The 54,932-nt window shown below is 71.2% G+C and carries 56 protein-coding genes and 1 pseudogene (1 of these 57 running past the window's edge); 27 read left to right on the forward strand and 30 right to left on the reverse strand.

Translation table 11 applies throughout. From position 1 onward, the window contains the following. Positions 1-96: 96 nt before the first annotated feature. The 4 genes from ACIQM0_RS33595 to ACIQM0_RS33610 all read right to left on the reverse strand — a co-directional run bounded on the left by ACIQM0_RS33595 (position 97) and on the right by ACIQM0_RS33610 (position 3,943). Entirely contained in the window at positions 97-1,572 is a 1,476-nt protein-coding gene (locus tag ACIQM0_RS33595) for a GntP family permease (RefSeq protein WP_401294122.1), read from the reverse strand. Positions 1,573-1,697: 125 nt separating this feature from the next. Continuing rightward, entirely contained in the window at positions 1,698-2,108 is a 411-nt protein-coding gene (locus tag ACIQM0_RS33600; RefSeq protein ID WP_363030692.1) for a RidA family protein, read from the reverse strand. 6 nt (positions 2,109-2,114) lie between these two features. Then, on the reverse strand, positions 2,115-2,873 hold the full coding sequence (locus ACIQM0_RS33605; protein ID WP_363030691.1) for an IclR family transcriptional regulator: 759 nt from the start codon (positions 2,871-2,873) through the stop codon (positions 2,115-2,117). Then, a complete protein-coding gene (locus ACIQM0_RS33610; protein ID WP_401294124.1) occupies positions 2,870-3,943 on the reverse strand; it encodes a sugar kinase in 1,074 nt (357 codons plus the stop codon). The genes ACIQM0_RS33605 and ACIQM0_RS33610 overlap by 4 nt, the downstream gene beginning before the upstream one ends. Positions 3,944-4,121: 178 nt before the next feature. Between ACIQM0_RS33610 and ACIQM0_RS33615 the strand changes: the two genes are divergently transcribed. Together ACIQM0_RS33615 and ACIQM0_RS33620 are read left to right on the forward strand one after the other, a co-directional pair. Further along, on the forward strand, positions 4,122-5,420 hold the full coding sequence (locus tag ACIQM0_RS33615; protein ID WP_401294127.1) for an alanine racemase: 1,299 nt from the start codon (positions 4,122-4,124) through the stop codon (positions 5,418-5,420). An 83-nt stretch (positions 5,421-5,503) separates the two neighbouring features. Next, positions 5,504-7,123 (forward strand): amidohydrolase family protein, encoded by a 1,620-nt coding sequence (locus ACIQM0_RS33620; protein WP_401294129.1) that lies wholly within the window; start codon positions 5,504-5,506, stop codon positions 7,121-7,123. 12 nt (positions 7,124-7,135) lie between these two features. Here the strand turns inward: ACIQM0_RS33620 and ACIQM0_RS33625 are convergent, their stop codons facing one another. Further along, a complete protein-coding gene (locus ACIQM0_RS33625) occupies positions 7,136-7,975 on the reverse strand; it encodes a siderophore-interacting protein (RefSeq protein WP_401294305.1) in 840 nt (279 codons plus the stop codon). A 92-nt stretch (positions 7,976-8,067) separates the two neighbouring features. Here ACIQM0_RS33625 and ACIQM0_RS33630 point away from each other — a divergent pair, with 92 nt between their 5' ends. Then, positions 8,068-8,898 carry a TetR/AcrR family transcriptional regulator gene (locus tag ACIQM0_RS33630; protein ID WP_401294131.1) on the forward strand — a complete coding sequence of 277 codons (831 nt, stop codon included), beginning with the start codon at positions 8,068-8,070 and terminating at the stop codon, positions 8,896-8,898. A gap of 10 nt (positions 8,899-8,908) precedes the next feature. Here the strand turns inward: ACIQM0_RS33630 and ACIQM0_RS33635 are convergent, their stop codons facing one another. Next, entirely contained in the window at positions 8,909-9,076 is a 168-nt protein-coding gene (locus ACIQM0_RS33635) for a hydrophobic protein (RefSeq protein ID WP_363022432.1), read from the reverse strand. 119 nt (positions 9,077-9,195) lie between these two features. Between ACIQM0_RS33635 and ACIQM0_RS33640 the strand changes: the two genes are divergently transcribed. Beyond that, a complete protein-coding gene (locus tag ACIQM0_RS33640; protein WP_401294134.1) occupies positions 9,196-10,047 on the forward strand; it encodes a DUF1206 domain-containing protein in 852 nt (283 codons plus the stop codon). Between the two features lie 64 nt (positions 10,048-10,111). On the opposite strand, the gene ACIQM0_RS33645 is transcribed toward ACIQM0_RS33640, so the two are convergent. The 4 genes from ACIQM0_RS33645 to ACIQM0_RS33660 all read right to left on the reverse strand — a co-directional run bounded on the left by ACIQM0_RS33645 (position 10,112) and on the right by ACIQM0_RS33660 (position 13,785). Continuing rightward, a complete protein-coding gene (locus ACIQM0_RS33645; protein WP_401294137.1) occupies positions 10,112-11,005 on the reverse strand; it encodes a serine protease in 894 nt (297 codons plus the stop codon). A 133-nt stretch (positions 11,006-11,138) separates the two neighbouring features. Further along, positions 11,139-11,798: a response regulator gene (locus tag ACIQM0_RS33650; protein ID WP_401294139.1), complete on the reverse strand. Its 660-nt coding sequence runs from the start codon at positions 11,796-11,798 to the stop codon at positions 11,139-11,141. Next, positions 11,795-12,949 (reverse strand): sensor histidine kinase, encoded by a 1,155-nt coding sequence (locus ACIQM0_RS33655; RefSeq protein WP_401294142.1) that lies wholly within the window; start codon positions 12,947-12,949, stop codon positions 11,795-11,797. The genes ACIQM0_RS33650 and ACIQM0_RS33655 overlap by 4 nt, the downstream gene beginning before the upstream one ends. Beyond that, entirely contained in the window at positions 12,946-13,785 is an 840-nt protein-coding gene (locus tag ACIQM0_RS33660) for a lysostaphin resistance A-like protein (RefSeq protein WP_401294144.1), read from the reverse strand. Before ACIQM0_RS33660 ends, ACIQM0_RS33655 begins: the two co-directional genes overlap by 4 nt. Positions 13,786-14,005: 220 nt before the next feature. On the opposite strand from ACIQM0_RS33660, the gene ACIQM0_RS33665 reads away from it, so the two are divergent. The 3 genes from ACIQM0_RS33665 to ACIQM0_RS33675 all read left to right on the forward strand — a co-directional run bounded on the left by ACIQM0_RS33665 (position 14,006) and on the right by ACIQM0_RS33675 (position 16,370). Continuing rightward, positions 14,006-14,218, forward strand: a complete 213-nt coding sequence (locus ACIQM0_RS33665) for a DUF4287 domain-containing protein (RefSeq protein ID WP_401294146.1) — start codon at positions 14,006-14,008, stop codon at positions 14,216-14,218. Between the two features lie 421 nt (positions 14,219-14,639). Next, positions 14,640-15,851 (forward strand): pyridoxal phosphate-dependent aminotransferase, encoded by a 1,212-nt coding sequence (locus ACIQM0_RS33670; protein ID WP_401294148.1) that lies wholly within the window; start codon positions 14,640-14,642, stop codon positions 15,849-15,851. A 102-nt stretch (positions 15,852-15,953) separates the two neighbouring features. Further along, positions 15,954-16,370: a hypothetical protein gene (locus ACIQM0_RS33675; protein WP_401294151.1), complete on the forward strand. Its 417-nt coding sequence runs from the start codon at positions 15,954-15,956 to the stop codon at positions 16,368-16,370. A gap of 77 nt (positions 16,371-16,447) precedes the next feature. Here the strand turns inward: ACIQM0_RS33675 and ACIQM0_RS33680 are convergent, their stop codons facing one another. Beyond that, positions 16,448-18,274, reverse strand: a complete 1,827-nt coding sequence (locus ACIQM0_RS33680) for a phosphoenolpyruvate carboxykinase (GTP) (RefSeq protein WP_401294154.1) — start codon at positions 18,272-18,274, stop codon at positions 16,448-16,450. Positions 18,275-18,487: 213 nt separating this feature from the next. Here ACIQM0_RS33680 and ACIQM0_RS33685 point away from each other — a divergent pair, with 213 nt between their 5' ends. The 3 genes from ACIQM0_RS33685 to ACIQM0_RS33695 all read left to right on the forward strand — a co-directional run bounded on the left by ACIQM0_RS33685 (position 18,488) and on the right by ACIQM0_RS33695 (position 21,484). Continuing rightward, a complete protein-coding gene (locus ACIQM0_RS33685; protein ID WP_363022414.1) occupies positions 18,488-19,186 on the forward strand; it encodes a hemolysin III family protein in 699 nt (232 codons plus the stop codon). A gap of 136 nt (positions 19,187-19,322) precedes the next feature. Then, a complete protein-coding gene (locus ACIQM0_RS33690; RefSeq protein WP_401294157.1) occupies positions 19,323-20,840 on the forward strand; it encodes an MFS transporter in 1,518 nt (505 codons plus the stop codon). An 11-nt stretch (positions 20,841-20,851) separates the two neighbouring features. Beyond that, positions 20,852-21,484: a TetR/AcrR family transcriptional regulator gene (locus ACIQM0_RS33695; protein ID WP_401294160.1), complete on the forward strand. Its 633-nt coding sequence runs from the start codon at positions 20,852-20,854 to the stop codon at positions 21,482-21,484. 6 nt (positions 21,485-21,490) lie between these two features. On the opposite strand, the gene ACIQM0_RS33700 is transcribed toward ACIQM0_RS33695, so the two are convergent. Next, a complete protein-coding gene (locus ACIQM0_RS33700) occupies positions 21,491-23,536 on the reverse strand; it encodes a thioredoxin domain-containing protein (protein ID WP_401294163.1) in 2,046 nt (681 codons plus the stop codon). Positions 23,537-23,730: 194 nt separating this feature from the next. Between ACIQM0_RS33700 and ACIQM0_RS33705 the strand changes: the two genes are divergently transcribed. Further along, positions 23,731-24,297 carry a Uma2 family endonuclease gene (locus ACIQM0_RS33705; protein ID WP_401294166.1) on the forward strand — a complete coding sequence of 189 codons (567 nt, stop codon included), beginning with the start codon at positions 23,731-23,733 and terminating at the stop codon, positions 24,295-24,297. 314 nt (positions 24,298-24,611) lie between these two features. Here ACIQM0_RS33705 and ACIQM0_RS33710 read toward each other — a convergent pair whose 3' ends face one another. The 4 genes and pseudogenes from ACIQM0_RS33710 to ACIQM0_RS33725 all read right to left on the reverse strand — a co-directional run bounded on the left by ACIQM0_RS33710 (position 24,612) and on the right by ACIQM0_RS33725 (position 25,835). Continuing rightward, positions 24,612-24,737 carry a hypothetical protein gene (locus ACIQM0_RS33710; protein ID WP_401294168.1) on the reverse strand — a complete coding sequence of 42 codons (126 nt, stop codon included), beginning with the start codon at positions 24,735-24,737 and terminating at the stop codon, positions 24,612-24,614. A gap of 78 nt (positions 24,738-24,815) precedes the next feature. Beyond that, a pseudogene (locus ACIQM0_RS33715) lies at positions 24,816-24,966 on the reverse strand (DUF255 domain-containing protein); the annotation flags it as partial. Positions 24,967-25,158: 192 nt separating this feature from the next. Next, on the reverse strand, positions 25,159-25,476 hold the full coding sequence (locus ACIQM0_RS33720) for a helix-turn-helix domain-containing protein (RefSeq protein ID WP_385353853.1): 318 nt from the start codon (positions 25,474-25,476) through the stop codon (positions 25,159-25,161). Between the two features lie 5 nt (positions 25,477-25,481). Continuing rightward, positions 25,482-25,835 carry a type II toxin-antitoxin system RelE/ParE family toxin gene (locus tag ACIQM0_RS33725; RefSeq protein ID WP_401294171.1) on the reverse strand — a complete coding sequence of 118 codons (354 nt, stop codon included), beginning with the start codon at positions 25,833-25,835 and terminating at the stop codon, positions 25,482-25,484. Between the two features lie 256 nt (positions 25,836-26,091). On the opposite strand from ACIQM0_RS33725, the gene ACIQM0_RS33730 reads away from it, so the two are divergent. Next, positions 26,092-29,352 (forward strand): tetratricopeptide repeat protein, encoded by a 3,261-nt coding sequence (locus ACIQM0_RS33730; RefSeq protein WP_401294174.1) that lies wholly within the window; start codon positions 26,092-26,094, stop codon positions 29,350-29,352. A gap of 120 nt (positions 29,353-29,472) precedes the next feature. On the opposite strand, the gene ACIQM0_RS33735 is transcribed toward ACIQM0_RS33730, so the two are convergent. Further along, positions 29,473-29,718 carry a hypothetical protein gene (locus tag ACIQM0_RS33735; protein ID WP_363022407.1) on the reverse strand — a complete coding sequence of 82 codons (246 nt, stop codon included), beginning with the start codon at positions 29,716-29,718 and terminating at the stop codon, positions 29,473-29,475. Between the two features lies 1 nt (position 29,719). Continuing rightward, on the reverse strand, positions 29,720-30,601 hold the full coding sequence (gene mca, locus ACIQM0_RS33740; protein WP_363022405.1) for a mycothiol conjugate amidase Mca: 882 nt from the start codon (positions 30,599-30,601) through the stop codon (positions 29,720-29,722). A gap of 149 nt (positions 30,602-30,750) precedes the next feature. On the opposite strand from mca, the gene ACIQM0_RS33745 reads away from it, so the two are divergent. Next, positions 30,751-31,167: a DUF4307 domain-containing protein gene (locus tag ACIQM0_RS33745; RefSeq protein ID WP_401294178.1), complete on the forward strand. Its 417-nt coding sequence runs from the start codon at positions 30,751-30,753 to the stop codon at positions 31,165-31,167. A 182-nt stretch (positions 31,168-31,349) separates the two neighbouring features. Further along, entirely contained in the window at positions 31,350-31,847 is a 498-nt protein-coding gene (gene greA / locus ACIQM0_RS33750) for a transcription elongation factor GreA (protein WP_024488974.1), read from the forward strand. 107 nt (positions 31,848-31,954) lie between these two features. On the opposite strand, the gene ACIQM0_RS33755 is transcribed toward greA, so the two are convergent. Both ACIQM0_RS33755 and ACIQM0_RS33760 read right to left on the reverse strand, forming a co-directional pair. After that, positions 31,955-32,752 carry an ABC transporter permease gene (locus ACIQM0_RS33755; protein WP_401294307.1) on the reverse strand — a complete coding sequence of 266 codons (798 nt, stop codon included), beginning with the start codon at positions 32,750-32,752 and terminating at the stop codon, positions 31,955-31,957. A gap of 50 nt (positions 32,753-32,802) precedes the next feature. After that, positions 32,803-33,810 carry an ATP-binding cassette domain-containing protein gene (locus tag ACIQM0_RS33760; RefSeq protein ID WP_401294182.1) on the reverse strand — a complete coding sequence of 336 codons (1,008 nt, stop codon included), beginning with the start codon at positions 33,808-33,810 and terminating at the stop codon, positions 32,803-32,805. A gap of 388 nt (positions 33,811-34,198) precedes the next feature. Between ACIQM0_RS33760 and ACIQM0_RS33765 the strand changes: the two genes are divergently transcribed. The 5 genes from ACIQM0_RS33765 to ACIQM0_RS33785 all read left to right on the forward strand — a co-directional run bounded on the left by ACIQM0_RS33765 (position 34,199) and on the right by ACIQM0_RS33785 (position 40,097). Further along, a complete protein-coding gene (locus ACIQM0_RS33765; RefSeq protein ID WP_401294185.1) occupies positions 34,199-35,227 on the forward strand; it encodes a LacI family DNA-binding transcriptional regulator in 1,029 nt (342 codons plus the stop codon). A gap of 14 nt (positions 35,228-35,241) precedes the next feature. Further along, entirely contained in the window at positions 35,242-36,633 is a 1,392-nt protein-coding gene (locus ACIQM0_RS33770; protein WP_401294188.1) for an FAD-dependent oxidoreductase, read from the forward strand. Between the two features lie 20 nt (positions 36,634-36,653). Next, positions 36,654-37,994 (forward strand): MFS transporter, encoded by a 1,341-nt coding sequence (locus ACIQM0_RS33775; protein ID WP_401294191.1) that lies wholly within the window; start codon positions 36,654-36,656, stop codon positions 37,992-37,994. Positions 37,995-38,053: 59 nt separating this feature from the next. After that, positions 38,054-39,094, forward strand: a complete 1,041-nt coding sequence (locus ACIQM0_RS33780) for a zinc-binding dehydrogenase (RefSeq protein WP_401294194.1) — start codon at positions 38,054-38,056, stop codon at positions 39,092-39,094. A gap of 82 nt (positions 39,095-39,176) precedes the next feature. Next, complete coding sequence (locus ACIQM0_RS33785) at positions 39,177-40,097, forward strand: carbohydrate kinase (RefSeq protein ID WP_401294197.1); 921 nt, start codon at positions 39,177-39,179, stop codon at positions 40,095-40,097. 54 nt (positions 40,098-40,151) lie between these two features. On the opposite strand, the gene ilvA is transcribed toward ACIQM0_RS33785, so the two are convergent. Further along, positions 40,152-41,381 (reverse strand): threonine ammonia-lyase, encoded by a 1,230-nt coding sequence (ilvA, locus tag ACIQM0_RS33790; protein WP_401294199.1) that lies wholly within the window; start codon positions 41,379-41,381, stop codon positions 40,152-40,154. Positions 41,382-41,537: 156 nt separating this feature from the next. Between ilvA and ACIQM0_RS33795 the strand changes: the two genes are divergently transcribed. The 4 genes from ACIQM0_RS33795 (at position 41,538) to ACIQM0_RS33810 (ending at position 43,190) form a co-directional block, all read left to right on the forward strand. Next, positions 41,538-42,068, forward strand: coding sequence for a MarR family transcriptional regulator (locus ACIQM0_RS33795; protein ID WP_363022396.1), 531 nt, complete (start codon positions 41,538-41,540; stop codon positions 42,066-42,068). Positions 42,069-42,153: 85 nt separating this feature from the next. Beyond that, entirely contained in the window at positions 42,154-42,630 is a 477-nt protein-coding gene (locus ACIQM0_RS33800; protein ID WP_401294201.1) for a sigma factor-like helix-turn-helix DNA-binding protein, read from the forward strand. Then, positions 42,627-42,878: a hypothetical protein gene (locus tag ACIQM0_RS33805; RefSeq protein ID WP_401294204.1), complete on the forward strand. Its 252-nt coding sequence runs from the start codon at positions 42,627-42,629 to the stop codon at positions 42,876-42,878. Before ACIQM0_RS33800 ends, ACIQM0_RS33805 begins: the two co-directional genes overlap by 4 nt. Positions 42,879-42,998: 120 nt before the next feature. Further along, positions 42,999-43,190, forward strand: a complete 192-nt coding sequence (locus ACIQM0_RS33810) for a DUF1059 domain-containing protein (protein WP_401294207.1) — start codon at positions 42,999-43,001, stop codon at positions 43,188-43,190. A gap of 92 nt (positions 43,191-43,282) precedes the next feature. On the opposite strand, the gene ACIQM0_RS33815 is transcribed toward ACIQM0_RS33810, so the two are convergent. After that, the gene (locus tag ACIQM0_RS33815; protein WP_401294209.1) at positions 43,283-44,428 is read right to left on the reverse strand and encodes a cystathionine gamma-synthase; all 1,146 of its coding nucleotides are present in this window, start codon (positions 44,426-44,428) and stop codon (positions 43,283-43,285) included. A gap of 66 nt (positions 44,429-44,494) precedes the next feature. On the opposite strand from ACIQM0_RS33815, the gene ACIQM0_RS33820 reads away from it, so the two are divergent. The 3 genes from ACIQM0_RS33820 to msrA all read left to right on the forward strand — a co-directional run bounded on the left by ACIQM0_RS33820 (position 44,495) and on the right by msrA (position 46,572). Then, a complete protein-coding gene (locus ACIQM0_RS33820; protein ID WP_385035701.1) occupies positions 44,495-45,598 on the forward strand; it encodes a hypothetical protein in 1,104 nt (367 codons plus the stop codon). 102 nt (positions 45,599-45,700) lie between these two features. Beyond that, the gene (locus tag ACIQM0_RS33825) at positions 45,701-45,823 is read left to right on the forward strand and encodes a hypothetical protein (protein WP_363022387.1); all 123 of its coding nucleotides are present in this window, start codon (positions 45,701-45,703) and stop codon (positions 45,821-45,823) included. 83 nt (positions 45,824-45,906) lie between these two features. Next, complete coding sequence (gene msrA, locus ACIQM0_RS33830; RefSeq protein ID WP_401294212.1) at positions 45,907-46,572, forward strand: peptide-methionine (S)-S-oxide reductase MsrA; 666 nt, start codon at positions 45,907-45,909, stop codon at positions 46,570-46,572. Between the two features lie 75 nt (positions 46,573-46,647). Here the strand turns inward: msrA and ACIQM0_RS33835 are convergent, their stop codons facing one another. The 4 genes from ACIQM0_RS33835 to ACIQM0_RS33850 form a co-directional block, all read right to left on the reverse strand. Further along, positions 46,648-46,917, reverse strand: coding sequence for a type II toxin-antitoxin system RelE/ParE family toxin (locus ACIQM0_RS33835; RefSeq protein WP_401294214.1), 270 nt, complete (start codon positions 46,915-46,917; stop codon positions 46,648-46,650). Continuing rightward, on the reverse strand, positions 46,914-47,174 hold the full coding sequence (locus tag ACIQM0_RS33840) for a type II toxin-antitoxin system prevent-host-death family antitoxin (RefSeq protein ID WP_363022383.1): 261 nt from the start codon (positions 47,172-47,174) through the stop codon (positions 46,914-46,916). The genes ACIQM0_RS33835 and ACIQM0_RS33840 overlap by 4 nt, the downstream gene beginning before the upstream one ends. Positions 47,175-47,283: 109 nt before the next feature. Beyond that, complete coding sequence (gene gdhA / locus ACIQM0_RS33845; RefSeq protein WP_401294216.1) at positions 47,284-48,660, reverse strand: NADP-specific glutamate dehydrogenase; 1,377 nt, start codon at positions 48,658-48,660, stop codon at positions 47,284-47,286. Between the two features lie 569 nt (positions 48,661-49,229). Then, a complete protein-coding gene (locus tag ACIQM0_RS33850) occupies positions 49,230-49,592 on the reverse strand; it encodes a DUF1330 domain-containing protein (RefSeq protein ID WP_401294218.1) in 363 nt (120 codons plus the stop codon). A gap of 295 nt (positions 49,593-49,887) precedes the next feature. Here ACIQM0_RS33850 and ACIQM0_RS33855 point away from each other — a divergent pair, with 295 nt between their 5' ends. Beyond that, positions 49,888-50,361, forward strand: a complete 474-nt coding sequence (locus ACIQM0_RS33855; protein WP_401294219.1) for an RDD family protein — start codon at positions 49,888-49,890, stop codon at positions 50,359-50,361. A gap of 180 nt (positions 50,362-50,541) precedes the next feature. On the opposite strand, the gene ACIQM0_RS33860 is transcribed toward ACIQM0_RS33855, so the two are convergent. The 4 genes from ACIQM0_RS33860 to ACIQM0_RS33875 all read right to left on the reverse strand — a co-directional run. Continuing rightward, the gene (locus ACIQM0_RS33860) at positions 50,542-51,225 is read right to left on the reverse strand and encodes an ABC transporter ATP-binding protein (RefSeq protein WP_123461265.1); all 684 of its coding nucleotides are present in this window, start codon (positions 51,223-51,225) and stop codon (positions 50,542-50,544) included. A 155-nt stretch (positions 51,226-51,380) separates the two neighbouring features. Further along, positions 51,381-52,826 (reverse strand): ABC transporter permease, encoded by a 1,446-nt coding sequence (locus ACIQM0_RS33865; RefSeq protein WP_401294221.1) that lies wholly within the window; start codon positions 52,824-52,826, stop codon positions 51,381-51,383. A gap of 177 nt (positions 52,827-53,003) precedes the next feature. Continuing rightward, positions 53,004-54,269 (reverse strand): Ig-like domain-containing protein, encoded by a 1,266-nt coding sequence (locus tag ACIQM0_RS33870; protein ID WP_401294223.1) that lies wholly within the window; start codon positions 54,267-54,269, stop codon positions 53,004-53,006. Between the two features lie 286 nt (positions 54,270-54,555). Next, on the reverse strand, positions 54,556-54,932 hold the 3' portion of the coding sequence (locus ACIQM0_RS33875; RefSeq protein ID WP_401294225.1) for a hypothetical protein. 46 nt of this gene lie beyond the right edge of the window; 377 of the gene's 423 nt are visible here — the last part of the coding sequence; its start codon lies beyond the right edge, outside the window — the gene reads right to left on this strand; it ends in the stop codon at positions 54,556-54,558.

A 54,932-nucleotide genomic window follows, 5' to 3' on the forward strand; every position in this document is an offset into this window, starting at 1 on the left:
TGTAGATGTCGCAATCCACACCGAACCCGGAAGGCCCTCACTTGTTCAAGATCACCCAGCCGTGGGATCCGTCACCAACCTCCGTGGACAGAACACCTAGATCACCAGGCTGAGCAGCGCCGCCACCACGAAGCCCGCCACCGACAGGACCGTCTCCAGCACCGTCCAGGACTTCAGGGTGTCGCGCTCCGAGATGCCGAAGTACTTCGACACCATCCAGAAGCCGCCGTCGTTGACGTGCGAGGCGATGATCGAACCGGCCGAGATCGCCATGATGATCAGCGCCAGGTGCGGCTGCGACATGCCCTGGCCCTCGACCAGCGGGACGACGATGCCCGCGGTGGTGACGATGGCGACCGTCGCGGAGCCCTGGGCGATGCGCAGCACCGCGGAGATCAGCCAGGCCAGCAGGATGACCGGCAGGCCGACGTCGTTGAAGGTGTCCGCGAGCGCGTCCGCGATCCCGCTGCTCTTGAGCACGGCGCCGAAGATCCCGCCCGCGCCGACGACCAGCAGGATGTTGCCGACCGGCTTGAGGGAGGAGGTCGACACCGACTCCAGGGACTTGCGGGACCAGCCGCGCCGGATGCCGAGCAGGTAGTACGCGAGCAGCAGCGCGATCGTCAGGGCGACGAACGGGTTGCCGAAGAACTCGACGACCGAGCGGAGCGTCGAGGGGTCCAGCGCGATGGAGGAGAACGTCGCGGCGAGGATCAGCACCAGCGGGGTGCCGATGATCGTGAGTACGGTGCCGAGCGCGACCGGGGCCTCGTGCGGGGTGACTCCGGCGGCGCGCTGCTCGGCGACGACGGCGGCCTTCGCCTCCGCCGCGGCCTCGACCATGTCCTGCGGGACCTCGACGAAGATCCGCTTCCCGATCCAGGCGGCGTATCCCCAGGCGGCCAGTACGGACGGGATGCCGACGACGGCGCCCATCAGGATGACCCAGCCGAGGGAGACGTGGAAGAGGCCGGCGGCGGCGACCGGGCCGGGGTGCGGCGGCAGGAACGCGTGGGTCATGGACAGACCCGCCAGCAGCGGCATCGAGTACAGCAGGATCGACTTGCCGGAGCGCTTGGCCGCGGCGTACACGATCGGCGCGAGGACGAAGATGCCGACGTCGAAGAAGACCGGGATACCGAAGATCAGACCGGTCAGGCCCATGGCGAGCGGGGCGCGCTTCTCACCGAAGAGGTTCAGCAGCCGGGCGCTCAGCACCTCCGCGCCGCCGGAGACCTCGAGGATCGCGCCGAGCATCGTGCCGAGGCCGATGATGATCGCGACATGGCCGAGGATGCCGCCCATGCCGGATTCGATGACGGAGACGGCGGCGGACTTCTGCACCGTGCCGAACAGCTCCGTGACGGAGAGTCCGGCGCCCAGGCCGACGGCTATGGAGACGGCGAGCAGCGCGACGAACGGCTGCAGCCTGACCTTGATGATCAGGAAGAGGAGGAGGGCGATTCCGAGTACGGCGACGGTCAGCAGACCGGCCGTGCCGTCTATCAGGAGGAGGAGTCCACCGGTGTGGGGTGGTGTCTCGACGGGTGGGGGGCTCGCGGCGAGCAGCATGGGTAACTCCGTTGTCGGCCATGGGGCTTCGGGCATGGGGGGAGCGCGGCACGGCGCCCCGGTGGGGCGGGGCGCCGTGCCGTGCGTGGTGCGGTGGTGCGGGTGCGGCAAGGTGGTGATCAGGCTCAGCCCAGGACCGCGAGGGCGTCGATCTCGATGAGCAGGCCCTTGGGCAGTCCGACGTAGACCGTCGTACGGGCAGCGGGGGCGGCCTTGAGGTTCTGCTCGCCGAAGTAGGTGTTGTAGATCTCGTTCATCTCGGCGAAGTGGTCGACGTCGGTGAGGTAGACGCGCATCATCATCACGTCGTCCCAGCTCGCGCCGCCCTCCTCCAGGATCGCCTTGACGTTGGCGAAGGTCTGGAGGGTCTGCTCGCGCAGGGTGGGACCGGCGGGGGTCGGTGCCTGGCCCTCCACCGCGGGCAGGAAGCCGACCTGGCCGGCGACCTGGAGGATGTTCCCCTTCTTCACTCCGTGCGAGAACTTCGCGGGCGGGGTGGTGTGGGTGCTCGGGGTGAGTGCGGTCTTGTCGGTCATCGCTGATCAGGCTTTCTTGGGTCGGGTGGTGCCGGAGTACTCCCGGCTGATGGTGTCGGCGGTGCGCCGGACCAGCGGGAGCAGGGTGAGGAGTTCCTCCGCCGTGACGACCACGTTCGGTGCGGAGACCGACATGGCGGCGACGACGCGCCCGTCGGCGCCGCGGATCGGGGCGCCGACGCAGTTGATGGACTCCTCGTGGCCGCCGAGGTCGGTGGCCCAGCCCTGTTCGCGTACGGCGGCGAGCTCCTTGAGGAACGCGCCGGCGCCGGGGGTCGAACGGGACGTGTACATGGGGTAGTCGAGCTTCTCGGCGACGGCGCGCCGTTCCGGCTCGGTCAGGTCGGCGAGCAGCAGCTTGGCCACGGCGGCGACGGTGATCGCGACGGGTTTGCCGATCCGGGAGTACATCCGTACCGGGTAGCGGCTCTCGACCTTGTCGATGTAGAGGACCTCGTTCTCCTCGTACACCGCGAGATGGACGGTGTGTCCGCAGTTCTCGTTGAGTTCGGCGAGGTGCGGGTGGGCGATCTCCCGGACGTCGAGGTTCTCGACGGCCTCCTGGGCGAGCGCGAAGAGCCGTGCGCCGAGGCGGTAGCGCTGGTCCTGCTGGCGGTAGACGAGTCCGTGCTCGTGGAGCGTGCGGAGGAGCCGCAGCGCGGTGGACTTGTGGACACCGAGCCGCTCGGCCACCTGGCCGAGGTCGGCGGGTCCCTGCGCGAGCAGCGGCAGGATGCTCAGCGCCCGGTCGACGGTCTGACTCATGTACTGCGTACCTCCGTGTCGTCCCCCGTCCAGCCGGGGCCGAGACGCAGTCTCCCCCAGGCGGCGTCGTCGAGGGCCGCGAGGCGGTCGGCCCGGTCGCGGGCGGGCGGGTCGGTGAGGTCGCCGGGGACGGTGAGGACGGCGGCGGCCATCAGGTGACCGTGCCGGGCGCGGTCGCGGACGGGCAGTCCGCGCAGGGTGGCGGAGAGGAAGCCGGCCGCGAAGGCGTCGCCGGCGCCGACGGGCGCGACGACGTCGACGCGCAGTGCGGGTACGTCGGTGACGGTGTCGGGCCGAGAACCGGCCCCTCCGGCTCCGGGGCGGGAGAAGACCGTCGCGCCCTGCGCGCCCCGCTTCACGACGAGCACGGCGGGTTCCGGCAGGGCCTCGCGGATCGCCTCGGCCCCGGCCGTGATCCCCCACGCCTCCTCCGCCTCGTCCTCCCCGGCGAAGACGAGGTCCGCGCCGCGGGCCAGGTCCAGCAGGACGCCGGGGGAGGCGTCGCCGCCCCGCCACAGTCCCGGCCGGTGGTTGACGTCGAAGGAGACGAGGGGGCGGCCGGGCCGCGGGGCCGTCAGCTCGCGCAGCAGCGCCAGGCAGTCGGCGGAGAGCGCGGCCGTGATGCCGGACAGGTGCAGGACCCGGCCGGCGGACAGGGCCTCGTGGGGGACGTTGGCGGGCGACATCGCGGAGGCCGCGGATCCGGCCCGGTAGTACGCCACCTCGTGGACGTCGGCCGCGCGGTCGGTCGCCGTGCGGAAGTAGATGCCGGTGGGTCTGTCGGGGTCGCGGCGCACGGCGGAGGTGTCGACGCCGTAGGCGGAGATCGCGTCGACGAGGTGGTCGCCGAAGCCGTCCGCCCCGACCCGGCTCACCCAGGCCGCCCGGTGCCCGGCCCTGGCGAGCGCGCAGGCGACGTTGGACTCGGCGCCCCCGATCCCCCGGCCGAAGGACGGTACGTCGGCGAGGCGTCCCGGCCGCGAGGGCAGGAACGTCACCATGGACTCGCCGAGGCACACGACATCACTGGCCGTGGCGTCGGCGGCGGTCCTGGCCGGGGTTCCGGACACGCGGGGCTCCTCTTGGTCTGCGGGCGGCACCGGTTCTCACCATTGACCGGGCATCGGCTCGGATGTTAGACAGCCCTGAGCGATATACGCAATGGGTGTTGCATATGTTGCAACGCAATACAGTACAGACGACTGACCGACGACTGAACGACGACCTAATTCGATCGAGGAGGCACCCATGGCTGCCGACCGTCCCGTGGCCGGACTGGCCGGACTCGCCGACGAGCGGGTCGACCACCGGTTCAAGGCGCTCCCGCCCGACGCGGAGGGGCTGACCGTCGGTGCGCTGGCCGCCGAGCGGCGCAACCTCTTCACCGGCGGGTTCACCACCCCGGTGCTCGCCCTGTCCGCCGAGTCCGTCGAGCACAACCTCGACCTGCTGGAGACGTACGCGGAACGCCACGGCCTCGCGTTCGCCCCGCACGGCAAGACGTCGATGTCCCCGCAGCTGTTCGCCCGTCAGCTGGAGCGCGGCGCGTGGGGCATCACCGCGGCGGTCCCCCACCAGGCGCGGGTCTACCGGGCGTACGGGATCCAGCGGATCTTCCTCGCCAACGAGCTCGTCGACGCCGCCGCGCTGCGGTGGCTCGCGGGCGAGCTGGACGCCGACCCCGACTTCCGGTTCGTCTGCTACGTCGACTCGGTGCGCGGCGTCGAGCTGATGGACGAGACCCTGCGCGCGGCCCGTGCCTCCCGCCCGGTCGACGTCGTCGTGGAGCTCGGCGCGGGCGAGGGCGCCCGCACGGGTGCCCGTACCGAGGCCGACTGCACCGCGGTCGCCGACGCGGTGGCCGCGGCCGGGAGCCTGCGCCTGGTGGGCGTGGCCGGTTACGAGGGCGAGGTGCCGCAGGCGTCCGGCGAGCGGGTCCGGGAGTGGCTGCGCCGGCTCGTCGCGCTGGCCGCGGCCTTCGACGCGCAGGGGCGGTTCGCCGCGCTGGAGGCCGGTGAGCCGGTCGTGATCAGTGCGGGCGGCAGCGCGTGGTTCGACGCGGTGGCGGACGTGTTCGCCGACATCCCGGAACTGTCGCACCCCGTGACCAAGTTGCTCCGCTCGGGGGCGTACGTCTCGCACGACGACGGCCACTACCGCCAGGTGACGCCCTTCAACCGGGTCCCCGAGGAGGGCTCGCTGCAGCCCGCCTTCCGGCTGTGGGCGCAGGTCGTCTCACGCCCGGCCCCCGGGCAGGCGTTCCTCAACGCGGGCAAGCGGGACGCCGCCTACGACCTCGATCTGCCGGCGGCACAGGTCGTGCGGTCGGGGCGGGACGGCTCCGTGCGGGCGGCCAAGGGCGTCGAGGTCACCAAGCTGTCGGACCAGCACGCGTGGGTGGAGACCGAGGACGGAGCCGGCCTGGAGGTCGGGGACTGGGTCGGGATGGGCCTCTCCCACCCGTGCACCAGCTTCGACAAGTGGCAGCTGATCCCGCTCGTGCAGGCGGACGGCACGGTCACGGACTACATCCGCACCTTCTTCTGATCCCACACCCGAGCCCCTCCGGCGATGGAGGAGCGGGCGTGCGGGGGCGCTGCCCCCGCACGCCCGTCCCGAAAGGCACCCCCATGGACCTCGTCATCCGCGACGCCCGCGTCATCGACGGCACCGCCACCCCCTCCTACCGCGCCGACGTCGCCGTCCGCGACGGCCGCATCGCGGAGATCCACCCGGAGCACGCCCCGGGCCCGCGCCCCTCCGCCGCCCGCATGCTCGACGCCGACGGTCTCGCCCTCTCCCCCGGCTTCGTCGACATGCACGCCCACAGCGACCTCGCCCTGCTCCGCGACCCCGACCACAGCGCGAAGGCCGCGCAGGGCGTCACCCTCGAAGTCCTCGGCCAGGACGGGCTGTCGTACGCCCCCGTCGACGACCGCACCCTCGCCGAGGTCCGCCGGTCCATCACCGGCTGGAACGGTGACGGGAGCGACATCGACTTCGACTGGCGCACCGTCGGCGAGTACCTGGACCGGCTCGACCGCAACTTCGGCGGCCGGGGCATCGCCGTCAACGCCGCCTATCTGATCCCGCAGGGCACCGTCCGGATGTACGCGGTCGGCTGGGACGACCGGCCCGCCACCGACGCCGAGCTGACCCGGATGAAGGAACTCGTCGCCCGGTCCATGGCCGAGGGCGCCGTCGGCATGTCCTCCGGGCTCACCTACACCCCGGGCATGTACGCGGACGACGCCGAACTCACCGCACTCTGCCGGGTGGTGGCCGAGCACGGCGGCTACTACTGCCCGCACCACCGCTCGTACGGGGCGGGCGCGCTGGAGGCGTACGAGGAGATGGTGCGGCTCACCCGTACCGCGGGCTGCGCCCTGCATCTCGCGCACGCCACCATGAACTTCGGGGTGAACGAGGGGAAGGCGCCGGAACTGCTCGGCCTCCTGGACCGGGCCCTGGACTCGGGCGCCGACATCTCCCTCGACACCTACCCGTACACCCCGGGCTGCACGACGCTGGTCGCCATGCTGCCGAGCTGGGCGAGCGAGGGCGGACCTGAGTCGATCCTGTCGCGTCTCGCCGACGACACGGCGGCCGCGCGGATCCGCCACGCCATGGAGGTCGTCGGGGCGGACGGCTGCCACGGTGTGCCGATCGAGTGGGACACCATCGAGATCTCCGGCGTGAGCGTGCCCGGTCTCGACGCGTACGTCGGCCGTACGGTGGCGGAGTCCGCGCGGCTGCGCGGCGAGGAGCCCTGGGTGACCGCGCGGCGGCTGCTGCTGGAGGACCGGCTGGGCACGACGATCCTCCAGCACGTGGGCCACGAGGAGAACGTCCGGCAGATCATGCGCCACCGCGTCCACACCGGCGGCAGCGACGGCATCCTCCAGGGCGACAAGCCGCATCCGCGCGCGTACGGCACCTTCCCGCAGTACCTCGGCCGGTACACGCGGGAGCTGGGCATCCTCACACTGGAGGAGTGCGTCGCCCACCTCACGTCCCGCCCGGCGGCCCGGCTGGGGCTGGCCGACCGCGGTCACGTGCGCGAGGGGTACCGCGCCGACCTGGTGCTCTTCGATCCGTCGACGGTGGCCGCGGGCTCGACGTTCGACGAGCCGCGCACCCTGCCGTTCGGCATCCCGCACGTGCTGATCGACGGCCGCTTCGTCATCGAGGACGGCAGGCGGACCCAGGTCCTGGCCGGCCGGTCGGTGCGCTCCGCACCCCGCGGGTAGCCGCCGCCCGGCTCAGGCCCCGGCCGCCCGCTCCCGTGCCCACGCCAGGTCCTCCTCCGTGGGTGCGTCGTCCTGGGTGAGCGCCCGCCGCCAGTAGCCGCTGAACTCGACGGCGGACCTGGGCAGTCCGCGTTCCTCGACGAGGTGGCGGCGCAGCGCACGGACCGTGCCGGCCTCGCCCGCGAGCCAGGCGGCCGCGCTCTCCCCGGGCAGCGCGGCCGACCGGACCGCGTCCAGCAGCGATTCGCCCCGGTCCCGGTGCACCCAGCGCACGGTCAGGTCCGCCGCGGTGTCGAACCGCTGCTCCTCCGCGGCGTCCGCGACCTCGGCGCAGACCGTCGCCCGCGCACCGGCCGGCAGCGATGCGAGGATCGTCCCGATCGCCGGGAGCGCCGACTCGTCGCCGGCCAGCAGCAGGTGCCCGGCCTCCGGCAGCGGCCGCGCGTACGCCGAGGACGGGCCGACCATGCCGACCACGTCCCCGGGCCCGGCGGCGCGGGCCCACCGGGTGGCGGGCCCGCCCTCGCCGTGGAGCACGAAGTCGACGGCCATGAGCCCGGATCCGGGGTCGTACGAGCGGACGGTGAAGCTCCGCATGAGCGGCCGCTCCGGTTCGGGGATCGCGAGGTACGCCTCGTACCACCGCATGCCGTAGGTGTCCTCTGCGTCCGGCTCGGGCAGCCGGGGCACGCGCTGCCCCTGCCGCGGGAAGCAGAGTTTCATCTGCTGGTCGGGCCGGTCCTCCATGAGCGACGCCGTCCCGTCCCCGGAGAAGGTGATCCGCAGCATCCGCGGGGTGATCCGCTCGACATCCGCGACCCGCACGTACGACACAGCCAGGGTCCGCACCACCACCGCGACACCGTCCTCTCACCGGGGTTTGATACTTTATGCCGTAAGGAATTGCCGGGACCGAAGTTACTTTACGGCGTAAGGAGTCGCAAGTGGTGGTCTATGCCGGGCAGGGCGATGCCCGACGGTCGATGTCCCTGCTGTGGCGCTCGGCCGCGCCGGAGCAACCGGACCGCGCCCCCGGTCCCGGCCCCAGGCCCGGACTGACGGTCGACGCGATCGTGGCCGCCGCCATCGCGGTCGCCGACGAGGACGGCATGGCCGCGCTCTCGATGCGGGCGGTGGGCGAGCGGCTCGGGCGCACGGCGATGGCGCTCTACACCTACGTTCCCGGCAAGAGCGAACTGCTGGACCTGATGTACGACGCGGTACACGCGGAACTCCCGGCCGCCCGCTCCGGAACCGGCGACTGGCGCACGGATCTGACGGACTGGGCGCGGGACACGCTCGCGTTCCACCTGCGCCACCCGTGGGTGCTCCAGGTCTCCCAGGCCCGTCCGGTGCTCGGCCCGCACGAGTACGCCGGCCTGGACACGCTCGTGCGCTGCCTCTACGGCACGGGGCTCGACGCCGGGGCCCTCAGGCGCCTGGTCGGGACACTGTCCCACTTCGTGCGGGGCGCCGCGCAGACCGTCGCCGACGCACGCGAGGCGGCGTCGGCGACGGGGCGGCCGGACGAGGAGTGGTGGTACGCCCGCTCGGCGGCACTCGTCGAGCTGGTCCCGGACTTCGCGGACCGCTACCCGGAGTTGAGCCGCATGGAGCGGGAGTCGGCGCCGCCGGAGCCGGCCGGGGACGACACGGTCCCGTATCCGGAGCGGGAGGCGCGCGCGACATTCGCCGCGGGCCTGGACGTGCTGCTGGACGGCATCGGGGCGGCGGTCCGGCGCAACCGGGGGTCAGGGCGTACGGACACGCCCTGACCCCCTCGGTTCACCAGCGGTACCACCGGCCGCGACTGGCTCCGGCCCCCGAACGCATGAGAAAGCCGAGCAGCCAGACCACGAGCACGATGCCCGCTATCCACCAGAGCAGATTGAGTGCGAATCCGGCGCCGAACAGCACCAGGACGAGCAGAAGAACGACCAGCAGGGGAACCATATTTATCAACCTCCAGAAATCCAGGTTCCCGGGTCCCGCTGATCCACACCTCGGAATCGGCATCCTTTCCGGACCGGGCCAAAAGGTTTCCCCTCAGCCTTCCGGGGCACTCGGAGCGCATGAATATTTCTGCGACAGCCCGAAAAGGACATGGAAAGGCGAGACGCGCAGGAAATGGTTCAGCGGTCGAGGCAGGCGGCCGTGCGGGGTTCGTGGCCCGCGGAGTCATCTACTTCCTGGTCGGCGTCCTGGCCCTGCGCATAGCGTTCAGCGACACCGGCGGTGGCGGCGGAAAGACGGCGGACCGGGGCGGAGCGCTCGCCGAGATAGCGCAGAAGCCCTTCGGGTCCGTCCTGCTCTGGGTCCTCGGTGTGGCCCTGGTGGGAATGGCCCTGTGGCGGCTGTCCGAGGCCGCGTTCGGGGCCGCCGGCCCCGACGGGCAGAAGGCGACCAAGCGGCTGGCGTCGGCCGGGCGCGCAGTCTTCTACGGCTTCATGTCCTACTCGGTCCTGATGTTCGCGGCGGGCGACAAGGGCAGCGGCAGCGGTTCCAGCGACGCGCAGTCGCAGGACGTCACGGCACGGGTCCTGGACATGCCGGGCGGCCGCTGGCTGGTGGGGGCGGGCGGCGTGGCCGTCGCGGGCGCGGGCCTGTGGATCGCCGGCCGGGCCGCGCTGCGCAAGTTCCACAAGCATCTGCGCATGGGCGAGATGTCACGCACCGAACGACGCGCCGTGGACATCACCGGCGTCTTCGGCGGAGTCTCCCGCGGGCTCGTCTTCGCGGTGGCGGGCGGTTTCGCCGTGGCCGCCGCTGTGAAGGCCCGGTCCGGCGAGGCGAAGGGGATGGACGACACGCTGCGGTCCTTCACCACGACACCGGCCGGCCCATGGCTGCTGGCCCTGATCGCGGTGGGGCTGGCGGCCTTCGGCCTCTTCTCCTGCGCGAACGCCCGGTGGCGGCGGATCTGAGGGTGCGGACGTGAACGGGCGGGGCGGGAGTGATCTCCCGCCCCGCCCGACTGTGCTCCCGCCGTTACGGCTTGGGCAGCTCGCACCCGGCCGCGTTCAGGTCGAACGCGTTGCCGGCGCCGATGCACGGCACGATGCCGTAGGTCTCCTGGGCGTAGTTGATGCCCTCGCGGACCGTCACCTGGCCGTTCTCATCGACCTCGCACGGGTTGTTGTCCGTGCACTGCTGACCGTCCTCGTTACCGGTGTTGTTGACGGCGACGACCTTGCCGGTGGCGTCGTCGATCACCGGCGAGCCGGACGTGCCGCCGATGGTCTGGCAGGCGGAGGTGTAGCGGACCGAGTCCTTCCAGGTCCACTCCCCTTCCTTGAGGCGGTAGACGAACCCGTCGACGTTGCACCTGTAGGTGCGCTTCCAGTACCCGGACGCGACCGTGATCGCGGCGCCCTGCACCGGGTGCGCGGTGTTGAGCTCCAGCGCCTTGATGCCGTAGCTGCTCTCGATCTGGGCGTACGTGGAGGTGAGTTGGTACACCGATATGTCGGTGTCCGTCATCGTCCCGTACGCGATCTTGCTCGCCCGCAGCGTGCCGACGCCGCTGCCCGCGTTGTTCAGCAGGGTGAAGGTGCGGGTGGACGGCTGGTCGATCACGACCTTGCCGGGCCCGGGGAAGCCGGACTCCATGCAGTGCCCGTTGGAGAGCACGAGTGCGGGATCGCCCGGCTGGGAGCCGGGCGTACGGACGACCGATCCCGAACAGTTGCTGAGCGCCACGGTCCCGGCGAAGCCGACGGCCTTGGTCCTGGCCTTCGCTCCGACTGCCGCGTGGCTCGATGACGCCGCCGCCTTGACCGTGCCGGGCGCTGCCGCGTCGTGGCTTGTGGCCGCGGTCGCGGGTGCGGTGCCGGCTCCGAGGAGCAGAACGGCGAAGAGCGCACCGACGAGAGGCTTTTTCATGTGGGGGTCCCCTCTAGTGACCAGTGCAGAGCGTGTGGGGCCTCTGCGACCGGAGTTCTTCCGGTTTTGACATGCGCATGGTGGCGCATCGAGGGGGGCTGCACAAGGGGCGGATTCCGGCCGCCCGGCCCGCTCAGGTCACCAGGCCCTGGCGGTAGGCGTAGACGACCGCCTGGACCCGGTCCCGGAGTCCGAGCTTGCTGAGGATGCGTGACACGAAGGTCTTGACGGTCTCGTGACTGATCAGAAGGGTCACGGCGATCTCGCGGTTGGAGAAGCCGTCCGCGATGAGGCGGAGGACCTCCAGTTCGCGCGGGGTCAGCGGGATGTCGTGCGGGGTGCCGTCGACGGGCCGGATCCGGGCCGCGTACCGGCCCACCAGCCGGCGGGTCACCTCGGGGTCCAGCAGCGCAGAGCCCGTCTCCACCGTCCTTATCCCGTGCAGCAGTTGGGCCGGCGGTGCGTCCTTGAGCAGGAACCCGCTCGCCCCGGCGCGCAGCGCCTCGTACACGTACTCGTCCAGGTTGAACGTGGTCACCACGAGCACCTTGACGGGATGGGCCACCCCGGCGCCGGCCAGCAGCCGGGTGGCCTCGATGCCGTCGAGCACCGGCATCCGGATGTCCATGACGACGACGTCCGGACGCAGTTCACTGGCCAGGTCGACCGCGGTCCGCCCGTCCCCGCACTCGCCCGCGACCTCCAGGTCGGGCTGGGCGTCGATGATCGTGGCGAGGCCGGTGCGCACCAGGATCTGGTCGTCGCAGATCAGGACCCGGATGGGCGCGGTCACGAGGGGCTCCCGGCGGGTATGCGCGCCCGGACGACGAAGCCGCCGCCGGCGCGGGGGGCCGCGCTGAAGTCGCCGCCGAGGACGTCGACCCGGTCACGGAGACCGGCCAGCCCCCGCCCGCTGCCGCCGGGGACCTTGGTCCTCGATCCGGAGCCGTCCGTGCCGACCTCCACGGTGATCTCTCTTTCGCTGTGCCGTACGTGGACCGAGGTCCGGCTTCCATGGGCGTACTTGAGGGCGTTCGTCAGGGCCTCCTGCACGACCCGGTAGGCCACGAGGTCGGCGCTGCCGGTCGACGCCGCCGGGGTGCCCTGCTCGGTGAACTCCACCGGCTGCCCGGCGCGGCGGGTCTGCTCCACGAGGGTGAGGACCCTGCCGACGGTCGGCGTCCTGGCCTCGGCGCCGTGGTCGGGGTTGAGGAGGTCGAGCAGGTGGCGCAGATCGGTGATGGCCCGGCGGCCGGTGTCGGTGACCGTGGTCAGGGTCTGGTCGAGACGGTCGGGCGCGGCGGTCAGATAGCGTGCCGCCTCCGCCTGCACGACCATCGCCGTCACATGATGGGTCACCACATCGTGCAGCTCACGGGCGATGCGGGTGCGTTCGGCGACCCGGGTGTCCTCGGCGACGCGGCGGCGGCGTTCGGCCTCCAGGGTGCGGGTGTAGCGCAGCCACGTGCCGGTTCCCCAGGCGAGGGCGAGAGCCAGGTAGAACGCCACGTAGTCGGCGACGCTCTCGCCGGGCCCGATCCGGGAGAGCGCGACCGCCAGTGCCGCGTACGCCCCGGAGAGCACGAACGCGACGGGGCGCCGGTGCCGTTCCAGATGGGATCCCGCGCTCAGCAGGGCGATGGGCAGCGCGGTCCCCGCGAGCAGGTGGTAGCCGCGGAGCTGGTCCAGGGCGAAGCCGAGCGGCACCAGCGCGAGGCAGACCATCGGCAGCCGCCGCCGCACGGCGAGCGGGAGGCTCTGGAGGGCGACGGCGACGACGGCCAGCGCGTCCAGGGAACGTCCGGGGAGGCCGCCGACCTCCGTCCCCCGGTTGTGGAGGGACGGCAGGAACGACGCGCCGAAGAAGAGCAGGCCGAGGGGCAGGTCGCGGACCGTGACGTCCAGCCGGTGCCACAGCTCCGGGAACTTCCGAAGACGGTTCACCGGGGCACTGTAGTGGTCGCGTCGGCCCGGTCCGCCCGCCGGGTGCGCCGGGGCACCACGTTGCCGCGCCGATGGGCCAGCCACATGAACGCGGCCGTCAGGAGCACGCCGAAGAGCACGGAGTACACGCTCCCCTCAGGGCCGAAGTCACCGCCGGTGATCCACTTCGAGCCCGACGTGGTGGAGTCGAGTATTCCCTTCGCGGTGTCGTTGCCCGAGACCTCGGTACTGAAGATGCCGGACGCCGCGAAGTTCCAGCCGAAGTGCAGGCCCATGGGCAGCCACAGCGTGCGGGTCGCGGCATACGCCGCGGCCAGCATCCCGCCGGCCTCGATGGCGATGGCGACGGCGCCCCACAGGCTCGCGTTCGGGTTGAGCAGATGCATCAGGCCGAACAGCGCACCGGTCAGCACCAGCGAGAGCCAGGTGCCGGCACGCTCCTCGACGAGTCGGAACAGGACGCCCCGGAACACCAGTTCCTCCGTCACGGCGGCGGCCGCCATGAAGCCGAAGAGCCCCACCGCGCCGGTGACCGAGCCCAGGCCGTCGACCGCGTAGTCACCGGCGAAGGCCAGGTTGGTGAGGACGGCGACGAACAGGGCGACACCGATCAGCACGCCCCGGCCGACGGCCGCGGGCGCGCCCTCCGGGGCCATCTCCGTGACGGGACGGCGCTCGGTCCGCCCCACCACCCACCGGTAGGAGAGCACCCCGAGGACGACGGTCAGCAGGCCGAAGAGGAGCGTGAGCCACGGGTTCCCGTCCACCGCGGCGACGCACTGACCACCGATCATCCAGACGGCCACGACGGCCAACAGCTGCCATACGACTCTCATGCGAACTCCTCTGCCGGGTCCACGGAACGCCCCACCGCGGCTCCACTCGAACGCTACGGATCGGGCGGCCCGGAAGCGTCACCGCACGGTGGACACCCGCGCGTAGCTCGCACGGGGGACAACTCCCGCGCACGGCACCCGCGGCAGGAGTCGTCGGGCTGTCGCTGGCCTCCCGGGCTTTCCCCGGGCGACTGTCAGACCCGCCTGACAGACTTCCGTCATGACTGATGCAGTGAAGGGACCCGCCTCCTATTTCCCGTCGATCGAGCAGAAGTACGGCCGCCCGGCCGCGGAGTGGAAGGACCTCATCCGCGCCTCGCCGCTGACGAAGCACATGGAGCTCGTGGCGTGGCTCAAGTCCGAGCACGCGATGGGGCACGGCCATGCCAACGCCCTGGTCGCGCACACGCTCGCCGAGGACAAGGGCGAGTAGCACGTGCCCGGCCTCGACGCCTGTCCCGCCCGCATCGGCCGGAGCGGGTCCGGCGCTCTCCGGCCGCACCCTCGTGGTGACGCCGAACGACGGCGGGCGCGAGGAGCGGGAGCCGGCGGACGCGGCCGAGGTGGAGCGGGTCCTCGCGGACGCCTTCGCGATCCGGCTGCCGGAGGGGGCCCGGCTGCCGGGGTGACGGTCCGCCGCGGCGTCCCGTGGCGCATCTCACCCGTGCCGGTCCGTCACGTCCCGCGCCCACCCCTTTCCAAGCCCGGCCCCCGTCCGCGCCCGGGGTTCCCACGGTGCGCGGGCGGTGGGCACATGGGATGGAAGCCGGGGCGGGCGGGCCGGGCGACCCGGGTGGGTCAACCTGCGGGGAAAGGCCGGGCACGGCGCGAAACACAGTCGTAAGCTCGCAGACATGCAGGTCATCCAGTCCACGAAGCTCGCCAACGTCTGTTACGAAATCCGGGGCCCCGTGCTTGAGGAGGCGATGCGGCTGGAGGCAGCGGGCCATCGCATCCTGAAGCTGAACACCGGCAACCCCGCCGCGTTCGGTTTCGAGTGCCCGCCGGAGATCCTTGAGGACATCCTGCGCAACCTCTCCGGGGCGCACGGCTACGGCGACGCGAAGGGGCTGCTGTCCGCACGGCGGGCGGTGATGCAGCACTACCAGACCAAGGGGATCGACCTCGACATCGAGGACATCTACCTGGGCAACGGCGTCTCCGAGCTGATCCAGATGTCGATGCAGGCGCTGCTCGACGACGGGGACGAGGTGCTCGTACCGGCTCCGGACTATCCGCTGTGGACCGCGTCGGTCTCGCTGGCCGGCGGCACGGCCGTGCACTACCGCTGCGACGAGCAGGCCGACTGGATGCCGGACCTCGCCGACATCGAGCGGAAGATCACCGACCGCACCAAGGCCATCGTGATCATCAACCCTAACAATCCGACGGGCGCGGTGTACGACGACGAGATGCTGCGCGGGCTGACGGAGATCGCCCGGCGCCACAACCTGGTCGTCTGCTCCGACGAGATCTACGACCGGATCCTGTATGACGGGGCGACCCACACCCCGACCGCCGCCATCGCCCCCGATCTGATGGTCCTCACCTTCAACGGGCTCTCCAAGAACTACCGGGTGGCCGGGTACCGCTCCGGCTGGATGGCGGTCTGCGGACCGAAGGCGCACGCCTCCTCGTACATCGAGGGGCTGACGATCCTGGCCAACATGCGGCTGTGCGCCAACATGCCCTCGCAGCACGCCGTGGCCACCGCGCTCGGCGGGCGGCAGTCGATCAACGAACTGGTGCTGCCGGGCGGCCGCATCCTGGAGCAGCGGGACGTGGCGTACGACCTGCTGACGCAGATCCCGGGCGTGACCTGTGTGAAGCCGAAGGGGGCGCTGTACCTCTTCCCGCGGCTCGACCCGAAGGTCTACAAGATCAAGGACGACCGGCAGATGGTCCTCGACCTGCTGCGGGCCGAGAAGATCATGGTGGTGCACGGGACGGGGTTCAACTGGCCGGAGCCCGACCACTTCCGGGTCGTGACGCTGCCCTCGACCGAGGATCTGACGGACGCGATCGGCCGGATCGCCCGCTTCCTGGACGGGTACAGCCAGGTGTAAACCCGGTCCCTGCGATGGTTCCCATCGCCTGGTCGCGAATCTGGACAACTTTAGACTGAATCCAAGCTAGGATGGTTCCACAGCATCACCAGGAGGCCATCCATGTACGAACCGATCCGCACCAAATCGGTCCACACACCGGCCGACCACGCCGACGACTTCCCGCACCGCACCCGCGAGGAAGAACTGGACATCCAGCTCGCCGGACATCTGGCCGCACTGCTCGCGGTCACCGACGAACTGGGACTCGGCGAGGCGGGCGACCGCATCGCCGAACAGGTCGCACGGTTGCGCGGTACGCCGCCCACCCGGCACGCCGGTCTGACCGAGGCCCCCGCACCCGCCCTGCACCGCCGCGCCCACGCCCTCGCCGGCCGCGCGCTGGTGGTGGCGGCGTCCCGCGCCGACACGGCCGTCGCGATCCTCTCGGCCGAGCGCATGGACGCCCACGCCGCGGCGGCCCCGGCCGCTGCCGCCGACTCCCCCGCGACCCCGTCGCACCTGGTCGGCGCCCTCTGACGGCCCCGGCCCACGTGCCGTAGAGGCGCGTGGGCCGGGTGCCACCTACCGACCCCCGGGGGATCATCCTCCGGGGATCAGCCCAGCCGCTGGACCAGGGCGCGGTACTCGTCCCACAGTTCCTTCGGCGCGTGGTCGCCGAAGGTGTTGAGGTGCTCGGGGATCAGCGCGGCCTCCTCGCGCCAGACCTCCTTGTCGACCTTGAGCAGGAAGTCCAGGTCCGACTCGGGGAGGTCCAGGCCCTCGGTGTCGATCGAGCCCTTGGCCGGCAGGATGCCGATCGGCGTCTCGACGCCCTCGGCCTTGCCCTCCAGGCGCTCGACGATCCACTTCAGGACGCGGCTGTTCTCGCCGAAGCCGGGCCAGACGAACGTGCCCGCCTCGTTCTTGCGGAACCAGTTCACGTAGTAGATCTTCGGCAGCTTCGACTGGTCCGGCTTGTCCGCGCCGACCTTGATCCAGTGCTTCATGTAGTCGCCCATGTTGTAGCCGCAGAACGGCAGCATGGCGAACGGGTCGCGGCGCAGTTCCCCGACCTTGCCCTCGGCGGCGGCGGTCTTCTCGGAGGCGACGTTGGCTCCGAGGAAGACGCCGTGCTGCCAGGTGAAGGACTCGGTGACCAGCGGTACGGCCGAGGCGCGGCGGCCACCGAAGAGGATGGCCGAGATCGGCACACCCCGGGGGTCCTCCCACTCGGGCGCGATGATCGGGCACTGCCCGGCCGGGACGGTGAAGCGGGCGTTGGGGTGGGCGGCGGGCGTGCCGGACTCGGGGGTCCAGTCGTTGCCCTTCCAGTCCGTGAGGTGCTCGGGCAGTTCCTCGGTCATGCCCTCCCACCAGACGTCGCCGTCGTCGGTGAGGGCGACGTTGGTGAAGACGGAGTTGCCCCACATCGTCTTCATGGCGTTGGCGTTGGTGTGCTCGCCGGTGCCGGGGGCAACGCCGAAGAAGCCGGCCTCGGGGTTGATCGCGCGGAGCCGGCCGTCCTCGTCGAACCGCATCCAGGCGATGTCGTCGCCGATGGTCTCGACGGTCCAGCCGGAGATCGTGGGCTCCAGCATGGCGAGGTTCGTCTTGCCGCAGGCGCTCGGGAACGCCGCCGCGACGTACTTCGACTCACCGCGCGGCGGCGTGAGCTTGAGGATCAGCATGTGCTCGGCGAGCCAGCCCTCGTCGCGTGCCATGACGGAGGCGATGCGCAGCGCGTAGCACTTCTTGCCGAGCAGGGCGTTGCCGCCGTAGCCGGAGCCGTAGGACCAGATCTCGCGGTCCTCGGGGAAATGCGAGATGTACTTGGTGGAGTTGCAGGGCCACGGGACGTCCTCCTGGCCCTCCTCCAGAGGGGCGCCCAGGGTGTGGACGGCCTTGACGAAGAAGCCGTCGGTGCCCAGTTCGTCGAGGACGGGCTGCCCCATGCGCGTCATGGTGCGCATCGAGACGGCGACGTACGCGGAGTCGGTGATCTCCACACCGATCGCGGAGAGCGGCGAGCCGACGGGGCCCATGCAGAAGGGCACGACGTACATGGTGCGGCCGCGCATGGAGCCGCGGAAGACGCCCTTGTCCCCCACGAAGATCTCCCGCATCTCGGCGGGGGCCTTCCAGTGGTTCGTCGGACCGGCGTCCTCCTCCTTCTCGGAGCAGATGAACGTACGGGTCTCGACCCGCGCGACATCGCTCGGGTCGGAGGCGGCGTAGTACGAGTTGGGGCGCTTGATCTCGTCGAGTTTGGTGAACGTGCCCTTGGCCACGAGCTCCCCGCACAGGCGCTCGTACTCGGCCTCCGAGCCGTCACACCAGACCACCCGGTCCGGTTCGGTGAGGGCTGCGATCTCGTCGACCCAGGAGACGAGCTCCTGGTGGTTGGTGGGAACAGTGAGGGGAGCCGCGATGTCGCGCGCCACGATCGCTCCTTGATGAGGGTGTCTGTCTGGAAGGTGCCCCGTGGGGGCTGCGACCCGGATGCTTCTACCCCTTCGAATTACCCCTGGCGCTCATCCGGTGCCGACCGCACTCATTTGATCATCCGACCGTTCCGCCCATATGTCCAGAGGGCCGCCCACGTGAGCATCACCACTCATATCCGCAACCTACGGTGGCGTAGGTACGATGCGGGAATGACTGCTGCCGCCGCCGCGCCCGAACCCGCCGGGCTGGAACCAGCCGGGACCGCCGAAGTCGAACTGAAGCCGCGGATGCGCGGCTGGCTGCACGCCGGCATGTTCCCCGCGGTCCTCATCGCGGGCATCGTGCTCATCGCGCTCACGGACACCACGCGCGGCCGGATCGCCTGCGGCGTCTACATCCTGACCGCGTGCCTGCTGTTCGGCGTGAGCGCCGTCTACCACCGAGGCACCTGGGGGCCGCGCGGCGAGGCGGTGCTGCGCAGGCTCGACCACGCCAACATCTTCCTGATCATCGCGGGCACCTACACCCCGCTGACCTTGCTCCTCCTGCCCCGCTCCACCGGGACGCCGCTCCTGTGGGCGGTCTGGGGCGCGGCGGTCGCGGGCATCGCCTTCCGGGTGTTCTGGGTCGGCGCCCCGCGCTGGCTCTACACGCCCTGCTACATCGCGATGGGCTGGGCGGCGGTCTTCTTCCTGCCGGACTTCATGCGGACCGGCGGGATCGCGGTGCTCGTGCTGGTCGTCGTCGGCGGACTGCTCTACAGCGCCGGCGGCGTCATCTACGGCATCAAGCGGCCGAACCCGTCACCGCGCTGGTTCGGATTCCACGAGGTCTTCCACTCCCTGACCCTGGCGGCGTTCGTCGTGCACTACGTCGGCATCTCCCTGGTGGCGTACAGCCAGAACTGAGCCCCCGCAAAGGGCCGCGGCGTTCGAGCCGCGGCCCTTTCGCATGCCCGGACACCGGGAGCACGGGGTTCACATTGACACTCACAACCTTTTGAGAGTTACTGTCACTTGACTGTAACTCTCAAAGGAGTACGCCATGAACCGACGCTGGTGGGCCCTGGGCGCGCTGGTGGCGAGCACGCTCGTCCTGGGCTTCGACATGACCATCCTCAATGTGGCGCTGCCGACCATGGCCGGTGATCTCGGCGCCACCACCGGCCAGCAGCAGTGGATGGCCGACGCGTACGTCGTGGTGTTCGCCGCGCTGATGCTTCCGGCGGGTCTGCTCGGGGACGGCTTCGGCCGACGCCGGATGCTCATCACCGGCCTCGGCGTCTTCCTCGTCGGCTCGGTCGTCGGCACGTTCGCCACCGACGTGCCGACCGTGATCGCGGCCCGCTGCGTGATGGGCGTCGGAGGCGCCCTCGTGATGCCGCTCGCCATGGCCGTACTGCCCTCGTTGTTCGGGGAGCCGAAGGACCGGATGAAGGCCATCGGGATCGTCTCGGCCGCCTCCGCGCTCGGCATGCCGCTCGGCCCGATCCTGGGCGGCTGGCTGCTCGACCACTTCTGGTGGGGCTCGGTCTTCGTGGTCAACGTGCCCATGGTGGGCATCGGCATCACCGCCTGCGTGTTCCTGCTCCCCGAGACACGCGACCCCGCGGCCCCCAGGGTCGACCCAGTCTCCACCGTGCTGACCGCCACCGGCCTCGGCGCCCTGATCTACGCGGTCATCGAGGCGCCGGGCCGCGGCTGGGGCGACCCGCTGATCCTGGCGGTGCTGGCCGCAGGCGTGGTCCTGATCGGCGCACTCGTCCTGCGGGAGCGCAAGGCGACCCGCCCGATGCTCGACATGGACCTGCTGCGGCAGCGGACGTTCCTGCTCAGCACGCTCGCCGCGACACTCGTGATGTTCGTACTGGCCGGGCTGATGTTCATCCTGCCCGGCTACCTCCAGGCCGTGCTGGGCAACGACGCCTTCGGCACCGGGGTGCGGATGCTGCCGATGATGGGCGGGCTGATCCTCGCCACCCGGGCGGGTGGCCCGGTCAACGCACGCTTCGGAGCCCGCGCCACGATGTCGGCGGGACTCGTCGTGCTCGCCTTCGCCGCGCTGCTCGGCAGCCGCACCACGGTCGACAGCGGCTACGGCTTCACCGCGCTGTGGCTCTCCGTCGCGGGGGTCGGCTTCGGCTTCGCCGTCGTCCCCGCCATGAACGCCGCGCTGGGCGCCCTGCCCCCGGACCGCGCCGGCAGCGGCTCGGGACTCCTGATGACCGTGCGCCAGACGGGCAGCGCCCTCGGGATCGCCCTGCTGGGCAGCCTGCTCGCCGGTGCCTACAGCGGGCGGCTCGACACCGCGGGCGTACCGGCCGCCGCCGCGGACACCGCCGGGGACTCGGTCGTCGCCGCCCACGCCGTCGCGGCCAGGCTCGGTGTGCAGCGGCTCGCGGACTCCGCCGACGCCGCCTATCTGCACGGCATGAGCCTGGTCATGCTGGTCATCGGCGCCACCGCACTGGTCAGCGCCCTGCTGGTCGGGGCCCTCATGACCGGCCCGGAGCAGAAGCGGAGCGAACCGGCCGACGTGGCCGCCACCCCGGTCGATGCCTGACAATGGCGACCATGGCCGCCACCTCCCGTACCCCGTCCCCCGCCGCACCGGGCGCACAGCCCCCGATGGGGCTGCGTGAGCGCAAGAAGCTCAGGACCCGGGTCGCGATCCGGCAGGCGACCTACCGGCTGATCTCCGAGCAGGGGTACGAGGCGACGACCATCGAGCAGATCGCGGAGGCGGCCGAGGTGTCGCCGAGCACGGTGTTCCGGTACTTCGCGACAAAGGAGGACATCGTCCTCACCGACGAGTACGACCCGGTCATGGCGGCCGCGCTCCGGAGCCGTCCACTGGACGAACCTCCGCTGGAGTCCATTCGGTTGATGATGCGGGAGGCACTCACGTCGTTCATCGGCACGGAGGACGAAGAGCTGCGTCAGCGCACCCGGCTGATGGTGGAGGTCCCCGCCATCCGGGCGCGGATGACGGAGACCATGTCGGACACGGCGAAGCTCCTGTCCGAGGTGCTCGCCGAACGCTCCGGCCGCGGCGCGGACGACCTGGAGATCCGGATCTTCGTCGCGGCGGTGCTGGGCGCACTGCGCGAGGTGACGCTGTACTGGGGCGAGCACGGCCTGGAGGGCGACCTCGTGGGGATGATCGACCTGGCGCTGAACACCCTGGAGGGCGGCCTGCGGCTGTGACGCCGGTCAGGACGCGGCGCCCCCGAGAGCGTCCGCCAGCACCTCCGGGTCCGTCGTCGGCGCGTCGCAGACGAAGTGCCTGCACACGTACGCGGTCGGCGCGCCGTCCACCATCGGACGGTCCGCCAGCAGCGGGAACTCCGACCCCGCCGTCTCCCCCGCCGCGACCACCGCGCCGGGCGCCCGTCCCAGCAGCGCCGCACGGTGCAGCTCACCGCCGACCGGCCCGGCGACGGCCACCTCGCGCGGGCCGTCGAGCAGCGCCTCGGCCACCGCGAGCCCCCAGCCGATGAACCGCGGCGCCTTCGGGCCCAGCGCCTTCACCACGCCCAACGCCCCCTCGGCGGCGGTGCGGTGGGGCTCCGATCCGGTGTACGCGGCGTACGAGAGCAGCGCCCCCGCCGCCGCCGTCCAGCCGGCCGGGGTGGCGCTGTCGGTGGGGTCCTGCGGGCGCCGGATCAGTCGCTCGGCGTCGTCCGCGGTGTCGTACAGCTGACCGCCCTCGCCGGTGAAGTGCTGGAGCACGATGTCCAGCAGGAAGCCCGCGAACTCCAGCCAGGCGCCCTCGCCGGTGACCGCGGCCAGCGCGAGGAAGCCCTCCGCCACATCGCCGTAGTCCTCCAGCACCCCGGCGTGCTCACCGGCGCGGCCGTCCCTCGAGGTACGGACCAGCCGGGCGACCGGGCCCATGTGGAGCCGCACCAGCAGGTCCGCGGCCTCGGTGGCGCGCTCGATCAGGTCGGGGCGGTCGAAGTACGCGCCCACCTCGGCGAGCGCGGCGACGGCCAGCCCGTTCCACGCGGCGACCACCTTGTCGTCCCGCCCCGGCCGCTTGCGCAGCTCACGGGCGGCGAGCAGCCGGGCCCGCACGTCGGCGGCCCGCGCGTCGTCCACGACCTGGCCCGTCCGCGGCGGGTGGTGCGGGCCCTTCGGCGGGAGCTGGAGCACCGAGGAGCCCTCCTCGAAGGTGCCCTCCTCGGTCACCCCGAAGTGCTCGGCCGCGAACGCGGCGTCGTCCTCGCCCAGCACCTCGCGCAACTGCTCCGGCGTCCAGACGTAGTACGCGCCCTCGACGTGCCTGCCGTGGGCGTCCTCGCTGTCGGCGTCGAGCGCCGAGGCGAAGCCGCCCTCGGCGGTACGCAGTTCCCGGACCATGAAGTCGGCGGTCTCCAGGGCCACCCGGCGGGCCATCTCCGAGCCGGTCGAGCGCCACAGATGGGCGTAGACCCGGCAGAGCAGCGCGTTGTCGTAGAGCATCTTCTCGAAGTGCGGTACGACCCACTCCCGGTCCACCGAGTAGCGGGCGAAACCGCCGCCGAGCTGGTCGTACATCCCGCCCCTGGCCATCGCCTCGCAGGTGTCGGCCGCCATCTGGAGCGCACCGTCGGCGCCGGTACGGGCGTGGTGGCGCAGCAGGAACTCGATCGTCATCGACGGCGGGAACTTGGGGGCGCCGCCGAAGCCGCGGTTCTTCTCGTCGTACTCACGGGTCAGTCCGAGCAGGGCCTGCGCCAGCTCCGACTCGGCGGGCAGCCCCTCGCCGCCGTGCGCGAGCGAGCGCTCCGACAGATCGCGGACGATGCGCCCGGCGACCTCGCCGACCTCGTCGCGCCGGTCGGTCCAGGCGGCCACGACACCTTCGAGCACCTGGCGGAAAGACGGCAGACCGTGGCGGGACTCGGGCGGGAAGTACGTCCCGAAGTAGAAGGGTTCGGCGTCGGCGGTGAGGAAGACGGTCATCGGCCAGCCACCCTGCCCGGTCGCCGCCTGAACGGCCTCCATGTAGACGGCGTCGACGTCGGGGCGCTCCTCGCGGTCGACCTTGACCGGCACGAAGTGCTCGTTCAGGTACGCCGCGACCTCTTCGTCCTCGAACGACTCATGAGCCATCACATGGCACCAGTGGCACGCGGAATAGCCGACCGAGAGCAGAACGGGGACATCGCGCCGCCGCGCCTCCTCGAAGGCGTCCCGCCCCCAGGGCCACCAGTCGACCGGATTGTCAGCGTGCTGCAGCAGATAAGGCGAGGTCACACCAGCCAGCCGGTTCATACGGCCCAGCCTCTCACAGGCCCCGATCGTGCCGGCGAAGCCCGCGCGCCCCAGCAGCGCTCCGGACGGGAGGAGGCTGCGGGGAGACGCCCCGCACGCCCTCGCGCATCAGGCGCCCCGGCGGCACGGGACAGTAGGCTGAAACCGGCAGCGCGGGGACCGCAGAGGCTCCTCGGACTCGAAGGAGGTACACCATGACCGCCGAAATGGTGGCGCCCGCCTGGATGCATACGCAGATCAGCGCGGAGCAGTACGACTCCTGGTCCGAGGAGCAGTGTGCCGGTATTGAGATCGTGGACGGGATGGTCGTCGTGAGCCCGAGCGCCTCCAAGCGGCACAACCGGCTGGCCAGGATCCTGGCCAATGCGCTGGACGCCGCCGCGGGCCCGGACTGGAACGCCGACACGGACTTCGACGTCCGCCTCCAGGACGTCCCCCTCACCAACCGCCGTCCGGACGTCATCGTCTACCGGGCGGAGACCATCGACCTCACGCCGACTCGCCCCGAACATGTACTTCTGGTCGTCGAGGTCGTGTCGCCCGGTTCGGAGACCACCGACCGGATCGTGAAGGTGGACCAGTACGCCAAGGCCGGCATCCCCTTCTACTGGCGGATCGAACAGGCCGCGACCGGTGTCCCCATCATCTATACCTACGTTCTCGACCCTGCCACCAAGACCTACCGGGACGGCGAGATGTTCACCGGCGCGGTCAAGGCCGCTGCGCCGTTCCCCGTCGCTGTCGACCTCGGAACCGCCTGAAAGGGGAAAGAGCTCACGTCTGCATCGGCGCTTCTCGCCTCAGGGTGGTGCCGTGACTGACGGCGGACCGTGGTGGTCACGGTACTGATCACCTTTGCAATCCCGGACGACGCCCCTCCCAAGAGGCGGTTACTCTCAGCCAGGCGGTGCGACGGCCTGCGGGTGGTGGAGCGCTGCCGGTCGGGCTGACCAGCTCTGCGGGAAGCCCGACCCCGGCTGAACCACCCCGGGCTCACACAGTCGCGACCACGAAAAGTGCCCCAGCCCGAGTGGTGCCGTGCGCGCGGGCCGCAGTCTACGGCTCCGTGCCGCTACTACTCGGCAGCGACAGCGGGTGAGCTGTCCTCCAGGAGCTGGCGGATGGTCGTGTACTTCTCTGGCCCCCACTCGGGCGAGGCGTCCAACTCGGCCTCTACCCAAGCGTTGATGCTTGCGTCCAACTGCTCATCTTACGTGTCCATGTGACTACCTTCTGGCAACACCCCAGGGCAGGACTACCTGGTTGTGTAAGTTCACTGGCACCAGTGGCACGCGGAATAGCCGGCCGACAGCAGAACGGGGACGCCGCGCCGCCGCGCCTCCTCGAAGGCGTCCTGCCCCCAGGGCCACCAGTCGACCGGATTGTCAGCGTGCTACAGAAGGCGAGGTCACACCAGCCAGCCGGTTCATACGGCCCAGCCTCTCACAGGCCCCGATCGTGCCGGCGAAGCCCGCGCGGCCCAGCAGCGCTCCGGACGGGAGGAGGCTGCGGGGAGGCGCCCCGCGCGCTCTTGCGCATCAGGCGCCCCGGCGACACTGGACAGTAGGCTGAAACCGGCAGCGCGGGGACCGCCGAGGCTCCGAGGTCCCTGGCTCCGCGTCTCAGGCGATAGCCGCGATGTCGCCGTCGTCGAAGTAGATCGCCTGATGCAGGCGTCCGCCGAGCGCAGCGGCGAATCGTGCGAGAACGTCCTGTCCGGAGAGGTGCCCTCGCTCGATCTGCGACACACGGCCCTTGGTGACGCCCATGCGGTCGGCCACGTCCTGCTGGGTCAGCCCACGGGCCCGGCGCAGCTCCGCCAGCCGTCGCCCGGTCATCTCCGCGAGGAGCTCTTCCTTGCCTTCCCGCACGGCCTCCTCGCCGCCCGCACGAGCGACGTACTCGGCTCGAATGTCCTGCCAGCGGGTGTAGCCACTCACAGTCGTCAACCTTCTTCCCGGGCTCGTTCCTTCACATACGTCTCGTAGCGCTGCTCGGCCAGCGGGATCGCTTCCCGATACCACTCATTCCATCTGCCCGACTTGTCTCCCGCAACCAGCAGAATGCTGCTGCGCCACGGATCGAACGCGAACAGGATCCGAACAGTCCCCGGTCGTAACTCCTTCAGCTTCGCCATCGACGAGCCGTGAATGGTGTCGACCAGCGGACGTCCCAGCCCCGGACCTCCTTCAGCCAGCGCGTCAAGCGCCTGCACAACCCGCGTGATCTCCAGCTCGCCCAGGCTGTCGATCCACTCACGAACCTCGTCAACGAGGAAGATCTCCCACTCGCCATTCACCTGGTGAAGTATAGCAAAAGCTATACTTCACAGTCACGCACGGCGCAACCTCACCGAACGCCCCGGGCGGCCGGAGCAACCGGTGGGAAGCGGGGCGCCGTCACCGCAGTCGTCGCACCCCCCTCGCCCCGTTCCCCCGTACCGCTGTCGGCGCAGTCTCGCGGACGCCCTGTCGCACACCGGCCGGAGGCAGGAGACTGGTACTCCGTGCTGCCGGGTGCCGGTCCGGCCGACGGGCGGGAACCGAGGGGGACTTATGCGGATGCGGGACGGCCACCGGGCGGATGCCGAGAGGCTGTTGGTGCGCGCCGTGGAGGAAGAGGCACGGCGCACCGGCGGACGGACGGACTCCGGCGTGCTGATGACGCGTGCGCGGGGCGCCCTGGACACCATGGCGGCGGGTGCGGCCGAGGAGTACGCCGCGTACGTCCAGGCACTCGACACCGCGGCGGCCGGGGAGATGCCGCTGGCGGGCCGGCTCAACCGGACGACGCTCGGAACGCCGTTGCTGGTCACCGGAGTTGCCGCGACCGCCGCCTTCGGCGCGGATCTGGCGCTCGGTACGGCGTCGGGCCTGGCGCTCGGCGCGGGGGCCGTCGTGGCGGTCGCGGGTGCCACCGCGACGGTCGCCAAGGTCACCGCGTCGCACTGGCCGGCCGCGTCCCGCCGGGCGGGCGCCCTCGGACAGCCGGGCGGGACCGAGCAGTTGCGGCTCCAGTGGCTGACGGCGCTGGAGGTGCGGGGCATCCGTCCCTTCCTCGACCAGCAGCGGATGCTGACCGCCTCGTCCCGCACCCCCGCGAAGAAGGCCGCCACCGCCCAGGCCCGCACGGCGCCGGCCCTGCGCGGCGGGGACCGCAGCGCGGCCGCACGGATGCGCTCACTCCTTGAGCAGTCGTTCGGCCATCTCCCCTCGCCCGAGGCCCGGTTCGCGGGGCGCCGGGCCGAGCTGGCCCGGATCGCCCAGTGGGTGCACGCGGCCCGTGCGTCGACGGAGACGAAGCCGACCGTGGTCGTGCTGCACGGCCCGCCGGGTGCCGGGCGCACCACGCTGGCCGTGCGGGCGGCGCACGATCTGAAGGACCAGTTCCGGGGCGCGTGCGTGGTGGACCTGCGCGGCGGTGCGGACGGCGAGCCGCCGCTGCCGACCCGTGACGCGCTGCTCCATCTGCTGAACCGGCTGGGGGCGCCCCGCGAGCAGCTGCTGTTCCGGGACGGGGGCTCCGCCGGCCGGTCGGCCGGGTCCTCCGCCGAGCAGCAGGTGCGCCGGCTCAGCGAGTTGTACCACCAGCACCTGACCGGGACGCCGGTGACGATCGTCCTCGACGACGCCAGTGACGTGGAGCAGGTCCGCACGCTGATCCCGGAGCGCTCCGACAGCCTCGTCCTGGTCACCGCCCGCGAGCCGCTCGATCTGCCCGGGTCCCTCCCGGCGTGGGTGCATCAGCTGGAGGTCGGGGCGCTGGACCCGGCCGGCGCCGAGGAGCTGCTGCGCGAGGCCTCCCAGGAGGAGGAGCAGGGCCTGTACGACTACCCGTCGAGCGAGGCGATCACCGAGCTGTGCGGCGGGCTGCCGCTGGCCCTGCGGATCGCGGGTTCCTCGCTCGGGGCGCGTACCCCCGGCACGCTGGCCGCCGATCTCGCCGCGTACGGCCCGGTGCCCCCGGTCGAGCGCGCGCTGTGGCTGCGCTACACCGACCAGCCCGAGCAGGCGCGGCGGCTGCTGCGCCGGCTCGCGCTGGCCGGGCGGGCCAGCCTGGGCGCCGCGGCCGCCGCCGCGCTGCTGTCGGCCGACGAGCAGGAGGCCGAGCGGCTGCTGACCGCCCTGTCCGGGGCGGGCCTGCTGGACCACGTACGCGGTTCGCGCTACCGGCTGCACGACCTCGTACGGGGCTTCGCCCTGGCCCGGCTGCTCGACGAGGAGGAACCCGCCGAGCGCACGGCCGCGCAGGAACGGCTGATCGTCAACTACGCGGAGCTGGCCGGTGCGGTGATCCGGATGGTGGACGGCAAGATGTCCACCCGGGCCGGGCAGTTCGGCTCGCACGGCTTCACCTCCCTGGACGCGGCGCTGCGCTGGCTGGACGAGGAGTCGAGCTTCATCACGTCCGCGCTGCGGCACGCCGAGGGTGTCGACCAGGCGGCGGTGCTCGATCTGCTGGGCGCGCTGTGCGACTACTGCCTGTTGCGCGGCGACCTCTACCGGCTGGGCGAGATCAGCGAGTTGACGCAGGCGGTCGACCAGGGGCTGCTGGAGCGTTCGGTGCAGTGGCGTACCGGGATCGCGGCCCGCCAGCTCGGCGAGCTGGACAAGGCCCGCACCACGCTGTCCTCCGTCGTCGGCCTGTACCGCGAGGCGCAGAACGACTCGGGTACGGCGCTGGCGCTCTGTTCGCTCGGCATCACCCTGCACCACCAGGGCAATCTGGCGGAGGCGGCGGCGCGGCTGCGGGAGGCGCTCGCACTGCAGACCTCCGACGACCAGGCCGAGGACCGGGCCTGGTCGCTGCACGCGCTGGCCGCGGTGGAGCGCGACCGGGCGAACCCGGCCGAGGCGCTGACGCTCCTGGACACGGCGCTGGTCCTGCACCGCGAGGGCGAGTCGCTGCACGGGGAGGCCTGGACGCAGTTCCAGCTGGGTCAGGTGCTGCTGCGGCTGGGCGATGTGCAGGGGGCCGAGCTCGCGCTGCGTACCGCCCTGGATCTGTACGGGCGTACCCGCGACGAGCGCGGCGAGGCCTGGGCGCTGACCCAGCTGGCCCGTGCGCGGCTGCTGGACGGCGATCCGGCGCCCGCGGTCGAGCAGCTGAACGCGGCGCTGTCCCGGCACCGCGACAACGAGGACGCGCGGGGCGAGGCGTGGACGCTGTACTACCTGGGCCAGGCCCTGGAGGAGATCGGCGAGACCGATCAGGCGGTGCGGCAGCTGGAGCGGTCCCGCACGATGTTCTCCCGGATGCGGGACGTGTACGGCCTGGCGTGCGCCCGGCACCACTCGGGCCGGGTCACCCGCGACCAGCGGGCCGCGCAGACGGGCAACCTGCGCAACTCCGGTTTCGCCCGCCAGCTCCTGGTGGACGCGCGGGCCGACTTCCGGCGCATCGGGGTCGCCCACGGTGAGGCCTGGACGTATCTGGAGCTGGCCCTGATCGACGCGGGCAACCATCGTGCGCCGCAGGCGCTGGACCTGTGCGGCGAGGCGGCCGGGCTGTTCGACTCGTACGGCGACGCGCGGGGCGCGGACTGGGCCCGCTTCCTGCGCTGCACGCTGCTGCCGTACGCGTCACCGGGCGGCATCGAGGTGGGCACGGTGGTGGCCCAGCAGGAGCTCAGCGACCTGATCGCGGCCGGCCACCCGACCCGGGACGGCAAGCTGGATGACTGCGCGGAGGCGTTCCGGGTGGTCCTGAACCGGGGCGTGGACCTGGAGGACGGCTGGCAGGCCTGGCGCCTGGGCCTGACCCCGACCCGTCACGCCCGGGAGATCATGGGCGTACGCATCCCGGCCAGGCCGTAACCCGGCCCGCCTGGGGGGCCGGGGCAGCCCTCAGGCCCGTCCGGCGCTTGAGGACGACCCCAGCCCCGCCCGGCGACCGATGGGCGGAGCGGCTACCGGACCCCGGTGCCGCCCCGCCCCCTACTTCCGCTTCGCGGACCCCGCGGCACCGGCCGCGGCCCCCACGGCCGCCGCGTCGCCGGGCGCCTCCGGCGCCTCCTCGAAGTCGACCTTCCCCATGTGCCGGTTCATCGACTTCATCAGCAGCCACACGCCGATGGCGAGCGCGGCGAAAACAATGAAGCCGAGGACCCCGGGGGTCACCTTGTTCTTGTCCAGTTCCTCGGCGAGCGGGACGAGGTGCGTCAGTGCCTGAGTCGCGTACATATCAGGCATTGTCGCGGATGCCCGCGAAGAGGTCGCTCTCGGGGAGGGAGGTATCGACGAGGGACTTCGCCAGCTCGTACTCCTCGGTCGGCCAGACCTCGCGCTGGATGTCCATCGGAACGCGGAACCAGCCGCCCTCCGGGTCGATCTGCGTCGCGTGCGCGATCAGCGCCTTGTCGCGGATCTCGTAGAAGTCCGCGCACGGAACATGCGTGGTCAGCGTGCGCTCGGCGCGCTCGAACTCCTTCCAGCGCTCCAGCCAGTCCGCGTACGGGGACTCCATTCCGCGGGCCAGCAGCGCCTCGTGCAGGGCGACCGTGCGCGGCTTGTTGAAGCCCTGGTTGTAGTAGAGCTTCTGCGGCGCCCAGACCGGACCGAACTCCGCCTCGGGGAACCTCTCGGCGTCCGCCGCACCCTCGAAGGCGATCATCGAGATCGTGTGGGTCATGATGTGGTCGGGGTGCGGGTAGCCCCCGTTCTCGTCGTACGTGGTGATGACCTGCGGCCGGAACGCACGGATCTTCGCGACCAGACGCCCGGCCGCCGTCTCCGCGTCCTCCAGCGCGAAGCAGCCCTCGGGCAGCGGCGGCAGCGGGTCGCCCTCGGGCAGCCCGGAGTCGACGAAGCCGAGCCACTCCTGCTTCACGCCCAGGATCTCCCGGGCCTCGTCCATCTCCTTCTTGCGGACCTCGTGGATGTTCTCCTCGATGTACGCGTCGCCCTGGAGTTTCGGGTTGAGGATGGAGCCGCGCTCACCGCCCGTGCAGGTCACTACCAGCACGTCCACCCCCTCGGACACGTACTTGGCCATGGTGGCCGCGCCCTTGCTCGACTCGTCGTCGGGGTGGGCGTGCACGGCCATCAGTCGAAGCTGCTCAGTCAAGACTCGATCCTCAGTGATTGATCGCCATCAGGGTGCCGTCCCGCGGGGACGTCGGTGTGGGGTGGCGGTCGGGTGACGGGTGGAGGCTTCTATAGTGACCGAACCGGGGGGCGGAAAATTCCTCAATCCCCGGTACGGGAGGAACGATCATGACCGCGGTGCGCGAAGCGCCCCCCGAGAACCGCTACGGCCGCTCCGCGGACCAGCGCGCGGACCGCAAACTCAAGATCATCGGCTCGGTGCTCGGCGCCGGTCTGCTCGGCGTGCTCGGCTGGATCGGTTACGACTACATCGCAGGCCAGGGCGTCAGCGCCGAGTTGATCAAGTTCAAGGTCGTCTCGGACGACCGGGTCGAGGTGCACCTGGAGGTCCGCAAGGACCGGGACGCCAAGGGCTACTGCACGATCCGCTCGCAGCGCGAGGACGGGACCGACGTCGCCCGCAAGGACTTCCGCTTCGACGAGGACACCGACCGCATCGACCGCGTCCTCTCCCTGCGTACGACCTCCAGGGCGACCAGCGTCGAGCTGCTGGGCTGCACGGACGACGGCGGGGCGTCGCATTGACCGCCGCACGCACCTCCTGATCCGCTCTTGGCGGCACTGACCTGCGGTTCCGTACACGCGGTCGGTTACCTTCTCCCCCTTTTCCTGGGGAATTGTTAGGCTCGTGGTTTCGCCCACCCGTGGAAGCGCATGCTTCGGGTAGGGCGATGCTTTGTATTCCCAGTACCGACGAGGAGCACCCTGTGACCCAGACCAGCGAAAACGTCACCTGGCTCACGCAGGAGGCGTACAACCAGCTCAAGGCCGAGCTGGAGTACCTGTCTGGTCCCGCGCGCACGGAGATCGCCGTAAAGATCGCGGCGGCCCGTGAGGAGGGGGACCTGCGTGAGAACGGCGGGTACCACGCGGCCAAGGAGGAGCAGGGCAAGATGGAGCTCCGGGTGCGCCAGCTGACCCAGCTCCTGGAACACGCGAAGGTCGGCGAGGCGCCGGCCGACGACGGTGTGGTCGAGCCCGGCATGGTCGTGACGATCGCCTTCGACGGCGATGACGACGACACGACGACCTTCCTCCTGGCCTCCCGTGAGTACGCGAGCGCGGACATCGAGACGTACTCCCCGCAGTCCCCGCTCGGCGTGGGCGTGAACGGCAAGAAGATGGGCGAGACCGCGGACTACGAGCTGCCGAACGGCAAGACCGCGACGGTGAAGATCCTTTCGGCGAAGCCGTACTCCGGCTGATCCCCGGACAGCGAAAGAAGCCTCCCGCCCGATGGGCGGGAGGCTTCGTCGTGCCCGATCCCAGTGCCCGATGGGCGGGCAGGTGAGGCGTCCCGGCCCGGACGCCGTCAGCCCGCCGCCAGCCGGTACTTGCGGACCGCCAGCGTGCGGAAGATCGCGATGATGACGACGGACCAGATCAGCGAGGCCCAGACGGGGTGCTGCATCGGCCAGGCGTCGGAGTGGGAGACGCCCGGGTTCCCGAACAGCACGCGGCTCGCCTGGACGGTGGCGCTGAACGGGTTCCAGTCGGCGATCGGCTGGAGCCAGGAGGCCATCATGCTGGAGTCCACGAAGGCGTTCGAGATGAAGGTGACCGGGAACAGCCAGATCAGTCCGCCGGACGTCGCCGCCTCCGGCGAGCGTACGGACAGGCCGATCAGTGCGCCGATCCAGGAGAAGGCGTAACCGAGCAGGAGCAGCAGGCCGAAGGCTCCCAGGGCCTTGGGTACGCCCTCGTGGATGCGCCAGCCGACGAGCAGCGCGACGATCGTGAGCACGAACACGGTGAGTACGGTCTGGACGAGGTCGGCCAGCGTGCGGCCGGTCAGTACCGCGCCTCGGGCCATCGGCAGGGAGCGGAAGCGGTCGACGAGGCCCTTGTGCATGTCGTCGGCGATCCCGGCGCCCGCGCCGGCCGTGGCGAAGGTGACCGTCTGGGCGAAGATGCCCGCCATCAGGAAGTTGCGGTAGACGGACGGGTCCGTGGTCCCGCCGACGTTCATCGAGCCGCCGAAGACGTAGCTGAACAGCACCACGAACATGATCGGCTGGATGAGGCCGAAGAGGACCACTTCGGGAATCCTGGTCATCCGGATCAGGTTGCGCCGGGCGATGACCAGGGAGTCGCGTACGGCCTGGCCCATGCCGCCGCCGGCGCGTGGGGCGGGGGCCGCCGCCGTCTCGGTGAGTGCGCTCACTTCTCCGCCTCCGTCCCGGCCGCGACGGACTGCGCCGCCGCCCCGTTCCCGTCGTGCCTCTGCTCTTCCGCCGCGTGGCCGGTGAGGGAGATGAACACGTCGTCGAGGGTGGGGCGGCGCAGCCCGATGTCGTCGATCTCCACCCCTCGGGCGTCGAGGTCGCGGATGATCTCGGCGAGGAGCCTGGCCCCGCCGTCGACCGGGACGGTCAGTTTGCGCATGTGCGGGACGACCGCCACCTCGCCCTTGCCCAGGTGGCCGAGGGCGGCGCGGGCCGGTTCGACCTGGTCGGGCTGGTGGACCACGACCTCGACGCGCTCGCCGCCGATGCGGGCCTTGAGCTGGTCGGAGGTGCCGCGGGCGATGACGAGGCCGTGGTCGATCACGCAGATGTCGTGGGCGAGACGGTCGGCCTCCTCCAGGTACTGCGTGGTCAGCAGCAGCGTCGTGCCGCCTGCCACGAGCTCCTCGATGACCTCCCAGAGCTGCTGCCGGTTGCGCGGGTCGAGGCCGGTGGTCGGCTCGTCCATGAACATGACCGGCGGGGAGACGACGAGGGCCGCCGCGAGGTCGAGACGGCGGCGCATGCCGCCGGAGTACGTCTTGGCGGGGCGGTCGGCCGCGTCGGCGAGGTGGAACCGCTCCAGCAGCTCCCCCGCCCGGACCTTCGCGTCGCGCCGGCTCATCTGGTAGAGCTGGCCGACCATCTGGAGGTTCTCGCGGCCGGTCAGGTACTCGTCGACGGCGGCGAACTGGCCGGAGAGCCCGATCGAGCGCCGCACCTCGTTGGGATTCCTCAGTACGTCGATGCCCGCGACGAAGGCGCTGCCGCTGTCCGGCATGAGCAGCGTCGTCAGGACGCGCACAGCGGTCGTCTTGCCGGCGCCGTTGGGGCCGAGAAGGCCGAGGACGGTGCCCTCGGGCACGTCGAGATCGACACCGCCGAGTGCGGTGACGTCGCCGAAGGTCTTCACCAGACCTTCGGCGTAGATGGCGCCTGGCATATGGAGTTCCCCCGGTGCGTTTGGGTGGCTTCCTCACAGATCCTAGATTTGCCCGTCCTGCCGCGCCCGGCGAACACACGAAGCGAGCGCGTGCACGTCCGGGGCCGGGCGAGGGCACGGTAACGCGATACATCGCGACACACAAGACACGCATCACCGGCCCGCCGCCCGGCACCGCCTCACCAGCCACCCGCGGACACCTCCCCGGCCGTCGGAGAGATCGCGCGGCGGGCATTGACGGCGGGATGAACCGTCCCTAAGGTAATCGCTAACCCCAACGTTTACCCCCCGGAAATCAACGCGACACGCAGGGTAAACGTTCACCTAGGGCGGACCACGGCGGGAAGGAAGCGCGATGCGGGCTGACGGGCGTGTGACGCTCAAGACGATGGCCGACTCATTGGGGGTCTCCGTGAAGACCGTGTCACGGGCCCTGGCGGGCAAGGACTCGGTCGGCGAGGAGCTGAGGGCCCGTATCCGCGCGGAGGCCGACCGGCTCGGCTACGTGCCGAACTCGATGGCCAGGTCACTGGTCTCCGGCGACACCATGACCCTGGGCATGGTCATCACCCATCCGGCGAACCCGTTCTACGCGCAGCTGATCAGCGCCGTCGAGGAACGCTGCCGCGCGAACGGCTACTCACTGCTGCTCATGGTGACCGAGGAAGACCTGGAGACGGAGCGGGACGCGGCCAGGACGCTCCAGCGGTGGGGAGTGGACGGAGCCGTGGTCATCCCCGTCCAGGAGGGCGCGGAGCACTGGCGGAAACTGCGGGACTCCGGGGTGCCGATCGTGCTGGTCAACCGTGGACTGGACGGCTTCGCCTGTGACTTCGTCGGGGTCGACCACGAGCGCGGGGCCTACGAGGCCGCCTCCCATCTGCTCGACACCGGTGCCTCCAGCATCCACCTGCTGGAGGAGGACGTGCCGTTCTCCTCGGCGGCCGACCGGCGCGCCGGCTTCCACCGCGCACTCACGGAGCGCGGCCTCCCCGTGCGGGACGACACCGTCACGCTGGTGCCGCCCTCGGCGCAGCGGCGGCGGGTCCTGCCGTGGGAACCGGACGCCGCCTACGAGTGCGCCCAGCAGCTGGTGAGCGGCCTCGAACCGGGCGCGGCGGTACTGACCGGGAGCGACTACTTCGCGCTCGGCCTGTACCGCGCGCTGTCCGAAAGGGGCATCGACGTACCCGCGCAGGTCGCGGTGATCGGGCACGGTGACCTGCCGTTCGCCGCGTACCTCCAACCCGCGCTGGCCAGTGTCCGGCCACCCGCCGACGAGATCGGCGCGAGGGCCGCGGACCTGCTGTTCGAACGCATCCAGGGCTCGACCACCCCCGCCGAGACCATCTGTCTGCCGCCCGAGCTGAGGATTCGCGCCTCGGCCGGCGGCGACGACCGACGTACAGCCAACTGATGAGGAACATGGCGATGCCGCATACCGAAGAACAGCGGACCACGGTGTACGAACAGGCCCGGGACATCCCCGTGGTGGCCGACGTCGACGTCCTGGTCGTCGGCGGTGGTCCGGCCGGTGTGTGTGCCGCCGTCGCCGCGGCGCGGGCGGGCGCGAGCACGTTCCTCGTCGAACGGCACGGTTTCCTCGGCGGGATGTGGACCGCGGGAATGGTCCTCACGCTCGCCGGCTACAACTCCTGGCTGCGCCCGTACCAGCGCTGTGTGGACGGCGTTCCCGCGGAGTGGCTCGCCCGCGCCGCCGAGCAGGGCGGTGCGGTCGACGGCGACGGCTGGGTGCTGAACTCCGACCCCGAGGTCATGAAGCGCGTCGCCGACGAGATGATCGAGGCCGAAGGCATCGGCCTGCTGCTGCACAGCTGGGGCGCTCGCCCGATCGTCGAGGACGGGGCCGTGCGCGGTGTGTACGTCGAGAACGTCGACGGCCGGCGCGCCATCCGCGCCTCGGTCACCGTGGACTGCACCGGCAACGGCGACATCGTGGCCGGAGCCGGTGACGACTGGGCCAAGGGCAACACGCTGCAGCCCATGACCATGCCGTTCCGGGTGGGCAACGTGGCGACGGACCCGGAACGCGAGCACGCCGTACCGGTACGGATCCCGATCGGCCCGGAGGCGACCCTGCTGGAGGAGCCGCTGCTCGGGCGGTACGCCTCCACCCGCAGGGACATCGATCTGGACATCGATGCCATGCGGGCGGCCAGGAAGCGGGGCGAGCTGCCGCCGTTCGGCGGCCCGTGGTTCGGCGGCATGGAGAAGGACATCGCCTGGGTCAACACCACCCGCGTCATCGGCGACGCGTCCAACGCGGAGGATCTCACCCGCGCGGAGATCACCGGCCGCAAGGACTCCGTCGCCCTGCTCGAAGCCCTGCGCGAGCACAGCCCGGCGTTCGCGAACGGGCGCATGCTGCACACGAGCACCCAGATCGGGGTCCGCGAGACACGACGCCTCCTCGGCGAGTACACGCTCACCGGCGACGACATCCGCTCCAACGCCCGGTTCGACGACAGCATCGCGGTCGGCTGCTGGCCGATCGACGTGCACCCGGCCGGGGACGTCGGCGTGCACGCCATGTACGTACCGCTCCCTTACGAGATCCCGTACCGCAGCCTGCTGCCGCGGACGACCGACGGCCTGCTCGTGGCCGGCCGGTGCATCTCGGTGGACCGCGAGGCACTGGGCTCGGCGCGGGTGGGTGCCACCTGTGCCGCGACGGGCCAGGCCGCGGGCGTGGCCGCCGCGCTCGCCGCGGCCGGCGGGAAGCAGCCGCGACAGCTCGACGGCGAGCGGATCAGGGCGGCGATCCAGGAACAGGGCGGCCGCGTGACGCCGCCGGCGCAATGACACTTCACCAGGAGAACACTGTGCACGCTCACGCAGAGGCGGAGAGCCAGAAGATATCCCCGCAGGCCCGGAAGGTCCTCGTGGCGGCGGGCATCGGTCATTTCATCGAGTGGTACGACGTCGGCGTCTACGGGCTGCTGGCCACCTTCCTCGCCGCGAACTTCTTCGTCTCCGGCAACCCGACGGCCGCGCTGCTGTCCACCTTCGCCGTCTCCGCCATCGGGTTCGTCCTGCGGCCGCTCGGCGGCCTCTTCTTCGGACCGCTCGGGGACCGCATCGGCCGGCAGCGCACCCTGGCCATCGTCGTTCTGCTCACCTCGGGTTCGACGTTCGCGATGGGCGTGCTGCCCACCTACGACAGCGTGGGCATCCTCGCTCCCGTACTGCTGGTCGTCGTCAGGATGGTGCAGGGCTTCGGGGCCGGCGGCGAGACGTCCAACGCGGTGGCGCTGCTGTTCGAGCACTCGCCGCGTACCCGCCGCGGGTTCATGACGAGCTGGATGGACGGGATCGGCTTCATGGCCTCCGTCGTCGGCTCCGCACTCGCGCTCGCGCTGATCAACGTGCTCGGGAACGACGCGATGACGGGCTGGGGCTGGCGGATCCCGTTCCTCCTCGCGCTTCCGCTCGGCGTCGTCGGTCTGTACATCCGGGTGAAGCTGGAGGACTCCCCGGAGTTCCGCGAGCTGGAGGCCACCGGAGGGGTCGCGGAGTCGCCGACGAAGGAGGCGTTCCGTACCGGCTCCAGGGCGATGCTGGTGCTGTGCGGCGTCCTGCTCCTCAAGGCCATCGCGCACTGGGCGCTGGTGTCCTTCCTGCCGAGCTTCCTCAGCGGCGACCTCGGGTTCAGCACCAGCGAGGCCTTCACGACCACGACCGTCGCCATCGGGGTCACCGCCATCGCCGTACCGGTCATGGGCGCCCTCTCCGACCGCGTCGGGCGAAAACCGATGCTCATCGCGGGCAGCGCCGGCTTCGTCGTGCTCACCTGGCCGGCGTTCTACCTGATGTCGCTCGGCAGCGTGGCGAACGCGATCATCGCCATGACGGTCCTCGGCCTCCTGATCGCGGTGTTCGACGGCGCGTTGAGCGCGATGATGGCCGAGCAGTTCCCCGCGCGGATCCGCAGCGGCGCGATGGCCATCCCGTACAACCTGGTGGTCTCGGCGTTCGGCGGCTCGGTCCCCTACGTGGCCACGTGGCTGGTCGCCAGTACCGGAAGCAAACTCGCCCCCTCCTTCTACGTGATGCTCCTGTCCGCCGTCACCCTGACCTTCGCGGTCACCTCGATCCGCGAGACCGCCCCCCGGCGGACCCCGGTCGCGCCGGAGCAGCACGCCGAACCGGTGCCGCAGCCGTAGTTCATGGCCGGAGCATCCGCAGTCCCCACACCGCAGGAACCGAACGGAGCCCCCTGACCATGCACCAGCGAAATCGCCGTGTGCTCGTCCGGTCCATGGACGACATCAGCATCGAGGAGGTGCCGGTCCCCCGGCCCGGCGACAACGAACTCCTCATCCGCAGCAGCGTCGTCGGGATCTGCGGATCCGACACCCACGCCGCTCTCGGTCACCACCCCTTCATCGACCTGCCCTACCGGCCGGGGCACGAGGTGGTCGGCACGGTCGCCGCCGTCGGCACAGGGGCCGGGGACTTCGCTCCGGGCACCAGGGTGATCGTCGAACCCAACCTGTACTGCGGCCGCTGCGCCCAGTGCCGCTCGGGCCGCTACAACATCTGCCGGGAGCTGAGGGTCTTCGGCTGTCAGACTCCCGGCGGCATGGCCGACCTCTTCACGATCCCCGCCGACCGGGTCCACCGCGTACCCGAGGCGATGTCCGACCTCCAGGCCGCGCTCGTCGAACCGCTCGCCACCCCGGTCCACGCCGTGGCCAGAGCCGGTGACCTCACCGGCCGCACCGTGGCGGTCCTCGGCGCCGGTCCCATCGGGCTGCTCGTCCTGGCCGCGGCCCGGCACGCCGGTGCCGCCCGGATCGTCGTCACCGACCTGCTGGACACCAAACGGGAGCGAGCCGTGCGGCTCGGCGCCGACGGCGCGGTCCCGGCCGACGCGGCCGGCCTGGCCGCGGAGGCCCGGGACATCCTGGACGGTCCGGCCGATGTGGTCTTCGACTGCGTCGCCCGTGAACAGTCCATGGCCCAGGCCATCGACCTGGTGGACAAGGGCGGCCGGATCATCGTCGTCGGCGTCGGAGCCCCCGGCCCCACGCCGGTCCGGCTGGACCTCGTCCAGGATCGAGAGATCCGCATCGAGGGCACCCTCATGTACACCGCCGAGGACTACCGCACCGCCCTCGGCCTGATCACTTCCGGCGTCATCGACACCGACGCGATCATCACCGCCACCTTCCCGCTGGAGGACGCGGCCAAGGCGTTCGCCGCCTCGCTCGCACCGGAGCACGTCAAGGTGCTGATCACCGTGGCAGGCCCTGAGGACTGATCCGCAGTTCCCGGCGGGCCCCGGGCCTCCCGAACCCGCGAGGGGCCAGAATCGGCCCACCACCAACGTAAGGAACCCTGTTGTGATCGTCGTCGCCGGTGAGGCACTGATCGACCTGGTGCCGGAGGCCACCGGGAACACCACGGCCGCTCTGGTGCCCGCCCGCGGCGGCGGACCGTACAACACGGCCGTGGCGCTCGCCCGTCTCGGCTCCCCCGTCGCCTTCTGCTCACGGATCTCGACGGACGCCTTCGGCATGTCCCTGACCGGCCGTCTGCGTGAGGAGAACGTCGTCCTCGATCTGGTGCAGCGAGGGCCGGAGCCGACCACACTGGCCGTCGCCGCGATCGAGGCGAGCGGCTCGGCCGCGTACACCTTCTACTGCCAGGGCACCGCCGACCGCCTCTTCGCCCTGCCGGGCCCACTGCCCGCCGAGACCCGGGCGGTGTCGTTCGGCACCTGTTCACTGGTACTCGAACCGGGGGCGAGCGCCTACGAGGAGCTGCTGCGCCGCGAGGGGCGGCGCGGGCGCTTCATCACCCTGGACCCCAACATCCGCGCCGGCCTCATCACGGATCCGGACGCCTACCGGGCCCGGTTCAGCCGCTTGCTGCCGTCCGTCTCGCTCCTGAAGCTCAGCGAGGAGGACGCGCAGTGGCTCGGGTACGACATCGCGGGCTGGCTGGCCGCCGGGCCGGCCGCCGTCGTGGTCACCCGGGGCGCGGCCGGCCTGACGGCCCACACGCGCGGCGGCGGAACGTACTCCGTACCCGGTGAGGCCGTCCGGGTCGTCGACACCATCGGTGCCGGTGACACCGTCAACGCGGCGCTGCTGCACGCCCTGTCCGAACGCGGCCTGCTGCACGCCGACGCGGTGGCCGCACTGACCGAGGACGGCTGGCGGCAGGTACTCGGCTTCGCCGCCCGTGCGGCGGCGGCGACCTGTGCGCGGGCGGGCGCCGAGCCGCCCTTCGCGCACGAACTGCGGTCCCCGCGCACCTGACGGGCCTCGTCCCCCGTCTCCGTGAGGAGGCGGGTCGGGGCACCGCCGGGTGGCTCAGTTCAGCACCAGGTAGCCCGCGTCGCGCAGCGCGGCGGCGACCTCCGCGCAGTGTTCCGGGCCCTTCGTCTCCAGGTGCAGCTCCACCTCGGCCTCGGTGAGGCCGAGCCGGGGATCGGTGCGCACATGGCTCACGTCCAGGACGTTGGCATCGGCCACCGAGAGCACGGCGAGCATCGTCGCCAGCGCGCCGGGGCGGTCCGTGAGCCGCAGCCGCAGGCTCAGGTAGCGGCCGGCCGCCGACATGCCGTGGGTCAGGATGCGCTGCATCAGCAGCGGGTCCACGTTGCCGCCGGACAGCAGCGCCACCACCGGCCCGCGGAACGACTTCGGGTCGCTCAGCAGGGCGGCCACCGGGCTCGCCCCGGCCGGCTCCACGACCATCTTCGCCCGCTCCAGGCAGAGCAGCAGCGCACTGGACAGCTCGTCCTCGGAGACCGTACGGACCTCGTCGACCAGATCCCTGATCAGCGGGAACGGGACGTCGCCCGGCCGCCCCACCTTCATGCCGTCCGCCATCGTCTGGAGCGAGCCGATCGACACCGGGTGGCCGGCGGCCAGCGAGGGCGGGTAGGCGGCTGCGCCCGCCGCCTGCACGCCGACGATCCGTACGTCGGGGCGGACCGCCTTCACCGCCACGGCGATCCCCGCGGCGAGCCCGCCGCCGCCGATCCCGACGACGATGGTGCGCACCTCGGGGCACTGCTCCAGTATCTCCAGGCCCACCGTGCCCTGCCCGGCGATGATGTCCGGGTGGTCGAAGGGGTGGATGAAGACCGCGCCGGTCTCCTGCGCGTACTCCTGCGCCGCGGCCAGCGTCTCGTCGACGACATGGCCGTGCAGCCGCACCCGCGCCCCGTACTCACGCGTCGCGGCGACCTTCGGCAGTGGTGCTCCGACCGGCATGAAGACCGTCGCCCGTACGCCGAGCAGCGCAGACGCGAGCGCGACACCCTGCGCATGGTTTCCGGCGCTCGCGGCCACCACGCCCGCCGCACGTTCCTCCGGGGACAGCCCCGCGATCCGTACGTACGCGCCCCGCAGTTTGAACGAACCGGTGCGCTGCAGGTTCTCGCACTTGAACCGGACGGGAGCGCCCACGAGGTCGGTCAGATGGCGGCTGCCCTCCATCGCGGTGACCCGGGAGACACCGGAGAGCATCTTCTGCGCCCCCTTGATGTCATCGAGGATCAGCGGGGGAAACTGGGTGGGCGGCGGGAAGTTCATACCGCAAGTCTTGCAGCTGAAAGGGGTTGCGGCCGCCGCGAGGCGGGCCGTCCTGCGCCGATGTCCGCAGGTTTGTGCAGCGCTGGTACGCGTTGCCCCGGGGCCGCGTACTCTGTCCCCCACCCATCCGACACCGCACGAAGAGAGCCCCCGGCCATGCCCCCTCAGGACATGACGACTGCCGCGTCTCCCTCCGGGGGCGCCGCCCCGGAGAATCAGGGTCACGACCACCTTCTCGACGCCCTGCAGCACCAGGTGGCGGTCTTCGCCCGCCGTGCCGAGCAGACCCGCCTCGGCGGCGTCGGCCAGGTGCGCAATTCCATGGACCGGGCCGCGTATCTGCTGCTCAACCGGCTGGACCGGGAAGGACCCATGGGCGTCAAGGCGCTGGCCGCCGGGATGGGGATCGACTCCTCGACCGTGACCCGGCAGGTCGCGCCGCTCGTGGACACCGGCCTGGTCAAGCGGACCTCGCACCCGGAGGACGGCCGGGCCGTCGTGCTCCAGCTGTCCCCGCGGGGACAGGCCCGGCTGGACGAGGTCAGGGCCTCGCGGCGCGAGCTGATGTCGCAGGTGACGGGCGACTGGGACGAGGAGGAACGCGACACGTTCTGCGCGCTGCTCACCCGTTTCAACGCGGCACTGGCCGCCCGGCAGAGCGCGCACCAGCCGCCGGCCGCGGGATAGCCGGACCCGGCGTCCGGGTCGTGTCGCGGACCCGGTCGAGGTCCCAGGCCTTGACCCGGGGCCCGCGGCGCGCTCGGATGACAGGGTGCGAGAGCGCCAGGCGGGCCGACAGCGGCGCCGCGCCCAGGAGTTCGAGGCCTTCGTGGCGGGCGCGGCCGGCCGGCTGCTGCACGCCGCCACCCTGCTCACCGCCGAACCCGCCCGGCCGCCGGGGGCCAACGAGCGCGCGCAGCGGCTGCTGACGGCCGCGCTGGCGCGTACGTACGCGGACTGGGACCGGCTGCACGGCGAGGACCCGTACAACCGCACCCGGCAGGACCTGGCCGCCCGGTTCGCGAGGGAGGCCTGGCGCCACCACCACCCGCGCGGCGGGGTGTTGGACGGGCTGACCCCGCAGGAACGGCTCGTCCTGGTGCTGCGGCTGCACGAAGGGGTCGCAGAGGAGCAGACCGCGGCGCTGCTCGGACTGCCCGTGGACCGGATCCGCGCGATCTGCAACCGCTCGGTGGCCACGGTGCGCGGGACCCGCGCTCCCACGGTCCGGCGGGGGGCCGCGCCATGAGCGGGGGCGGCCGCAAGGAGGAAGAGGTCCGGCGGATCCTGGAGGGGCCGCATCCGCAGGTGCCCGCCGATCTGGCGGAGCGGGCGGCGGAAGCCGGCGGCAGGCTGCTGCGCCGGCGGCGGGCCCTGCGCCTGCTGGGCCTGATGGGGCTGCTCGTCGCGGTGGCGGCGTTCACGGTGTGGGCGGTCACGGTCCAGCCCTGGCAGGCGCCGCCGGCCGAGACGACGCCGCCGCTGGGCGGCTGGTGACGGCCTCAGCGACGACAGCCGTCGTGGCCGAGGCCGTCAGCGCAGGCCGTACCGGGCCGGGCGGATCTATCCTGGAGGCATGCGTCACGCGCCGGTCCGCAACCGGCCGAGGAGGCCGTCATGACCAGGAAAGTCGCTGACTGCCGCAAGTATCCGAGCGAGTCGAACTGCTCGCTGAACATCTCCGGTGAGGAAGACGAAGTCGTGCGGGCCGCGGCCGAGCACGCGGCCTCCGTCCACGAGCACACCGACAGCCCGGAGCTGCGGGAACAGCTCCGGGGCATGCTGGAGGACGAGAAGGCCACCGTCTGAGACGTCCGCCCGCGGCGGGAACGGAAGCCGGTTGCCCGGCTTCCGTCCCCGCCGCCGCTCGTGGGCACGGGACTCCTCGCCTCGAACACTGCCTAGCCGAGCGCCTGCGTCAGGTCGGCCAGCAGGTCGTCGCCGTTCTCGATGCCGACGGAGAGCCTGACCAGGTCGGCGGGGACCTCCAGCGGTGATCCGGCCGCCGAGGCGTGCGTCATCCGGCCCGGGTGCTCCAGCAGCGACTCGACGCCGCCGAGGGACTCACCGAGGGTGAAGAGCTTCGCCCGGTTGCAGACCTCGACCGCCGCCTCCTCGCCGCCCGCGACCCGGAAGGAGACCATGCCGCCGAACGCCTTCATCTGCTTGGCGGCGACCTCGTGCCCCTGGTGCTCGGGCAGTCCCGGGTAGAGGACCTGGGTGACCTTGGGGTGCCGGGTCAGCAGGTCGGTGACCTTGGTGGCGTTCTCGCTGTGCCGGTCCATCCGGACGGCGAGGGTCTTGATGCCGCGCAGCACCAGCCAGGCGTCGAAGGGGCCGGCCACGGCACCCATCGCGTTCTGGTGGTACGCCAACTCCTCCGAGAGCTCGGGGTCGTTGACGATCAGCGCGCCGCCGACGACGTCCGAGTGACCGCCCATGTACTTGGTGGTGGAGTGCACCACCACATCGGCGCCCAGGGCGAGGGGCTGCTGAAGGTAGGGGCTGGCGAAGGTGTTGTCGACGACCAGCCGCGCACCCGCCGAGCGGGCCACACCGGCGACGGCCGCGATGTCGGTGATACCGAGCAGCGGGTTGGAGGGCGTCTCCACCCAGATCGCCTTGGTGCGCGGCTGGATCGCGGCCCGTACCGCCGCCACGTCCGAGGTGTCGGCGACCGAGAACTCCACGCCCCAGCGCGAGGCGACCTTCGCGAACAGCCGGAACGTACCGCCGTAGGCGTCGTTCGGGATGACCACGTGGTCGCCGGGCGTCAGCAGCGTACGGAGCAGGCAGTCCTCGGCGGCCAGACCGGACGCGAAGGCGAGCCCGCGGCGGCCGCCCTCAAGGGCCGCCAGGTTCTCCTCCAGTGCGGTGCGCGTCGGGTTGGCGCTGCGGCTGTACTCGTAGCCGCCGCGCAGCCCGCCGACGCCGTCCTGCTTGTACGTCGACACCTGGTAAATGGGCGGAACAACAGCGCCGGTGAGGGGATCGGCGGTGTTTCCCGCGTGGATCGCGAGAGTTTCGAAGCTGTGCTGGTCGCTCATGGGGCCGAGCGTAGTTCGTCGCGAGGGCGCTCACGGAGCACCGGGCCCGTCCGGGACAATGGGGGCATGGAGATTCTCTGGTTCCTGCTCGCGCTGTGCATGCTCGCCGCGGTCGTCGGCCCCTTCGTGCTGCGGCGCCGCGGCGGTATCCGCCAGGTGGCGCCCGGCTCCCCCGACGCCGCCGACCCGGACACCTACGGCTTCGCCCGCCAGGAGGAACTGGACATCCGGATGCCGGGCCCCGACCAGGACCTCCTGGACGTACTCGATGTCGTCCAGGGCACCCAGGAGTGGCGGGCGGCCTCCCAGCTGCTGTCCGGGACGCCGAAGGAGGGCGAGGTGCGGTGGCAGCGGGTGCAGGCGTTCGCCGGTGCCGCCTCGTTGGAGCTGGCGCAGCGGCCGGGCGTCGGCGGGGCCTGGCTGCGCAAGTGGCGGGCCGAGTCCCCGAAGGACGCGGGCGGCGCGGCCGTGCACGCCGAGTTCCTGGTCCAGCAGGCCTGGCGTTCGTCCACCGTCGGCACGGACGACTTCCGGATCATCCTGGAGGAGGCCCGTACGGTCGTCGGCGAGGCGGCCCTGCTGGCGCCGGGCGATCCGGTGCCGTACCTGGTGGAGCTGGCGGCGGCGCGTGGGCTCGGCTACTCGCACGAGGAGTTCGACCAGCTCTGGGCGAAGATCATCGACCGGGCTCCCGCGCACATGGGCGCGCACATCGCGGCGCTGCACTTCTGGTGCGAGAAGTGGCACGGCTCCCGCGAGGAGGCCGACCGCTTCGCCACCGCGGCCGCCGCCCGTGCCCCGCAGGGGTCGCTGCTGGCCGCGCTGCCGCTCTTCGCGCTGTACGAGCACCTGCCCGAGGTCAACATGGTGCGGAGCTTCTACCGGAGCCAGGCGGTGACCAAGGCGGTCGAGGGCGCCCTGTTCGCGGTCCACGCGGCGCGCGCCGACGACCCGATGCTCGCCCACGTCCGCCATCTCCTGGTGCTGTTCCTGGTCCGGATGGAGCGCTGGTCGGAGGCGATGGGCCAGCTCGTCCACATCGACGGGCACGTGGGCGCGCTGCCGTGGACGGAGAGCTCCGACCCGGCCGCCGAGTACACCGTGTACCGGGCCCTCGCGGTCGCCGGCTACGAGGCGAACGGCGGCAGCCCGGCGACGCTGCTGCGGTAGCGGGACAGCCTCCCGGCCCTTTGTCATCGGACGGTGTGCGACGGTGGGCACCGACAAGGCGCCCACCGCGCGGCCTGCTGACTGATGGGACCGGTACACCTCATGGCCCGACTGATACCCCTGATCCTGATCGGCCTCGGCCTCTACTTCTGGTTCAAGGCCCGCAAGCGGACCGCCGCCTACGTCGAGGACATGGAGTCCGACGACGGCACGCCCCGCCGCTGACCGGGCTGCGGAACGGGCGGCGGAATCCACGGCGGTCCCGGTGCGTTGTACGGACAGCACGCCGACCCATGAGGAGCCCCCGCATGTTCCTGCACCGCCGTACCCCGCAGCTCCCCACGCCCCAGGAGGCGCTGCGCGGCCGCCCCACCCCCGAATTCACCGTCCCGTCCCGCCACACGGTCCTGGGCAACGCCCTGCTGGGCCCGTACCCGGAGGGTCTGGAGGTCGCGGACTTCGCGATGGGCTGTTTCTGGGGCGCCGAGCGCAAGTTCTGGCAGACGGACGGCGTCTGGACGACGCTCGTCGGCTACCAGGGCGGCTTCACGGAGAACCCCGCGTACGAAGAGGTCTGCTCGGGCCTGACGGGTCACACGGAGGCCGTCCGCGTCGTGTACGACCCGCGCGTCGTCACGTACGAGCAGCTCCTGAAGCTCTTCTGGGAGTCGCACGACCCGACCCAGGGCTTCCGCCAGGGCAACGACGTCGGCACGCAGTACCGCTCGGCGGTCTACACCCACTCCCCCGAGCAGGCGGCGGCCGTGGCGGCGTCCCGCGAGGCCTACCAGAAGGTCCTCACCGGCTCCGGCCACGGCGAGATCACCACGGAGATCCTGCCCGCGGAGGGCCGCACGTTCTGGCCGGCGGAAGCCGCGCACCAGCAGTACCTGGACAAGAACCCGGCGGGCTACTGCGGAATCGGCGGGACGGGCGTCTCGTGCCCCGTGGGGGTCGCTCCGGCTGGGGAGTGACGGGGCGACCGAGACCAGGAAGTGCCCACCTGCCTACTTCTGGCCGGCGGGCGCTCCCGGCAAGTCGGCAAGCCCTCAAAGCTTCCGGTAGACATCGCTCCGATGGCCGAGGTGGAGGACGAGGATGACCAGCACGTCGCCCCGGACCTCGTAGACCACCCGAAACTCTCCCGCGTGCACACGATAGAGACCGTCATGGCCTGACAGCTTCTTGACGTCGGCGTCTTCCCGCCAGGGGTCGTCACCGAGCGGCGTGATGGCGGTCAGAATACGGAGCGCGTCCTGCCGGTCGATCGAGCGCAGCTGACGCTGGGCATGAGCGGTGAAACGGAAGGCGTACTTCACGCGGCCGGAGTCCCGCCCTCGAAGAGATCCGCGAGGAGCTCCGCCATGCTGACGGTGGGGTCCTCGCGATGTGCCTCCGCTTCGCGTGCGGCCAGTTCGTCGGCTGCCGCGTCCAGAGCGTCGAGTACGTCTATCGGGACGAGCGCGGCGACTCGCCTGCCATTGCGGGTCACCACCGTGGTCTTTCCGGCCTCGGCCCGGTCAATGACCTCGGCCAGGTGGGTGCGGGCCTCACGTACGGTCACGGTCTCAGCCATGACGCAAGCGTACACATAATTGCGTACACGCGCGCCGACTGCTCCACGCGGACCGCGGGCCCGGGACGCATGCGCGTCCCGGGCCCGTGTCAGTGCGTCTGGAACCCGGTCAGATCAGACCCTGCGCCAGCATCGCGTCCGCGACCAGCTCGAAGCCGGCGATGTTGGCGCCGACCACGTAGTTGCCGGGGCTGCCGTAGCGCTCCGCCGTGGTGTAGCAGGAGTCGTGGATGTGGCGCATGATCTCCGCGAGGCGCGCCTCCGTGTGGGCGAACGTCCAGGAGTCGCGCGAGGCGTTCTGCTGCATCTCCAGGGCGCTGGTCGCCACGCCGCCCGCGTTGGCCGCCTTGCCGGGGGCGAAGGCCACACCCGCGTCCTGGAAGACGCGGACGGCCTCGGGGGTGGTGGGCATGTTGGCGCCCTCGGCGACGGCCTTCACGCCGTTGCGGACGAGGGTCAGCGCGTCGGCCTCGTGGAGTTCGTTCTGCGTGGCGCAGGGCAGGGCCACGTCGCAGGGGACGTCCCAGACTCCGGTGCCGGGCACGAACACGGCCTCGGCGCGGCGCTCCGCGTACTCCGAGACACGGCCGCGGCCGGCCTCCTTGATCTCCTTGAGCAGGGCGAGGTCGATGCCCTTCTCGTCCACGACGTAGCCGTCGGAGTCGGAGCAGGTGACCACCGTGGCGCCGAGCTGCTGGGCCTTCTCGATCGCGTAGATCGCGACGTTGCCCGAGCCGGACACGACGATGCGCTGGCCGTCGAGGGACTCGCCGCGGCTGCGGAGCATCTCGGCGGTGAACAGGACGCAGCCGTAGCCGGTCGCCTCCGTACGCACCAGGGCGCCGCCCCAGCCGAGGCCCTTTCCGGTGAGGACACCGGACTCGAAGCGGTTGGTGATCCGCTTGTACTGGCCGAAGAGGTAGCCGATCTCGCGGCCGCCCACGCCGATGTCACCGGCGGGGACATCGGTGTACTCGCCCAGGTGGCGGTGGAGTTCGGTCATGAACGACTGGCAGAACCGCATGATCTCGGCGTCCGAGCGGCCCTTCGGGTCGAAGTCCGAGCCGCCCTTGCCGCCGCCGATGGGCATGCCGGTGAGGGCGTTCTTGAAGATCTGCTCGAAGCCGAGGAACTTCACGATGCCGAGGTTCACCGAGGGGTGGAAGCGCAGTCCGCCCTTGTACGGGCCCAGCGAGCTGGAGAACTCGACCCGGAAGCCGCGGTTGACGTGGATGTCGCCCGAGTCGTCCGACCACGGCACCCGGAAGATGAGCTGGCGCTCCGGCTCGCATATGCGCTCGATGATCCGTGCGTCCACGAACTCCGGCCGCTGGGCCAGAACCGGGCCGAGCGTTTCGAGGACTTCCCGCACCGCCTGGTGGAATTCCTTCTCGCCCTGGTTGCGGCGGAGGATCTCCGCGTAGAGCGGCTCGATGACGCGGTTCTCGGCGGCGTGCGGCGTTGCGGAGTCAGGGGTGGCCGTCATCTGATCAAGACCTTCCATGGGTCGGCTCATCGCGAAGGCGCCCCCGTCCCGGAGGGCGCCAGGTCCCCCCTCCCCATTGAGGGCGTCGCCCGGATAGCGCGGATACCGCGCTCACGACTGCGACGTACAGGACCGTTGTGACCTACCGAGTGTCCCAGTGGGACCGCCGAATCCTCCATGGCATCCACATGGTGAATCCCGCCGGCCCGTGTACGGACCGGCGGCGGAAGCCTTGCCCCGGACCGGTTCCGGGCGGAACGACCGGGTTGGGGGGTATGCCCGGACACCCCCCGAAGTGGTGAACCTCACAGGGGGCCGACCGTGGCTGTGAGGCCGGCGTGCGCGGCCCTCAGGACTCGCGCGGGCTGCGCAGCGGGAGACGTTCGCGACGATCGCGACGAGCAGTGCCTTCACGGGGTTCCTCCAGCGGGTGGGGCGCCTCGGCCTCGTGGGTGGCCCCGGGCGGCGCGGGTGACGCAGCCGGGTCGGCGTCCGGCCGCGTCACCCATCCTTCCGGCCGGCGGGCTCCGGCACGAGGGCGCCCGCCCCCCGACCCGTGGTGGAGCGGGCTACACCACGGCTCCCGGCCGGAGCACCTCGGCGCGCAGCGCGGCGGCGGTCGACCGGGCGTCGTAATCCCGTACGACACCGTCCACGAGCACCACGTCACCCGCCATGTTCCGGGTCCGCAGCGGGGCCGGCTCCTGATAGGCGGGCGAGGCGAACCAGGTACGGGCGGCCTCGATCGCGGGGAACTCCAGGATGACCAGGGCGCCGGGCCAGCGGCCCTCCATGACCTCGACCGGTGCGTTGTGCACCAGGAACCGGCCCCCGTACGGATCCATGGTCGACTGAACGCGCTCGATGTACTCCAGCACCTCCTCGTTGGCCGGGCCGTCGGGGTGCAGATGAGCGATCGCGTACGCGGTCATGGTCACGTCCTCCGGTCTTCCGTCCGCTGGTGCACACCATGCTGCCGGGGGCGTCGGGGAGCGTCGATCACCCCTGAGGTAAGGCGGGCGGACGGGCCCGCGGTGACGGGCGATCAGACATGATGCCGTCATGAAGACTTCACGGGGGAACCGCGACAGCCGGGATCCTCATCAGCCTTACGGGTCAACGCGGTTGGCCGGCAACACACTGCTCGGTCCCGGTCAGCCGAGGCCCCCGCACATACCCGGCCGGACGGGGCGGGCCGGGCATCGCACACCGCCCAGGGCCGGGGAGATGCGCCGCTATCTCGCCGTCGGTCTCGACTGCTATCTCTGCCTGGTCGCCGCCGGGTTACTGGCCCGGCCGCACGTGGACTCGACGCCCCTCTCCGGGGACGTCGCGCTGCTGCTCGGGCCGGTGCCCGTCATCTCGTTCCTCAATCAGGTGGTGCTCACCGCACTCGTCGGCGGCGGCGCCGGGAAGCTGATCATGGGCATCCGGGTGGTGAGCCTGCCGGACGGCGGACGGCCGGGACCGGGGCAGCTGGTGCGGCGCTGGCTGCACGGCCTGTGCTGGCTGCCGCTCCAGCCCTGGTACGGGCTGCGCGCCCACCTCGCCCGCGAGGACGACGGACCCGGCCCCGCGCCGCGCGGCTGCGAGGAGGGCGATCCGTACGCCGAGCCGTACGCCGACCCGGCCGGGGTGCGCCAGGTCCGCCGCAGCGATCTCGTGGCACACCGCCGGGCCGCCGCCGGACGGGCCGCCTGAAGCCGCGCAAGGCCGCCGTAAAGCCGCATGAGGCCGCGTGAAGCCTTGGGGTGAACCCGCGCCGCCGTCCGCGAACCCGGTGCGGGCCCGCGGACGGCGGTGGCTGTGGCGGTGAGTGCGAACCGCGGCTGTGGCCGTAACAGCAACAACAACGGCAACGGCCTTGTGTGTAAAGGCCGTTCAGGCTGCCGCGTTCTCCGTGATGGTGACCTTGCCCTTGCGGATGGTCGCCAGCCGCGGGGCCCTGCGGGCGATCGCGCTGTCGTGGGTGACCATGATGAAGGTGAGCCCGTGCTCCTTCCACATGGTCTCCAGCACCTCCATGATCTCGTCGCGCATGGACTCGTCGAGGTTGCCGGTGGGCTCGTCGGCGAGCAGCACCTTGGGCTGCTTGACCAGGGCCCTGGCTATCGCCACGCGCTGCTGCTGGCCGCCGGACATCTCCCCGGGGAGATGTCCGAGCCGCTCGCCGAGACCGACCGAGTCGAGCGCCTCCGCCGCGCGTCTGCGCCGCTCGGACGCCTTGCCGCCGAGGGGTACGAGGGCCGTCTCGACGTTCTCCTGGGCGGTGAGCGTCGGGATGAGGTTGAAGCTCTGGAAGACGAAGCCGATGTTCTCCGCGCGCACCTTGGTGAGCTTGGCCTCGCTGAGCTTCGCGAGGTCGACGCCGTCGAGTTCGACGCTGCCGGCCGTCGGGCGGTCCAGGCCGCCGAGCATCTGGAGCAGCGTGGACTTGCCGCCGCCGGTCGGGCCCTGGATGACCAGGCGGCCGCCGTCCTCGATGGTCAGGTCGACGCCGGCGAGCGCGTGGACGGTGGACTTGCCGCGCGTGTAGCGCTTGGTGACGCCTTGAAGCGTGTACATGGGTCAGCTCCTGCTGGACGGTGATCGCGGGTCCCGGATGAACGGGTGCCGGGTCAACGGGTGCCGGGTGAGGGGTTCCCGGTGAACAGGTCCCGGATCACGGATCACGGGGGACGGGGGCAGGGACTCCCGGGCGACGGGTGTCCCGCGAGGGGCTACTCGACGCGGCGCAGGGCGTCCGCGGGGCGCAGCCGGGAGGCGCGCCAGCCGCCGAAGGCGCCCGCGATCAGCCCGCCCGCCACGGCCAGGCCGACGGCGATCAGGATGATCGAGAGGGAGACGGGCGCGGTCAGTGCGATGTCGAGGGCCTTGGAGGCGCTCTGGCGGCCGGGGCCGCCGCCCATCATGCCGCGCCCGGAGCCGCCGGAGGAGCCGAGCTGTGCGGTCAGGGTGGGGCTGATCGCGGTGACGGCGTACGCGCCGGCCAGACCGACCGCGATGCCGAGGACGCCGCCCATCAGGCCGTTGACGAGGGCCTCGCCGACGACCTGGCGGGTGACCCGGCCGCTCTTCCAGCCGAGTGCCTTGAGCGTGCCGAACTCCCGTACCCGGCGGCTGACCGCGGAGGAGGTGAGCAGGCCGGCCACCAGGAAGGCCGCGATCAGTACGGCGATGGAGAGCCACTTGCCGACGCTGGAGGCCAGGTCGGACGCGGTGGACAGGGAGCCGGAGACCGTGTCGGCGAGATCGGCGGAGGTGGTGACGGTGGTGCCGGAGATGTTCTTCTGGATCGTGGACTTGACGCTGTCGATCTGCTGCGAGTCCGCGGCCTTCACATAGACCGTGGTGACCTTGTTCTTCGCGTCGGCGAGGGTCTGCGCCCGCTGGAGCGGGATGTAGAGGTTGGCGGCCGCGTCGCCGCTGTCGGCCGCGGAGACGCCGACGATCGTGAACTTGGTGCCGTGGACGGTCACCGTCTTGCCGACGGTGAGCTTCTTCTCCTTGGCGTAGGCGGCGTCGACGACGGCCACCTTGCCGTTGGTCTCCGTGGCCTTGAACGTCCGCCCCTTCGTGATCTTCGACGAGGTCAGGGGGCCCAGGTCCTGCTTGGTGACGTCGGTGCCGTAGACCGTGTAGGAGTTGACGTCGAAGGAGGCGCCGCCGCCCTTGACCTCGCCCTGGGGCTGGTCGCCGCCCCCGAAGCCGCCGCGGCCGCCCTGGGACGTACCGCCCTCCTGCTTGAACTCACCGCGCTTGAACTGGCCGTCCACCTTCATGACGGTCATGCTCAGTCCGCCGACGGCGTCGGCGACGCCGTCCTGCTTGTCCACCTTGTCGACGGTGGTGGAGGCCAGGGTCTGGAAGCCCTGGACCATGACCCGGTCCGTGCTCTGTGTCGAGTCGTCGCCGCTCTCCTTGGCGTCGAACTCGAACTTGGGCCGCTCCGTGCCGGAGCCCGGAGCCGCGGCGGCCTTGGTGACGGTCATGTCGGTGCCGAGGCCGTAGAGCGATTCCAGGACCTTGTCCTGGGCCTTGCTCATGCCGGAGGAGACCGAACTGACGATGATGACCAGCGCAATGCCGAGGCCGAGCCCCGAGGCGACGACGAGCGCCGCCTTTCTGCGGCGGCGCAGTTCGCGCCGGAGGTAGGTGAAGAACATGGCGCGAGGTTATGGACCGGTTGTGATGGTGGGTTAAGGCCACCATGAGATCCGGATGAGAACGCCGGGGAACGCCGCAGGCGGCGGCACCGGGATCCGTGGGGATCCGGTGCCGCCGCCTGCGGTGGGGGACTTGGGGCCGATCGGGGTCCTGCCCGGGGCGAGGAGGACGTCGGGTCAGGCCGCGGGAGCCGTCCACTGGGCCCAGCTCATGTTCCAGCCGTTGAGGCCGTTGTCGGGCTGGATGGTCTTGTCCGGGGAGTTCTTGATGATGACGACGTCACCGATCATGGAGTTGTTGTAGAACCAGGCACCGGGCGCGGAGGCGTCGCCGGCACCCTTCGTGTCGGAGAGACCGACGCAGCCGTGACTGGTGTTGGCGCTGCCGAAGATCGACTTGGCGCCCCAGTAGTTGCCGTGGATGAAGGTGCCCGACGTGGACAGCCGCATGGCGTGCGGCACGTCCTTGATGTCGTACTCACCCTTGCCGTCGTCGTCGGTGAAGCCGACCGTCGAACCGTCCATCCGGGTCTCCTTGAACTTCTCGGAGATCACCATCTGGCCGTTGTACGTCGGGTTCTCCGAGGAGCCGGCGGAGATCGGGATGGTCTTGATCGTCTTCCCGTTCTGGGTGACGGTCATCGTGTGCGTCTTGGCGTCCACGGTCGAGACCTGGTTGCGGCCGACCTTGAAGGTGACCGTCTTCTGCTGCACGCCGTAGACGCCGTCCGCGCCCTCGACGCCGTCCAGCGCCAGCTTCAGCGTGACGGTGGAGCCGCCCTGCCAGTAGTCCTCGGGGCGCAGGTCCAGACGCTGTGCGTTGAACCAGTGGCCGACGACCTGCTGGCCGCTGCTGGACGTCACGGTGATGCCGTCCAGGACGGCCTTCTTGTCCGTGATCGCCTTGTTGAAGTTGATCGAGACGGGCATGCCGACGCCGACGGTGGAGCCGTTCTCGGGGGTGAAGTTCCCGATGAAGCTGTTGGCGGGCGACACGGTGGTGAAGGAGGAGTTCTCGTGCGCCTCGCGGCCCTTCGAGTCCTTCGCCGTCGCGTTGATCTTGTACGTGGTCGAGCGCTCCAGTTGGGCGTCCGGCTTCCAGCTGGTGCCGTCGGCGGCGAGGGTGCCCTTGACGCTCGCACCGGCCGCCGTGGTCATCGTGACGACCGTGAGCTTGCCCTTGGCGACGGAGACCTTCGCGTCGTTGTTGATGCTCGCGTTGGTCGCACCGTTCTTCGGCGAGATCGCTATCTGCGCCTCCGAGGCTTCCTCGGCCGCCGCCTTGTCGACCTCGGCCGCCTGTGACTTCTTCGAACTGTCGGGGCTGGAACCCTTGTCGCCGCCGTCGCCGCAGGCCGTGAGCACCAGCACGCCGCCGAGCAGTGCGGACGCGGCCATGAGGCCCTTGCGCCGCTTGCTGTCCGTCATCACACGCTTCTCCATCGTTGCCGAAATCCCCAAAAACCCCGAGCCAGGCCGTTGACCGGCGGTACCCCGTCAATGTTCCAAGAACACCCTGAAGGGGTTGCCCGTTCCACATCTGCGGGAGATGTGGGGAACACCACTCATCGACGCGGTGGTATCAGCGGTGGTTCCCGTGGTCCACCACGCAGGGGCCGCCGGTGTCCGACCCGGTTTGTCCAGCAGTTCCACGACCCGGTGCGCCGGCTGTCACGCACACCGGCCCCGGCCCGCCGGAAGCGGGCCGGGGCCGGTGGTTCCCCACCTGCTACGCCCGCCGCTCCGCACTGCCGTCGTCGTCGTTCTCCTCCCCATTGTGCGGGACGCCGGCACCGCCTTCGTCGCCGTCGTCCTCGTCCTCGCCGTCATCGTCGTCGTCGAGGTCCCATCCGTCCGGGTCCTGCGGGTCGTAGGCGATGCTCTCGCTGTTCCAGGAGGCCTGGGTCAGCTCGACCCCGGGCACCTCACTGACCAGGTCGAACGGGTCGATCAGCGAGGCGAGGGCCTCCGCGGCGTCTTCCCGGACGGCGGTCTCGGCATGCGTGCGTTCCTCGGCGGAATCGCCGCCGGGCTCACCGAACTCGGCCGCGAGGCCCTCCAGGGCGGTTCCGCTCAGGGCGTCGGCGTCCGTGATCTCCAACACCA

This window comes from Streptomyces sp. NPDC091387, from assembly GCF_044756945.1.
In the GTDB taxonomy this organism is placed as follows: Bacteria; Actinomycetota; Actinomycetes; order Streptomycetales; family Streptomycetaceae; genus Streptomyces.

Coding starts and splice junctions, on each gene's coding strand:
- ACIQM0_RS33595 (WP_401294122.1), bottom strand. CDS start 1,572: ATGCTGCTCGCCGCGAGCCCCCCACCCGTCGAGACACCACCCCACACC.
- ACIQM0_RS33600 (WP_363030692.1), bottom strand. CDS start 2,108: ATGACCGACAAGACCGCACTCACCCCGAGCACCCACACCACCCCGCCC.
- ACIQM0_RS33605 (WP_363030691.1), bottom strand. CDS start 2,873: ATGAGTCAGACCGTCGACCGGGCGCTGAGCATCCTGCCGCTGCTCGCG.
- ACIQM0_RS33615 (WP_401294127.1), top strand. CDS start 4,122: ATGGCTGCCGACCGTCCCGTGGCCGGACTGGCCGGACTCGCCGACGAG.
- ACIQM0_RS33620 (WP_401294129.1), top strand. CDS start 5,504: ATGGACCTCGTCATCCGCGACGCCCGCGTCATCGACGGCACCGCCACC.
- ACIQM0_RS33635 (WP_363022432.1), bottom strand. CDS start 9,076: ATGGTTCCCCTGCTGGTCGTTCTTCTGCTCGTCCTGGTGCTGTTCGGC.
- ACIQM0_RS33640 (WP_401294134.1), top strand. CDS start 9,196: ATGAATATTTCTGCGACAGCCCGAAAAGGACATGGAAAGGCGAGACGC.
- ACIQM0_RS33645 (WP_401294137.1), bottom strand. CDS start 11,005: ATGAAAAAGCCTCTCGTCGGTGCGCTCTTCGCCGTTCTGCTCCTCGGA.
- ACIQM0_RS33660 (WP_401294144.1), bottom strand. CDS start 13,785: ATGAGAGTCGTATGGCAGCTGTTGGCCGTCGTGGCCGTCTGGATGATC.
- ACIQM0_RS33665 (WP_401294146.1), top strand. CDS start 14,006: ATGACTGATGCAGTGAAGGGACCCGCCTCCTATTTCCCGTCGATCGAG.
- ACIQM0_RS33670 (WP_401294148.1), top strand. CDS start 14,640: ATGCAGGTCATCCAGTCCACGAAGCTCGCCAACGTCTGTTACGAAATC.
- ACIQM0_RS33675 (WP_401294151.1), top strand. CDS start 15,954: ATGTACGAACCGATCCGCACCAAATCGGTCCACACACCGGCCGACCAC.
- ACIQM0_RS33685 (WP_363022414.1), top strand. CDS start 18,488: ATGACTGCTGCCGCCGCCGCGCCCGAACCCGCCGGGCTGGAACCAGCC.
- ACIQM0_RS33690 (WP_401294157.1), top strand. CDS start 19,323: ATGAACCGACGCTGGTGGGCCCTGGGCGCGCTGGTGGCGAGCACGCTC.
- ACIQM0_RS33695 (WP_401294160.1), top strand. CDS start 20,852: ATGGCCGCCACCTCCCGTACCCCGTCCCCCGCCGCACCGGGCGCACAG.
- ACIQM0_RS33700 (WP_401294163.1), bottom strand. CDS start 23,536: ATGAACCGGCTGGCTGGTGTGACCTCGCCTTATCTGCTGCAGCACGCT.
- ACIQM0_RS33705 (WP_401294166.1), top strand. CDS start 23,731: ATGACCGCCGAAATGGTGGCGCCCGCCTGGATGCATACGCAGATCAGC.
- ACIQM0_RS33730 (WP_401294174.1), top strand. CDS start 26,092: ATGCGGATGCGGGACGGCCACCGGGCGGATGCCGAGAGGCTGTTGGTG.
- ACIQM0_RS33735 (WP_363022407.1), bottom strand. CDS start 29,718: ATGTACGCGACTCAGGCACTGACGCACCTCGTCCCGCTCGCCGAGGAA.
- ACIQM0_RS33745 (WP_401294178.1), top strand. CDS start 30,751: ATGACCGCGGTGCGCGAAGCGCCCCCCGAGAACCGCTACGGCCGCTCC.
- ACIQM0_RS33755 (WP_401294307.1), bottom strand. CDS start 32,752: ATGGGCCAGGCCGTACGCGACTCCCTGGTCATCGCCCGGCGCAACCTG.
- ACIQM0_RS33760 (WP_401294182.1), bottom strand. CDS start 33,810: ATGCCAGGCGCCATCTACGCCGAAGGTCTGGTGAAGACCTTCGGCGAC.
- ACIQM0_RS33765 (WP_401294185.1), top strand. CDS start 34,199: ATGGCCGACTCATTGGGGGTCTCCGTGAAGACCGTGTCACGGGCCCTG.
- ACIQM0_RS33770 (WP_401294188.1), top strand. CDS start 35,242: ATGCCGCATACCGAAGAACAGCGGACCACGGTGTACGAACAGGCCCGG.
- ACIQM0_RS33780 (WP_401294194.1), top strand. CDS start 38,054: ATGCACCAGCGAAATCGCCGTGTGCTCGTCCGGTCCATGGACGACATC.
- ilvA (WP_401294199.1), bottom strand. CDS start 41,381: ATGAACTTCCCGCCGCCCACCCAGTTTCCCCCGCTGATCCTCGATGAC.
- ACIQM0_RS33795 (WP_363022396.1), top strand. CDS start 41,538: ATGCCCCCTCAGGACATGACGACTGCCGCGTCTCCCTCCGGGGGCGCC.
- ACIQM0_RS33805 (WP_401294204.1), top strand. CDS start 42,627: ATGAGCGGGGGCGGCCGCAAGGAGGAAGAGGTCCGGCGGATCCTGGAG.
- ACIQM0_RS33810 (WP_401294207.1), top strand. CDS start 42,999: ATGACCAGGAAAGTCGCTGACTGCCGCAAGTATCCGAGCGAGTCGAAC.
- ACIQM0_RS33815 (WP_401294209.1), bottom strand. CDS start 44,428: ATGAGCGACCAGCACAGCTTCGAAACTCTCGCGATCCACGCGGGAAAC.
- ACIQM0_RS33820 (WP_385035701.1), top strand. CDS start 44,495: ATGGAGATTCTCTGGTTCCTGCTCGCGCTGTGCATGCTCGCCGCGGTC.
- ACIQM0_RS33825 (WP_363022387.1), top strand. CDS start 45,701: ATGGCCCGACTGATACCCCTGATCCTGATCGGCCTCGGCCTCTACTTC.
- msrA (WP_401294212.1), top strand. CDS start 45,907: ATGTTCCTGCACCGCCGTACCCCGCAGCTCCCCACGCCCCAGGAGGCG.
- ACIQM0_RS33840 (WP_363022383.1), bottom strand. CDS start 47,174: ATGGCTGAGACCGTGACCGTACGTGAGGCCCGCACCCACCTGGCCGAG.
- gdhA (WP_401294216.1), bottom strand. CDS start 48,660: ATGACGGCCACCCCTGACTCCGCAACGCCGCACGCCGCCGAGAACCGC.
- ACIQM0_RS33850 (WP_401294218.1), bottom strand. CDS start 49,592: ATGACCGCGTACGCGATCGCTCATCTGCACCCCGACGGCCCGGCCAAC.
- ACIQM0_RS33855 (WP_401294219.1), top strand. CDS start 49,888: ATGCGCCGCTATCTCGCCGTCGGTCTCGACTGCTATCTCTGCCTGGTC.
- ACIQM0_RS33860 (WP_123461265.1), bottom strand. CDS start 51,225: ATGTACACGCTTCAAGGCGTCACCAAGCGCTACACGCGCGGCAAGTCC.
- ACIQM0_RS33865 (WP_401294221.1), bottom strand. CDS start 52,826: ATGTTCTTCACCTACCTCCGGCGCGAACTGCGCCGCCGCAGAAAGGCG.
- ACIQM0_RS33870 (WP_401294223.1), bottom strand. CDS start 54,269: ATGGAGAAGCGTGTGATGACGGACAGCAAGCGGCGCAAGGGCCTCATG.